A 57671-nucleotide genomic window follows, 5' to 3' on the forward strand; every position below is an offset into this window, starting at 1 on the left:
GCGGAGAAAGAGGGATTCGAACCCCCGGACCTGTTACAGTCAACAGTTTTCAAGACTGCCGCATTCGACCGCTCTGCCATTTCTCCAGAAGTCTCATCAGATATCCTCTGAATGCGGATGCAAATATAGAAAGCTTTTTTAATTTGTGAAACAAAAAAATCATTAATTTTTTCGTTTGTTGAATATCGTTTAAAACAATCTTTATATCATTAAAAATCAAACAGTATAGATAGATTACAAGTTTTAAATATCATTAGAAAAAATAAAGATTAGATTTAACTTGTACCGTAGTTTCTTATATTTGCGATATTATACAGCTAATTTCTTCTATTATGTCTTTTAATTCTTTTGGAAACTTATTAAAACTTACCACTTACGGAGAATCTCATGGTACAGCGATTGGTGGTGTCATAGACGGATTTCCGGCTGGCTTATCTTTAGATTTTGGAGCTATTCAAGAGGAATTAAATAGACGTAAACCAGGACAATCGAAAATTGTTACACAAAGAAAAGAGCCAGATTCTGTAGAGTTTTTATCAGGAATTTTTGAAGGAAAAACAACTGGAACTTCTATCGGTTTTATAATTAAAAACACCAATCAAAAATCAAAAGATTACAATCATAACACCAATATATACAGACCCTCTCATGCTGATTTTACGTATGATAAAAAATTTGGAGGAAGAGATTATAGAGGTGGAGGAAGAAGTTCTGCTCGTGAAACTGCGAATTGGGTAGTTGCTGGGGCTTTGGCTAAACAATTAATTTCTGCTATAAAAATAAATGCTTTTACATCTTCTGTGGGAGAAATTTTTATGGAAAAACCATATCAAGAATTAGATTTTTCTAAAACAGAAAACAATATTGTTCGGTGTCCAGATGAAAAATCAGCTGAAAAAATGATTAATAAAATCAAAGAAATTAGAAAAGCTGGTGATACAATTGGAGGCACAATTACTTGTGTTGCACAAAATATTCCTGTTGGTTTAGGTGAACCAATATTTAACAAATTACATGCAGAATTAGGAAAAGCAATGTTATCTATAAATGCAGTTAAAGGATTTGAATTTGGAAGCGGTTTTTGTGGCGCAAAAATGAAAGGTTCTGAACATAATGATATTTTTAATGCAGACGGTTCTACACAGTCTAATTTATCTGGCGGTATTCAAGGTGGCATTTCTAACGGGATGGATATTTATTTTAGAGTTGCATTTAAACCTGTTGCAACTATTATGAGTTCTCAACAAACTATTAATTCTGAAAATGAAATAACCGAAATTACTGGTAAAGGGAGACATGACCCTTGTGTTGTTCCAAGAGCTGTGCCTATTGTAGAAGCCATGACTGCTTTAGTTTTAGCTGATTTTTATTTACTAAATAAAAGTAGAAAAATTTAGTTCTCAACCTAAATTTTATTTATATTTCACGTGTATTTATTGAAATTTGGAAAATAACAGACTTTTTTTTATCGATATTGTTAGGGCATTCGCAATCTTAATGATGCTTCAAGGGCATTTTATTGATACCCTTCTGGAAGTTTCATATCGTGATTTGAATTCTATGCCATTTGCTATATGGTCTTATTTTAGAGGCATTACAGCTCCAACATTCTTTACAATTTCTGGTCTAATCTTCACATATCTTTTATTAAGAGCAAAAGAGAAAGGAAATGAAAAAAAAAGAATGAGAAAAGGAATTATAAGGGGTCTCTTTTTGATTGGTGTAGGGTATTTACTTAGAATAAATATTGGAGCATGGTTTACTGGCACATTAAATCCGTCTTTTTTAGTAATCGATGTTTTACAAATTATAGGTTTAAGTTTAATTCTAATTATTTCTTTATACTTTTTATCCGCAAAAAAAACCTTGATTTTTTCTTTTATTACTTTAATAATAGGAACAGTTATTTTTTTATTCGAGCCTTTGTATCGAACTCTCAGTGTAGAATCGATTCCAACATTTTTAAATAACTACATTTCTAAGAGCAATGGTTCTGTTTTTAATATTATTCCTTGGTTTGGATATGTTTCATTTGGAGCTTTTATAGCCACAATATTTTTTAAAAACTTACATAAAATTTATTTTAAAAAAACCATTATAATTACTTTTATGATTAGTGGTTTGATTTTAATCTTTTATTCTTCAGATATATTGGCATTTTTAACTAAAATAACTAAAATTCAGTTATTCAAGGAATCTGCAAATTATAATTATTTATTTACTAGATTAGGTAATGTCTTTTTATATTTTGCTATTTTCTATATGATAGAAAAATATTTAAAATTTCCATTAGTTTTAAAAATCGGACAAAAAACACTGTCAATTTATGTAATCCATTTCATTATTATTTATGGCAGTTTTACAGGTCTTGGTTTAAAGAATATTATCGGAAAAACATTAGACCCTGTACAAGCAGTTTTTGGAGCAATTCTTTTTTTAGCATTAGTTTGTTTTATCTCTTTTTATTATGTGAAAACAAATGCTTTTGTTTATTCACAACTAACAAAATTATTCGATAAATTAAAAGGTTCTAAGTAACTTTACGCCTTTATACTTCTATGAAAAATATATTTTTTTTTTCGTTTTTATTCTGTTATGCTGCCAGTTTTTCACAAACACTATATTTAGATAAGGTTGCTACAGTGGGCAAAAAAACTCTTATTTATAAGGAAATAAGAGAAGGCAAAAATTTAAAATTAGATTTTTACAATCCTAAAAAAATAGAAGGTAAAAGACCTTTACTTTTGTACGTTCATGGTGGAGGCTTCTCTGGAGGAAAAAGAAATAGTAGACTTAGTGTCTATTTTTCTAATGAAATGGCTTCTCATGGTTATGCTGTTGCTTCGATTTCTTATCGCTTAACTATGCAAAAACTTGGTTTTGGTTGCAGTACAAAATCAGCATCTAAAATAAAAGCTTTTAATGATGCCTCTGAAGATATTAGTTACGCAATTCAGTACTTAATAGAGAATAGTAAAAGCTTAAATATTGATGTTGATAAAATTATTTTAGTAGGATCTAGTGCTGGTGCAGAAGCAATTTTAAATTTAGCATACGTTTATGATAATAAAATTTTACCTAAAGATTTTAAATTTGCGGGCATCATTGGAATGGCTGGTGCTATTACTACTTTGCGTAAAATAAATAAAAAAACAGCAATTCCAACCCAACTTTTTCACGGAATTAGCGATAGTTTGGTGCCTTACAATATTGCTCCTCATCATTATTGTGATAAAAATTCTGAAGGTTATCTAAAGCTTTATGGAGCGAAAGCTATTGCAAATAAACTAAAATCTTTGAATGCCTCTTTTTATTTATACAGTGTTAAAAATGGCAATCATACTTGGTCTACAAGACCTTTGATTTCTTGTAGAAAAGAAATTTTAGATTTTTTGTATTATGATGTTCTTAAAGATGGAAAAAGACAAAAAGAAACTTTTGTTAAATCTTAATATAGAATTGTAATTGTAAGGTTACTATTAAAGCTATAGTTTTAAAAATTTATTATCACAATTCCTATCAAAAATAAAATTATTCAAAAAACCCCAAACTTTCGTTTAGGGTTTTTATATTTCTAGGCCTGACCTGTAGGTCCAAAGTTCATTGGAATTGGAGATTTCTCATAGTCTTTAATATCTCCATGTTGTTGTTCGAATTTACGAACATTGTCTGCTAAAGCTTTTGTTAACCTCTTTGCATGTTGTGGAGTTAATATAATTCTAGATTTTACTTTTGCTTTTGGTACACCAGGCATTATGTTTATAAAATCTACTATAAATTCTGACATTGAATGATTTATAATTGCCAAATTAGAATAAGTTCCCTCAGCAACTTCCTGATCGAGTTCTATATTTAATTGTCCGTCTTTGTTTTGGTTTTCTTCCATAATTTATATTTTTTGATTTACGATTGCTAAAAGGTACGAAAATAAAAAAGTTGAATTGAATAATGTAATTAAGTTACAGTAAACAATTCAACTTTAAATTATATTAACGTTTATACGTTGTTTAGAAACTTCTTTCTATTTCATCTTTAGGACCCACCATAATTTTATCGTAAGCTCTCATACCTGTACCTGCAGGTATTTTCTTACCAACAATTACATTTTCTTTTAAGCCTTCTAAAGTATCTATTTTACCACTCACAGCAGCTTCATTTAATACTTTTGTAGTCTCTTGGAAAGAAGCTGCAGAAATAAATGATTTTGTCTGTAAAGAGGCTCTTGTAATACCTTGTAATACTTGTTCTGCAGTTGCAGGTCTAGCATCTCTAGCTTCCACAAGATTCTTATCATTTCTTCTCAGTAAAGAATTTTCATCTCTTAATTGACGAGCAGAAATAATTTGTCCTTCTTTTAAGTTTTCAGAATCTCCAGCACTTTCAACAACTTTCATTCCGTAAATTTCATCATTTTCTTCAATAAAGTCGTTTTTATGAATTAATTGATTTTCCAGGAATAATGTATCACCAGAATCAATAATTCTAACTTTACGCATCATTTGACGAACAACAACTTCGAAATGTTTGTCGTTAATTTTTACACCTTGTAAACGATATACTTCTTGAATTTCGTTTACTAAGTATTCTTGAACTGCAGATGGTCCTTTGATTCTTAAAATATCAGAAGGAGTTGTTGCTCCATCAGATAATGGCATACCAGCTTTAATAAAGTCATTTTCTTGCACTAAAATTTGGTTAGAAAGCTTTACTAAATACTTACTAATATCTCCTGTTTTAGATTCTACAATAATTTCTCTATTTCCACGCTTAATTTTACCAAAAGAAACAACACCATCAATTTCAGAAACCACAGATGGATTAGAAGGATTACGAGCTTCAAACAACTCTGTTACACGTGGTAAACCTCCTGTAATATCGCCTGCTTTTCCAGATTTTCTTGGTATTTTAACCAATGTTTTACCAGCTTCAACTTTCTCTCCATTATCTACCATTAAGTGTGCACCAACAGGTAAACTGTAAGAGCGTAAAGCGTTACCGTCTTTATCTTCGATAATTAAAGAAGCAATAATTCTTTTATTCTTAGAATCTGTAATTACTTTTTCTTGGAAACCTGTTTGTTCATCAATTTCCACAGAGTAGTTAATACCTTGTTCTAAATTATCGAATTTCACAGTTCCTCCAAATTCAGAAACTATTACACCATTAAATGGATCCCATTGTACAATTACATCGCCTTTTTTAATTGTAGTTCTATCTTTATCAAAAATAATTGAACCATAAGGTAAAATGTTTGTACTCTGCGTGATTTCAGTTTTCTTATCAACAATTTTGATTTCGGCAGTTCTCGAAATTACGATATCTACTTTATTTCCATCATTGTCTTTACCAACAACAGTTCTTAAATCATCGATAGTAACATTACCATCAAATTTTGCGACTAATTTATTTTCTTCAGAAATATTACCTGCAACCCCACCAACGTGGAATGTACGCAATGTTAACTGAGTACCAGGTTCTCCAATTGATTGTGCTGCAATTACACCTACTGCTTCACCAATTTGAACTTTGTTACGAGTAGATAAACTTAAACCATAACATTTAGCACATATACCTTGTGAAGATTCACAGGTTAATGCAGATCTTACTTCTAAACTATCAATACCAGATTTCTCTACAGCCTCTGCTAATTTATAGGTAATTGATTGATTTGCTTTTACAATAAGTTCGTCTGTTATTGGGTGATAAACGTCTTGTAAAGAAATACGACCTTCAATTCTATCTAATAAAGATTCTACAATCTCATCATTTTTCTTTAAAGCAGTTACTTCTAAACCTCTTAATGTACCACAATCTTCTTCGTTGATAATAACATCTTGAGAAACATCTACCAACCTACGAGTTAAGTAACCAGCATCTGCCGTTTTTAAAGCGGTATCTGCTAATCCTTTACGAGCTCCATGCGTAGAAATAAAGTATTCTAGAATTGATAAACCTTCTTTAAAGTTAGAAAGAATTGGATTCTCGATAATTTCTCCACCACCTGCTGTTGATTTTTTAGGTTTTGCCATTAATCCACGCATACCTGTTAACTGACGAATTTGTTCTTTAGAACCCCTTGCACCAGAATCTAGCATCATGTATACTGAGTTGAAACCTTGTTGGTCTTCACGTAGGTTTTTCATAGATAATTCAGTTAATCTGTTGTTGGTAGAACCCCAAACATCGATTACCTGATTGTAACGCTCTTTTTGCGTTAACATACCCATATTATAATTTCCTACAATTAAATCTACTTCTTGGTTAGCTTCATCAATCATAGATTGTTTTTCAACAGGAATAATAATATCTCCTAATGAGAAAGACAAACCACCTTGAAAAGCGAATTTGAATCCCATATTTTTTATTTCATCTAAAAAAGTACCTGTAGTTGGAATATCTGTTGCTTTTAAAATTGCCCCAATAATTCCACGTAAGTTCTTTTTAGTCAAAACTTCGTTAATATAGCCTGCTGCAGGAGGAACTACTTCATTAAATAAAACTCTACCAACAGTAGTTTTAATTATTTTAGTTACTTGTTCTCCATTCTCATCTAAATCTTTTGTTCTTACTTTAATACCAGCGTTTAAGTCTACCATTTCTTCGTTAAAAGCAATAGTTACTTCTTCTGGTGAATAGAAAGTTAATCCTTCTCCTTTTATTTTTACTTCAGGAGTAGAGATTCTTTCTTTCGTCATATAGTAAAGACCTAAAACCATATCCTGAGAAGGTACAGTTACAGGTGCACCATTTGCAGGATTTAAAATATTATGAGAAGCTAACATTAATATTTGCGCTTCTAAAATAGCTTCTGGTCCTAATGGTAGGTGAACCGCCATTTGATCTCCATCGAAATCGGCATTAAATGCAGTACACACTAGTGGGTGTAACTGAATTGCCTTTCCTTCGATTAATTTTGGTTGAAAAGCTTGAATACCAAGTCTGTGTAAAGTAGGAGCTCTGTTTAATAAAACAGGATGTCCTTTAATTACATTTTCTAAAATATCCCAAACTACTGGTTCTTTTCTATCTATTATTTTCTTCGCAGATTTTACTGTTTTTACAATTCCTCTTTCAATTAATTTTCTAATTACGAAAGGTTTGTAAAGTTCTGCAGCCATCTCTTTTGGAATACCACATTCTGACAGTTTTAGTTCTGGTCCAACAACAATTACTGAACGTGCAGAATAATCAACACGTTTTCCTAATAAATTTTGACGGAAACGACCTTGTTTACCTTTTAATGAATCTGATAAAGATTTTAAAGGTCTGTTTGATTCTGTTTTTACTGCTGATGATTTACGTGTGTTATCAAATAATGAATCTACAGATTCTTGTAACATACGTTTTTCATTACGTAAAATAACTTCAGGAGCTTTTATTTCTACTAATCTTTTTAAACGATTATTTCTGATGATTACTCTTCTGTATAAATCATTTAAATCTGATGTTGCAAAACGACCACCATCTAAAGGAACTAAAGGACGTAATTCTGGCGGAATTACCGGAATTGCCTTCATTATCATCCATTCAGGATTATTCTCTCTATTTTTTTGAGAATCTCTGAACGCTTCAACAACATTAAGTCGCTTTAATGCTTCAGTTTTACGTTGCTTAGAAGTTTCTGTATTTGCTTTGTGTCTTAATTCAAAAGATAACGCGTCTAAATCTATTCTTGCTAATAAATCTATCAAACATTCAGCACCCATTTTAGCAATAAACTTATCTGGATCAGCATCATCTTTATATTGATTGTCTTGTGGTAATTCATCAATAATATCTAAATATTCTTCTTCTGTTAAGAAGTCCATTTTTTGTAAAGATGCACCTTCAACACTTTTTGCAATACCTGGTTGAATTACTACGTATCTTTCGTAGTAAATAATCATATCTAACTTTTTAGATGGCAAACCTAAAAGGTATCCCATTTTGTTAGGTAATGATCTAAAATACCAAATGTGAGCAACAGGCACAACCAAATTGATATGCCCTACTCTATCTCTACGTACTTTCTTCTCAGTTACTTCTACACCACATCTATCGCAAACAATACCTTTGTAGCGAATTCTTTTGTACTTTCCACAAGCACACTCATAATCCTTTACAGGACCGAAAATTCGTTCACAAAACAGACCATCTCTTTCTGGTTTATGTGTACGATAATTTATAGTTTCTGGTTTTAAAACTTCACCTTTAGAAATTTCTAGAATTGCTTCTGGTGATGATAAACCAATTGAGATTTTGTTAAACTTTTTTACAGTGTATTTTTCTTGATTTCTTGCCATGTTCTTTTATATAGTTTTTGGTTTTTAGTTGTTAGTTTTTAGTTTTGACTTTCAAATTCTAATTAAAGGTTTGAAACCAATAACCAAGAACTAACAACTACCAACTATTAAAAATTATTCTTCTAATCTAACGTCTAAGCCTAAACCTTTAAGTTCGTGCATTAATACGTTAAATGATTCTGGTAATCCTGGTTCTGGCATAGCTTCACCTTTCACAATACTTTCGTATGTTTTAGCTCTACCCATAACATCATCAGATTTTACAGTTAAGATTTCTCTTAAGATACTTGATGCACCATATGCTTCAAGTGCCCAAACTTCCATCTCTCCAAAACGTTGTCCTCCAAATTGCGCTTTACCTCCTAATGGCTGTTGCGTAATTAAAGAGTATGGTCCAATTGAACGAGCATGCATCTTATCTTCAATCATGTGTCCTAACTTAATCATATAGATGATACCAACAGTTGCTGGTTGATCGAAACGTTTACCTGTTCCACCATCATATAAATAAGTATGTCCAAATCTTGGCACACCAGCTTCATCTGTATAAGCATTAATTTGGTCTAAAGATGCTCCATCAAAAATTGGTGTTGCATATTTTTTATCTAATTTTTGACCTGCCCAACCAAGAACAGTTTCATAAATCTGACCAATGTTCATACGAGATGGAACACCTAATGGATTTAAAACGATATCTACAGGGGTTCCGTCTTCTAAGAAAGGCATATCTTCTGCTCTAACAATTCTAGCAACAATACCCTTATTTCCATGGCGTCCAGCCATTTTATCACCTACTTTTAACTTACGTTTTTTAGCGATGTAAATTTTAGCTAATTTTAAAATTCCTGCTGGTAATTCATCTCCAACTGAAATTGTAAACTTCTCACGTCTTAAGTTACCTTGTAAATCGTTTACTTTAATTTTATAATTGTGAACTAATTCACCAACTAAAGCATTTAAACTAGTATCAATTGTCCAAGAACCTGTTAAGTGAATATAATCGTCTACAGAGTTTAACATTTTTAAAGTATATTTTTTACCTTTTGGTAAAACTTCTTCTCCTAAATCATTAAATACTCCTTGAGATGTTTTGCCACTAATTAAAGTGAATAGTTTCTCAATTAATTCGTCTTTTAAGCTTTCGAATTTAGAAACAAAAGAATGCTCTAAAGTAGCAACTGCTTCTTTATCTCTTAGTCTTTTGGTTTTATCTTTTACGGCTCTTTGGAATAATTTTTTATCGATTACAACACCTCTTAATGATGGAGAAGCTTTTAATGATGCATCTTTTACATCACCTGCTTTATCACCAAAAATGGCACGTAATAATTTTTCTTCTGGAGTTGGATCAGATTCTCCTTTTGGCGTAATTTTACCAATTAAAATATCACCAGGATTCACCTCTGCTCCAATTCTTATCATTCCATTTTCATCTAAATCTTTGGTAGCTTCTTCAGAAACATTAGGAATATCATTAGTTAACTCTTCAGTTCCTAATTTTGTATCTCTTACGTCTAAAGAATATTCATCGATATGAATAGATGTAAATATATCTTCACGAACTACTTTTTCTGATATTACAATTGCATCCTCAAAGTTATACCCTTTCCAAGGCATAAAGGCTACTTTCATATTTCTTCCTAAAGCTAATTCTCCTTTTTGAGTTGCATACCCTTCACAAAGAACTTCACCTTCAGAAACTCTATCACCTCTTTCTACAATTGGTTTAAGGTTAATAGAAGTTCCTTGATTTGTTTTTCTAAACTTAATTAGGTCATAAGTAACTTCATCAGAATCAAAACTTACAAGTCTTTCTTCGTCTGTTTTATCATACTTAATTGTAATTTTATTAGCATCAACATAAGTTACTACACCTTCTCCTTCTGCATTTATTAAGATTCTAGAATCTTTTGCAACTCTACGTTCTAAACCAGTACCAACAATTGGAGATTCTGGTCTTAACAATGGAACTGCTTGACGCATCATGTTAGATCCCATCAATGCACGGTTTGCATCATCATGCTCCAAAAATGGAATTAAAGATGCAGATATAGATGCAATTTGATTTGGAGCAACATCCATATAATTAATCTCATCTGGATTAACTACTGGAAAATCACCTTCTTCTCTTGCAATAACTCTATCTAAAACAATTGTTCCATCTTCTTTTAATTCTAAATTAGATTGGGCAATTTTCATACCTTCTTCCTCTTCAGCACTTAAATAGATTGGTTCATCTGAAGCAACAATCCCATTATCAACTTTTCTATAAGGAGTTTCAATGAAACCTAAATTATTCACCTTTGCAAAAACAGAAAGTGAAGAAATTAAACCAATATTTGGTCCTTCAGGAGTTTCAATTGGGCATAGTCGACCATAATGTGTATAGTGAACGTCACGCACCTCGAAACCTGCTCTTTCTCTTGATAAACCTCCAGGTCCTAAAGCCGATAAACGACGTTTATGAGTAATCTCTGCCAGTGGATTTGTTTGATCCATAAACTGAGATAACTGGTTTGTACCAAAGAATGAGTTTATTACTGATGATAATGTTTTTGCATTAATTAAATCTATAGGAGTAAATACTTCGTTATCACGTACATTCATACGTTCGCGAATTGTTCTAGCCATTCTTGCCAAACCAACACCAAATTGACCTGCTAATTGCTCACCAACAGTTCTTACACGTCTGTTTGATAAGTGATCTATATCATCTACTTCTGCTTTAGAATTGATTAACTCAATTAAATATTTAATAATAGTTATAATATCTATTTTTGTTAATACTTTTTGATCTATAGGCTCATTTAACTGAAGTTTAGTGTTCATTCTAAAACGACCAACTTCTCCTAAATTATAGCGTTGTTCAGAAAAAAATAGTTTATCTATAATTCCTCTTGCAGTTTCCTCATCTGGCGGCTCTGCATTACGCAATTGTCTATATATATGTTCAACAGCTTCTTTTTCAGAATTTGTTGGATCTTTTTGTAATGTATTATGTATAATTGAATAATCTGCCAAATGATTATCTTCTTTATGAAGTAAAACAGTTTTAGCACCAGCATCAATTATTTCATCAATATGTTCTTTATCTAAAATCGTATCACGATCAAAAATAATTTCATTTCTCTCTATTGATACAACTTCTCCAGTATCTTCATCCACGAAATCTTCATGCCAAGTTTTTAAAACTCTGGCAGCTAATTTGCGCCCTAATACTTTTTTTAATCCAGCTTTAGATACTTTGATCTCTTCTGCAAGATCAAAAATCTCCAAAATATCTTTATCCCTTTCAAAGCCAATAGCTCTGAATAATGTTGTTACTGGTAATTTTTTCTTTCTATCAATATAAGCATACATTACTTGATTGATATCTGTTGCAAACTCTATCCAAGAACCCTTAAAAGGAATTACTCTTGCTGAATAAAGTTTTGTACCATTTGCATGGAAAGATTGCCCAAAAAATACACCTGGAGATCTGTGTAATTGCGAAACTACAACACGTTCAGCACCATTTATAACAAAGGTACCAGAATTAGTCATGTAAGGTATTGTACCAAGATAAACATCTTGCACAATAGTTTCAAAATCTTCGTGTTCTGGGTCTGTACAGTATAATTTTAAACGCGCTTTTAAAGGCACACTGTGTGTAAGACCTCTCTCAATACATTCTTGAATTGAATATCTTGGTGGATCTACAAAGTAATCTAAAAATTCTAATACAAACTGATTTCTTGTATCTGTAATTGGAAAGTTATCCATGAAGGTTTTATACAAACCTTCTTCGCCTCTTTCTTCTGCCTTAGTTTGAAGTTGGAAAAAATCTTGGAAAGATTTTACCTGAATATCCAAAAAGTCTGGATACTCCTTAATCATTTGAGAAGTTGCGAAATTGATTCTTTCAGTAGTGTTTTTCGTTGCCAAAAGAGAATATTTTTTTGATTAAAATCTGAATTAAAATAAAGAACGAATATATACACAAAATGGTTTAGGACTAAAAACGAGTTTTTAGTACCTAAACCTAAATTTGTTTTCCCGATTTGAAATAAACAAAAACGGGAGTAAATGTTTACTTAAGCTCTACTTCAGCTCCAGCTTCTTCTAATGCAGCTTTAAGTGCTTCTGCTTCGTCTTTCGAAACACCTTCTTTAACTGGTGCTGGTGCGCTATCTACTACACCTTTAGCCTCTTTTAATCCTAAACCTGTTAATTCTTTAACTAGTTTTACAACTGCTAATTTAGAACCTCCTGCTGCTTTTAAGATTACATCAAATTCTGTTTGCTCAGCTTCTGCTGCATCATCTCCACCTGCTGCTGGACCTGCTACTGCTACTGCTGCTGCTGCTGGCTCAATACCATACTCGTCTTTTAAAATAGTAGCTAATTCATTAACTTCTTTTACTGTTAAGTTAACTAATTGCTCTGCGAAATCTTTTAAATCTGCCATTCTAATTGTTTTTAAATTTTTGTTTTATTATAGTTTATTTGTGCGCTTAATTATTTTTCAGATAATGTCTTTAAAATACCTGAAAGTTTTTGTCCACCAGATTGTAACGCTGAAATAACATTTTTAGCTGGCGACTGTAATAATCCGATGATTTCTCCAATTAACTCCTCCCTAGATTTAATATCTACAAGAGCATCTAATTGTTCATCACCAATGTAAACAGACTCTTCTGCAAAAGCACCTTTCAATAAAGGCTTTTTAGACTTTTTTCTGAATTCTTTGATAAGTTTTGCTGGAGCGTTAGACGCTTCAGAAATCATCATGGATGTATTTCCTTTTAATACTGATGGTAAGCTACCAAAATCCTTATCTGATGCTTCCATTGCTTTTGCAAGCAAAGTATTCTTTACAACTGATAACTGAATACCTGCTTTAAAACAAGCTCTACGTAAGTTTGAAGTACTTAATGCGTTTAAACCAGATATATCTGCTAAATAAATTGTATTAGTATCTGCTAATGTTGCTGTTAAATCTTGTATTACTTGTGATTTTTCTTCTCTTGTCATAATGATAAGTTTTAACTTATTAAACAGATTTTACATCAACAGAAATAGAAGGACTCATAGTGCTTGACATAAAAACACTTTTTACATAAACTCCTTTTGCTGTTGTTGGTTTCAATTTAATAATAGTTTGTAATAATTCGTTTGCGTTTTCTGCAATTTTACTAGCTTCAAAAGATACTTTTCCAATTGCTGCATGCACTATTCCTGTTTTATCAACTTTAAAATCGATTTTACCAGCCTTAACATCCTGAATAGCCTTTGCAACATCCATTGTTACTGTGCCAGTTTTTGGATTAGGCATTAAACCTCTAGGGCCTAAAATTCTTCCTAAAGGACCTAATTTACCCATAACTGCTGGCATTGTAATAATTACATCTACATCTGTCCAACCACCTTTTATTTTCTGAAGGTACTCATCTAATCCCACATAATCAGCACCAGCTTCTGTAGCTTCTGCTTCTTTATCTGGAGTTACTAATGCTAAAACTTTTACATCTTTACCAGTACCATGAGGTAATGTTACTACACCTCTTACCATTTGATTTGCCTTACGCGGATCCACTCCTAAACGCACTGCTAATTCTACTGATGCATCAAACTTTACATTAGTAATGTCTTTGACTAGAGCAGAAGCAGCAGATAAATCATACGATTGAGAACGATCTATTTTTGCGTGTGCTTCTTTTTGCTTTTTTGTTAATTTTGCCATCTTACTACTTTTTTATAAAGCTTATGCTGGTGCATTACCTTTTACTGTTAAACCCATAGAACGAGCAGTACCTGCAATCATACGCATTGCTGAAGAAATTTCAAAGGCATTTAAATCTACCATCTTATCTTCTGCAATAACCTTAATCTGATCCCAAGTAACCGATGCTACTTTCTTTCTGTTTGGCTCTCCTGAACCCTTTTTAATTTTGGCCGCTTCTAGTAACTGAACTGCTGCAGGTGGAGTTTTTACAACAAAATCAAACGATTTGTCTTTAAAAACAGTAATAACAACTGGTAATACTTTACCTTGTTTTTCTTGCGTTCTCGCATTAAACTGCTTACAAAACTCCATAATGTTAACACCAGCAGCTCCTAAAGCGGGTCCAACTGGCGGCGATGGATTCGCAGCGCCTCCCCTAACTTGTAACTTAACTACTTTACTAACTTCTTTTGCCATTTTAAAAATGTTTAATGATCTATTTTAAGTTGGAAGCCAAAAAATAAATCGATATCTATTTGTGTAACTATTATATCTTTTCTACTTGCATGTAACTCAACTCTAATGGTGTTTTTCTTCCGAAAATTTTAACCATTACCTCAAGCTTGCGCTTTTCTTCATTTACACTCTCGATTGTTCCGTCAAATCCATTAAAAGGACCATCTACAACCTTTACTGTTTCTCCCAAATTAAAAGGAATAGCAATATTTTCATCTTGAATAGAAAGTTCATCAACTTTACCTAACATTCGATTCACCTCAGCCTTCCTCATAGGAACAGGCTCACCTCCTTTAACCTCTCCTAAGAAACCAATAACTCCGGTAATTGACTTAATTACGTGAGGAACTTCTCCTGATAGATTTGCTTCAACCATAATATATCCTGGAAAATAAACTCTCTCTCGATTTACTTTTTTTCCGTTCCTAATTTGAACAACTTTTTCAGTTGGAACAATTACCTGACTAACATAATCAGATAATCCCACTCTAGAAATTTCTGTTTCTATATAAGCTTTAACCTTATTTTCTTGCCCTCCAATGGCTCTAACAACATACCATTTCATTACTGAATCAGCCATAATTTATTCTTCTTAAAATAATTTAAAAAAGTTATCTAATCCATTTTGAAAAACATAATCTATACCGGCCACAGCTAAAGCAAAAATGATGGTGAAAACAGCTACTGTAACAGTAGTTTTTTGAGCATCCTCTTTAGAAATCCAAGTCATATGATTATTTAACTCTTCAAAAGAATCTTTGATATATTGTATAAAATTCATTTTTTCTTTTATCTTTTATTGCACGGGCGGAGAGATTCGAACTCCCGACAGCTGGTTTTGGAGACCAGTGCTCTACCGCTGAACTACGCCCGTCTCTTATTCATTGATAAAGGCATTCCGTAAAAAACGGAATACCTTTAATATTTCTTGACTAAAAACTAATTATTTAATTAGTCTAATATCTCTGTTACCTGTCCAGCACCAACTGTTCTACCTCCTTCACGGATTGCAAAACGTAAACCTATACTTAAAGCAATCGGCTGAATCAAATCGACTGTAATAGTTAAGTTATCTCCTGGCATAACCATTTCAACTCCTGAAGGCAAATTAATAGTACCTGTTACATCCGTGGTTCTTACATAGAACTGTGGACGATAATTATTATGAAATGGAGTATGACGACCACCTTCTTCTTTTTTCAAAACATAAACTTCTGCTTTAAATTTAGCGTGTGGCTTAACAGAACCTGGTTTACAGATTACCATACCTCTTTTAATATCTTCTTTAGCAATACCTCTTAATAAAATACCAGCATTATCTCCAGCCTCACCTCTATCTAAGATTTGACGAAACATTTCAATACCAGTAACTGTAGAAGTTAATTTCTCAGCACCCATTCCAATAATATCAACAACATCTCCTGTTTTTGCAATACCAGTTTCTATACGTCCTGTAGCAACCGTACCACGACCTGTAATAGAAAACACATCCTCAACTGGCATTAAAAAAGGTTTATCTATTTCTCTTAAAGGCTCTTCAATCCATGTATCACATGCTGCCATTAATTCAAGAACTGTATCCACCCATTTTTGCTCACCATTCAAAGCACCTAAAGCAGAACCTTGAATCACAGGACCATTATCTCCATCATATTCATAAAAAGATAATAACTCTCTTACTTCCATATCGACTAACTCTAAAAGCTCCTCATCATCAACCATATCCACTTTATTCAAGAAAACAACCATACGTGGAATACCTACTTGGCGCCCTAATAAGATATGCTCTCTAGTCTGTGGCATTGGCCCATCAGTAGCAGCAACAACTAATATAGCTCCATCCATTTGAGCTGCACCAGTTACCATGTTTTTAACATAATCAGCGTGACCTGGACAATCTACATGCGCGTAGTGACGGTTAGCTGTTTGATATTCTACGTGAGAAGTATTAATTGTAATACCTCTTTCTTTTTCTTCTGGAGCGTTATCAATCTGATCAAAAGATCTAGCCTCAGAGAATCCTGCATCAGCTAATACTTTAGTAATAGCCGCAGTTAAAGTTGTTTTACCGTGATCTACGTGTCCGATAGTACCAATGTTTAAGTGTGGTTTCGAACGGTCAAAAGTTCCTTTTGCCATAATTATTGATTTTTAATTCTTAGTTTAATATATTTAGTGTCTAATAATACTTTTTAAATGAGCCAATGATGGGAGTTGAACCCATGACCTCATCCCTACCAAGGATGCGCTCTACCAACTGAGCTACATCGGCTTATTGGATAAATTTTTGAGCGAAAGACCGGGTTCGAACCGGCGACATTCAGCTTGGAAGGCTGACGCTCTACCAACTGAGCTACTTTCGCAAAATGCAAATTGTGGGGAGAGCAGGATTCGAACCTGCGAAGACGTAGTCAACGGAGTTACAGTCCGTCCTCGTTGGCCGCTTGAGTATCTCCCCTATAATTTACTATTTTAATGAACTTCGAAATCGTTTGAACGATTTTTTTTTAATTGAGCCGATGGAGGGACTCGAACCCACGACCTGCTGATTACAAATCAGCTGCTCTAGCCAGCTGAGCTACATCGGCTTTTAATAAAAAAACAACCCGCTATTTCTAACGGATTGCAAATGTATAAAGTTTTTTTTACTTCTAAAACTTTTTATTATTATTTTTTTAAAAAATTTTAAGATATTGAAGAATCTCTTTGTTTTTCTTTAAATCTTTTTAACTGTCTTTTTAAATTATCAACCGCTAAATTAACCCCTTCTTCAAAAGATTTAGTCTCCCTCTTAACTATTAATTCACTACCTGGTATATTAATTTTCATTTCTGTAATCTTATTTTCTTTATCACTTGTATTTTGAACTTTCAAAAAAACCTCTGCATCTACAATTTTGTCATGAAATTTTACTAGTGTACCAACTTTTTTCTCAACAAACTTGATCAACTCTTTATCCGCGCTGAAATTAACTGACTGTGTGAATACTTTCATAAATTATTTTTTTTTGAGCTCCTAGGGTGAGCTTGGTTATATACTTTTTTTATAGCATCAAGACTATTATGAGTATAGACTTGAGTGGAGGCTAAACTAGAATGTCCTAGTAATTCTTTAACCGAATTTAAATCTGCTCCTTCATTTAGCAAGTGTGTTGCAAAAGAATGCCTTAAAATATGAGGGCTCTTTTTTACTTTAGAAGAGACTTTACTAAAGTATGAATTTATAATTCTGTATACAAGCGTTTCATAGATTTTATTTCCTTTTTCTGTTATGAAAAGAAAATCAGAATTTTTTGAAATTTTTTTCCTTAAACTTATATATTCTTTGAGAGTTGGAACTATTGATTCTAGCAAAGGCACAAACCTTTCTTTGTTTCTTTTTCCTAAAACCTTAATTGTTCCATTATATAAACTAATTTCTGTTTCTTTAATATTTATTAATTCTGTTCTTCTAATTCCTGTTGAATAGAATATTTCTACAATTAATTTATTTCTTAAAGCAATAAAATTAGATTCTTCACTAATACTATTAATTACTAAATTAATTTCTTTCGAAGTAAATGGAACTTGCACTTTTTTTGAAACTTTTAAGGCTTTATGCTTTGAAAGTGGATTGATTATTATTTGCTCCGTTTTTTGGAGAAATTTATAAAATGATTTCAGAGAGCTTACTTTTCTATTAATTGTTCTATTAGAAATTTTAGCATCTACCAAAGAAACTATCCAGCTTCTTATTTGATTATAGTGAACATCAACCAGGCTTTCTTGATTAAATTCCGATGATAAAAAATCTCTAAAAGAAATTAAATCGTTCTTGTATGCTGTAATTGTATGTACAGAATACTTTTTCTCAAGTGATAAATAATCTAAAAATGATTCAATCAATTTTCCGAAATTAAATTCCTAGTAAATTTACAAAATTTAATGCAAAAAAAAATCTCGTATTGAAAATTCAAAACGAGATTTAATATCATAATAAGCTATTTCTAACCTACTTCTTCTTGTGTTCTTAATTTTTGAACGTAAGATGCTTTAATTCTTTGAGCTCTATTAGCAACAGATGGCTTTGTAAAGTTTTTTCTGTTACGCAAGTTTTTCATAGTCTTTGTTCTGTCAAACTTTCGTTTGTAACGTTTTAAAGCTCTATCTATATTCTCTCCTTCTTTTACAGGTATAATTAACATAAGTTGGCACCTCCCTTCATAGTATTCTATATTTTTAAATAGTTTTAAACTATTTTGATTTATTTTTTGGACTGCAAATGTAATTATTAATTATGAAATGACAAGATTAATGTTTAATTTTTTATCCTAAAAACTAGAACTAGCTTTACTTATGGGATGTTTTTATTCCTTTTTTGAATACTCCAAAATTAAATCTACAAAAGGTTTTATCTCTGTAGGTGGAATAGTATGATCAAAACCTTTTGTTTGATAGATTTTATTATTTTTTGTTATAAATAAATTACCAAAAGCTTTTTTATCAAAATCACGTTCTTTTGTTGGCCCTATTAGTTTTTCAAAATTTTCTAAGTCAATTTGGCTAAATAAATCTGATAACAACTTCCATTCGTTTTCTTCTAAATTAATTTTTTGATATTCTCCATCTCTAACATTTGTAACTAAAAATTCTTTATTTTCAATTTTTACAGATTTGTAATAACCTCTTGTTTCTGCCACATATTGAACTTTTATTTTTTCTATATTCTTATTTTCAGAACAGCCTTTCATTAAAAATAGGCTCATTATAATAATAAATACTTTCATAGTTTTATGTTTTTAGAAGATTATAATTATTAAATATCACTAAAATACTATTGACACCAAGAACAAATAATAAATTTTATATAAGAATAAAGAAGATATTTTAACCTAAAATATCTTCTTTAAACAAAATTGATTCCTATATTATTGTTTAATTACTTTTCGTGTAATTATTGTATCTTCTGAACTTATTTTTAAGAAATAAATAGCTGGAGACAAATGACTTATATCTAAAGTAATATTTTCTTTATTATAATTTTGAGTAAATACACTTTGTCCTGCTATATTAAATACTGTAACTTTAGAAATTATTTTATCATAATTTATTTTAACAATATTTGAAGTAGGGTTAGGTGATAAAGATATTTTTGAAACAATATCTTCTACTCCCAATGCATTTGCTCTTAAGGTTACTATATAATCTTCAACCTCACCATAAGTTCTTGAACCACAAGGATCAGAACTACTAGCACCACTATCTCCAATTACTCTCATTCTAATTGGAGTATCTAAAGTTACACCAGTAGTTGGAATGCTAAAATTGAATATTGACTCATTATCACCAGCTATTGCTTGATCTGTTACAAACAATTCATTCGCAGAAAAACTACCATCGTTATTGTAATCTATCCATGCAGAATAAACTCCATTATTAGGACCTCCATTTTTTATTTTAATAGATTGTGGATTATTAGATATTACCAAATCTGTAGTAAATGCTTTAGTTAAACAAGAGTTAGTTGTGTAATCGTAATATGCTTTATTATTATTACTTGATATACTTGGATCACTACTATTTTTAATATTTCCTATCTCTACCAATGTCATTCCAAAAGCAAAATTACCTAAATTTGCACTCGTACTTGGAGGGGTACAAGCAGTCGCTTTCACTGTTTCCGAATTATTTGCACTTACTCCTGTACCTCCTAAAGATTTCGTTAAATTTTCTCTTGAAGCTAAAAACATTGCCAAAGCTCTATCTCTTTGTCCTGGAGTAAATAATTTACTAGTATTTGTATAGTTCATCACATTAAATTGAACGTTATTCCAACCAGCAGCATCGCATTCGTTTGGGTCTGAATTACTAGGCAAATTATTAACTTCTAGTAAACTCTTAGTAGAAGGTGTATCACAAACTTTGTCATTATCTACTGCACAACCACCTGCTGTTACTGTTGGGCATGAGGTAGTTGAACCTGTTACAAAAGGGTGATCTAAGCCCATAGAGTGTGCAAATTCATGAGGTAAAGTTGTTGGATCATTAGTGTCTATTACAACAGAAGCCTTCATAAAAGTACCAAAATTACTATCTGGAGTCGCTGGAAAATATGCATAACCTTGTAAACCAGCAGTTTCAGTAATTGGTGTAGAGTCAAAAGTATTAACCACATAAATATTGTAATATACTTGAGGGTCCCAGCGAGATAAAGCCATTAATTGCCCTTCAGTTACTCCATCTGAATTATCAGCATCTAAGCCTTTTTGAGAATATTGGGGATAAGTACTTGTAACATTTATTTGATTAATTCCAGTAGTCGTGGTACAATTGGGACTTCTTTTCGCTAAAACTAATTTTACTGGAAATGCAGTTCCTCCATTTCCTTCAGCTAGCCATTCTCCTCCAAAAGTAGTATCAAAAAATTTATTACAATTTTCTATCCATGTAATAACTTCCTGATCTGTTCTTAAAGGACTTGTTCCATCATTCATTAAATGAACAACTACAGGTATTTCGTGTACTCCATTTGCATTTGTATTCTTTTGTTGTAAATATTCTTGAACGCCTGTCTTTAATAAATTTAACTCTATTGCATCATGCGCTTTTTTGGCAAGTGGGTTTTCAGCAAAAAATTGCTCCTGTTTTTTTGTAAAGCCACACTTTTCTTGAGAGAAGAATAAGGAAACTTGAAATAGAATTAATGTAAGAAGTAATTTTGTTTTCATGATGATTGATTTTAATTTTCAACCCAAGGTAGAATAAAATATTAAAATTAGCATGATTTTAAAGAAATAATTACAATCCTTTATTCATATTAATATTAAAATAATGTTTATTATGATTTCAATTTCAAAAATAAACTACTTCCAGAAAATTGAAGTTACTGGTTTGTATTCTTTATCATCAATTATCATTTTTGCGAATTGAAAACAATTTTCGCAAAAATGATCATCTAAAAATTAAGTGGCTGGTTTGTATTCTTTGTTGTCGATTACCATTTTTGCGATAATCTTAGATTATTTTCGCAAAAAGCTAATAAAATACTATGTTGCTGGTTTGTATTCTTTGTTGTCGATTACCATTTTTGCGATAATCTCTTTTAAGATTTCAGAAGTTCCACCTCCTATTGGACCTAATCTACTATCTCGCAATAAACGAGCCATTGGGTACTCTTCCATATAGCCATAACCGCCTAACATTTGTAGTGCATCATAAATAACTTCGTCTGCCATTTTAGTTGATAGTAATTTAGACATGCTTGCTTCTTTTACAACATAAGAGCCTTGATCTAATCTTTTGGTAATTGAATAATTATATTCTCTACACATATCAACCTGACTTGCCATTTCTGCAATTTTATGTCTTAATGCTTGAAATTTATCTAAAGATTTACCAAAAGCAACTCTTTCTTTCATATAATTTACGGCATAATCTAGAGCAAATTCTGCTCTGGCATGTGCATTAACACCCATTATTAAACGCTCTAAAGCAAAGTGCTGCATAATATAAGCAAAGCCTTTACCTTCTTCTCCCATTAAATTTTCTGCAGGAATTTCTACATTATCAAAAGCAATTTCTCCTGTATCAGAAGCTCTCCATCCTAATTTATCTAATTTGGTTGCAGAGATTCCTTTTGCACTCCTATCTACTACAAATATACTGATTCCTTTATATTTATCTGATGGATCTGTTTTTGCAGCAACTATTAAATAGTCCGAGTAAACACCATTTGTAATAAATGTTTTTGATCCATTTAAAATATATTTATCTCCTTGTTTTAAAGCTGTAGAACGCATTCCTGCAACATCACTTCCTCCAAAAGGCTCTGTAATGCACAAGCAACCAATCATATCTCCTTCTACACTTGGTACTAAGTATTTTTCTTTTTGATATTGATTTCCTTCTTTATTTAAATGTGTCATTGCTAAATACTCATGAGCCCACATTGCAGCAGCAAAACCACCTGAATTTACTTTTTGTAATTCTTCTAAAAAAATTACAGTGTAAAATAAATCTAAATCCATGCCTCCAAATTCTTCTGGCGTAGATAACCCAAAGTAGCCCATTTCTCCGAACTTCTTCCAAATGAAACGATCTATGGTTCCTGTTTTTTCCCATTTTTCGATATGTGGAACAACTTCTTTCTGTAAAAAATCTTTAAAACTTGCGCGAAAAGCCTCATGCTCCTCTGTAAAATACATACTTTTCATTTATATGAAATTGAGTTATTTATTCAGCTAGCAAATATAAGACTATTCTATCATACTTATCTAAGGGAAAATCTTTGATGTTTTTTAATTCGGATATATTTTGAAGCTCTGCAACCTCATCTCTATAATTAAAAATTTTCTTACAAAGCTCGTAATCTATGTAGGGATTTTTAAGCAATTCCTTGAATTCGACTGTATTTATGTTTATTTTTTTGATAATAGGTTTTTGCTGAATTTTAAACACAGCAAGCACTTTATCTGCAACTTCTTTTTCTAAACCCCAAACTTCATAAAGTTGATTAATAAAAGTAAATCCTTGTAATTTAGAACGATACTTAATAATTCTTTCAGAAAATGCAGGTCCTATTCCATTTATTGCTTTGAAATCTTCTGCTGTTGCTTTGTTAATGTCTGTAGTTGATATTTTAATTTCTTTCTTTTTATAGAAAGTTTTATCTGAATATTGAGATGATGAATTTTTAGCTTGATTTTGTTTCACAACCCAATCTGGAAATTTAAAATAAGGAGAAATTTTATTTAGTAAAGAATCTGAAACTTTTGTTACATTCTGAAATTCTTTTTTGGAATTGACAAACTTATTCATTTTTCTAAATGCTAACAATCGATCTATTTCTTCTAAAGACATTCCTAATTGTTCGCCTTTAAAATCTGAAATATAGTTAGGATTGAAAGGATAGATTTTAGGCTTTCTATTTTCAATTTCAACTAATTTTAAACTGTCTATTTGTTTTTGAAAAGCGAATAATTCTGATTGATTATTATCAATCGGTTTATCCTCAGAAAAGACATCAGCATAAATTAAAATTTGAAGAATTATGATAATTATACCCAACAAAAAAATCCCATTTCTTTGGTTTTTGTTATACCAGAAATGGGATTTAAATATTTTCATACTAATTGATATTTTACATGTGTTTCGTTACATCTATTGCCCCATCTTGAATTGCTTCTTTTTTGATAGAAATTGCGCCTATATAACGTTTCATTTCGTTTCTTACTTTTGGAAACAAGAATAATAAACCAATCATATTTGGAAAAACCAATGCTAAAATCATAGCATCAGAGAATTTAATTACTGCATCTAAAGTTGCAGCTGCACCAATTACAACAAATAATAAAAATAAAATTTTATAAGTCATATCAGCCGCTTTTCCTTTACCAAATAAATATTTCCACGATTGTAATCCGTAATAAGACCAAGAAATCATTGTAGAAAATGCAAATAAAACAATTGCAATTGTTAATACATATGAAAAATGAGGAATTACAGAATCGAATGCCATTGATGTTAAATCTACACCATTAATTGTTTCTCCTGTAGCATTTAAAATTACACTACTTCCATGTTGAGCTGTATAATTAAATACAGATTGAGCATCTGTACCATTTATATTAAAGAAAATAATAACTAAAGCTGTCATTGTACAAATAACTACGGTATCTATAAATGGTTCTAAAAGTGCAACAACACCCTCGGATGCTGGATATTTTGTTCTAACAGCAGAATGCGCAATTGCAGCAGAACCTGCACCTGCTTCATTAGAGAATGCTGCTCTTTGAAATCCAACAATTAACACCCCTACTAAACCACCAAGTCCAGCCATTGGCGAAAATGCTCCGTCCATAATTAATTGAAAAGCAAAACCTATATCAGTAAAATTTGCGAAAATAATTATTAGAGAAGCAAGAATGTATAATCCTGCCATAAAAGGAACAATTTTTTCAGTAATTTTAGCAATTCGTTTAATTCCTCCAATAATTACGATACCCACTAAAATTGCTAGAATAACTCCTATAATTACTCCATTAGAACCTCCTTGCAAGTTGAACAAAGAACTAATTTGCACAGCAGCTTGATTAGATTGAAAAGCGTTACCACCTCCAAAAGAAGCACCAACACAAAGTATTGCAAACAACACTCCTAATACTTTACCTACAGTACCAAAACCAATTTCTTTAAATCCTTTTGATAAATAATACATTGGACCACCATATATGGTTCCATCTTCGCCAACATCTCTATATTTTACTCCTAAGGTACATTCAACAAATTTTGTAGACATTCCAAGTAATCCACAAACAATCATCCAAAAAGTTGCTCCAGGGCCACCAAGACCAATTGCAACTGCAACACCAGCAATATTACCTAAGCCTACTGTTCCAGAAACTGCAGTTGCTAATGCTTGAAAATGTGAAACTTCACCATGAGCACTTTCGTCACGAATTGTATCTGCTATGTCTTCTTCTGCTAAGGCCTCATCATTATTATATAATTTATCTACGCCATGTTTTTCTATATCTACATATTTACCTCTTACAGTATTAATAGCTGTCTTAAATTTGGTAATACCAGGAAATTTGAAATAAATAGTAAAAAAAGTTGCGCCTAAAACTAATAGCAAAACTACGAAAGGAATATTATACCCTGCAATAGGCACAGTAGTTAACACTAAGTTTTCCCACCAAACAGCAAATGGCATAAATGCATCATTTACCTGTTCGTCTAATCCTTTGTCTTGAGCAAATGACAACATTGGAATTACCAATAAAAGCAACGAAAGAATTTTTTTCTTCATAATTTAATAGTATTATTTTGTTTTGTTTGAATATTAGAATTTACAGCCTGCAATATCCTAAAAAATTGCTCTTTTAACAACTTTTATCCGCTAAATGTAAATTTTACATTAAGCATTCCTTAAATCTCTGCATATCTTCCTTAAAAGATTTTGGATAAAACCCTAATTCTTTAACTGTTTTAGATAAATCAAAACCTGTTTTGGCAGGTCTTGGTGCAGTTTGGTTTAATTTTGATGTTGATATTGGTTTAATTAAATTTTTATCTAAATGAAAGGTTTCTGCAATTTGTTGCGCAATTTCAAAAACACTCAGTAATTCGTTAGAGGAGATATTAAAAATTCCTTTTGCTTTTTTATCTAAAGAAATTTTACAGACTAGAGCCAAATCTTCTACATAAGTAGGTGTTCTATATTGATCGTTTACAATGGTAATTTCTTCTCCTTTTTCTAGCATTTCTTTTACCCACAAAACAATATTGCTTCTACTCATGTCAAAAACTTTTCCATAAACCAAAATGGTTCTTAAAATAGTGAAATCTATTTTTGAGTTGATTAAAATTTCTTCTGATTTTAGCTTAGATAACCCATAATAACTTAAAGGATTTGGCTTGTCTGTTTCTTTGTAGAATCCTTTTTCACCATCAAAAATAAAATCGGTTGAAATATGTATTAAATGGCTATTTATTTCTTCGCAAATTTCTTTTAACCATTGTACAACAACTATATTTAACACATCGCAAGCTGCTTTATTATTCTCACAATCATCAACTTGCGTCATTGCTGCTGTATTGATTATAAAGTTTGGACGAATTTCCATTAGCTTTTCTTTAAGTATTTTTTCATCAGTAATATCAATAGAAATATATTCAAAATCTTCTCTTCCACTTCTATTCTCTCCTCTAGAAAAACCAAAAATTCTATAGGTTTCTTTTTCTTGTAATAATAAATTTAATAATGACTGACCTAATAAACCATTACTACCAGTGATTATAACTTTTACCATATTTTTTTGCCCCTTTTAGATTCCTACTTGCTCAGCAATAACAGTAATTAAAACAACTCTCTTAACTTTTTAATCTGCTCTGGCCTTCCTAAAACAATAAGGTGTGTACCTTCTAGTAATATTGAATCTGCCTCCGGATTTATTAAATAATCTTTATTAGGATTTTTGTACCCTATAACTGTACACCCAGTTTTTCTTCTTAAATCTAAATCTAAAATCGTTTTATTTAAATATTTTTTAGGTAAATCGTCTACAGCAATTTCTTCAAGATTTGCAGTATTTTCACCTTCAATAGTTAATCTATCTACAAACTCAATTACATCTGGAGTTACTACTAAAGAAGCCATATGCTCACCACCTAATTTGTCTGGCATAATAACATTATCTGCGCCTGCTATTTTTAATTTACTATAAGAACTTTCTTTAGAAGCTCTGCTAATAATTTTGCAATCTTTATTTAATTGTCTTGCGCTTAAAACTACAAATAAATTATCTGCGTCTGAAGGCAATGCTGTAATTAAGTTTGATGCTTTTTTAATACCTGCTCTTAATAAAATTTCATCTGTTGTACTGTCTCCTTCAATATTTAAAACACCTTCTAAATCAAGCTTTTCAATAATTTCTTTATCTTGCTCGATAATCACAAATTCTTTTTGATAGTTTTTTAGTTTCGCAATTGCTTGTTTCCCATTTCTACCAAAACCACAAACAATGGTATGACCTTTTAAATTATTAATTTTTTTCTCCACTTTTTTATGTTTAAAATGATCAAATAACTTTCCACTCACCAAATATTCTGAAAACGAGGAAAGTGCATATCCAAAAACTGTAATACTTGTTAAAATTAAAAAAATTGTAAATATTTTTTCTTCTGGATTAAATGGTTGCAACTCTCCAAAACCAACTGTAGTTACTGTAATTACTGTCATGTACAACGCGTCTATAAACGTATAATTAGACAGCCACATGTAACCCAAAGTTCCCAATCCTAAAATAGAGAATACTAAGATTAAAATTTTATTTATTTTAGAGTGTAAAACGTTCATAAATTATAAATCGAAAACCGAACTTCTTTTCGTGTAAACTAAATCTTTTAACTTTATTAAAAACGCTAAAGTTAAATAGAAGCCAAAAGACAAACCTACTGTAAAAAAAGTAACATAAATAAAATAAATTCGTACATTTTTTGCACGCATGCCCAACCTGTCTGCAAGTCTTGTAAAAACCCCAAAGCCATGTCTTTCAAAAAAGTGTCGAACAGAATGTATTAAATTCATTTCTAATTTTTATCTGCAAGATAGTATAATCTCTTTATTTGTTCTACACTTTTTAAATCAAAAATGATTTCTATTGATTAACTTTGCGCTTTTGCAAAAAACCACCTTTTTTTTGAAAGATCAACAATACATAGAAGTTTACGGAGCTCGAGTTCATAATTTAAAGAATATCGATGTAAAAATTCCTCGAGATAAATTAGTTGTTATCACAGGTTTAAGTGGAAGTGGAAAATCTTCTCTTGCTTTTGATACTATTTACGCAGAAGGTCAAAGACGTTATATAGAAACGTTTTCTGCTTATGCTCGACAGTTTTTAGGAGGTTTAGAAAGACCAGATGTAGACAAGATTGATGGACTTTCACCAGTGATATCCATAGAGCAAAAAACCACCAATAAAAGTCCACGTTCTACAGTGGGCACCATTACAGAAATTTACGATTTTTTACGATTGTTATTTGCACGAGCTGCAGACGCATACTCCTATAATACAGGAGAAAAAATGGTTAGTTATTCTGATGAGCAAATAAAAGAGTTAATTTTAGAAGATTTTTCTGATAAAAAAATAGCAGTTTTGGCACCTGTAATAAAATCTAGAAAAGGACATTATCGCGAACTTTTTGAACAAATAGCCAAACAAGGTTTTGTAAGAGTTCGAGTAGATGGCGAAATTAAAGAAATTGAAAAAGGAATGCGTTTAGACAGATATAAAACGCACGATATTGAAGTGGTTATTGATAGATTATTAATAAACGAAACCTCAGAAAAAAGACTAGAAGAAACCATTAAAACAGCATTATATTCTGGCAATAACATTATGATGGTTATTGATGTAGATGATGAAAAACCGCGCTATTTTAGCCGAGAATTAATGTGTCCAACAACTGGAATTGCATACCCAAACCCAGAACCAAATACCTTTTCTTTTAACTCGCCAAAAGGTGCTTGTAATAATTGCAATGGTTTAGGAATTACTAATGAAATAAACCTAAATAAGGTAATTCCAGACAATACTATTTCTATTAAAAATGGTGGAATTGCTCCTTTAGGAGAACACAAAAGCAGTTGGATTTTTAAACAAATTCAGAATATTGCTGAGCGTTACAAATTCAAATTAACAGATGCTATAAAAGACATTCCAAAAGAAGCCATCGAAATTATTTTAAATGGTGGTAATGAGTCTTTCGAAATTGAATCGAAAACTGTCGGTGTTACAAGAAACTATAAAATAGATTTCGAAGGTATTGTTGCATTTATAGAAAACCAATATAGCAATGCAGAAAGTACTTCTATAAAACGTTGGGCAAATGGTTTTATGGATGAAGTTTCTTGCTCAGTTTGTGAAGGAAAAAGATTAAAAAAAGAGGCGCTCCATTTTAAAATTACAGACAAAAATATTAGCGATTTAGTACAATTAGATGTTACAGAATTGGCTGCTTGGTTTAAAAATATTGAGAAAGATTTATCAGAAAAACAAAACACCATTGCATCAGAAATATTAAAAGAAATTAGAACTCGAATTCAGTTTTTGTTAGATGTTGGCTTAGATTATCTAACGCTCGACAGAACTTCAAAATCACTTTCTGGAGGAGAAGCACAAAGAATTCGTTTGGCAACTCAAATTGGTTCGCAATTAGTTGGTGTTTTATATATTTTGGATGAACCCAGTATTGGTTTGCATCAAAGAGATAATCAAAAATTAATCGATTCTTTAATCAAATTAAGAGATGTTGGAAATTCTGTTTTAGTGGTAGAACATGATAAAGACATGATGGAAAAAGCCGATTATGTTTTAGATATTGGCCCAGGTGCAGGAAAACATGGAGGAGAAATTGTAAGTGCTGGCACGTATAAAGAAATCATCAAAAACAAAACCTTAACTACAGATTATTTAACAGGCAGAAAAAAAATTGAAGTTCCTAAAACTCGTAGAGAAGGAAATGGAAAAACCATCAAACTAAAAGGTGCTTCTGGCAATAATTTAAAAAATGTTTCTGTAGAGTTTCCTTTAGGAAAAATGATTTGTGTTACTGGTGTTTCTGGAAGTGGAAAATCAACTTTAATAAACGAAACCTTATACCCAATTTTAAACGCTCATATTTATAGAGGCGTAAAAAAACCAATGCCTTATAAAAAAATTGAAGGCTTAGAACATGTAGATAAAGTTATTGATATTGATCAATCTCCAATTGGTAGAACTCCACGTTCTAACCCAGCAACATACACCAAAACTTTTGATGAAATTCGAAGCTTATTTGCAAAAACTCCAGAAGCTGCAATTCGTGGTTACAAGCCTGGACGCTTTTCTTTTAATGTTACTGGTGGACGTTGTGAAACTTGTCAAGGTGGAGGAGTTAGAGTAATCGAAATGAACTTTTTACCAGATGTACAAGTAGAATGTGAAACTTGCCAAGGAAAACGATTTAACAGAGAAACATTAGAAATTCGATATAAAGGAAAATCGATTTCTGATGTTTTAAATATGACCATTGAAGATGCTACTAATTTCTTTGAAAACATTCCTAAAATACATAGAAAATTAAAAACCATTAAAGATGTTGGATTGGGTTATATTACGTTAGGTCAGCAATCTACCACACTTTCAGGAGGAGAAGCACAAAGAATAAAATTAGCCTCAGAATTATCTAAGAGAGATACAGGAAATACTTTTTATATTTTAGACGAACCAACTACAGGCTTGCATTTCGAAGACATTCGAGTGTTAATGGAAGTACTAAACAAGCTTGCCAATAAAGGAAATACAGTTTTAATTATAGAACATAATCTAGACGTTGTTAAATTGGCAGATTATATAATTGATGTAGGTATGGAGGGTGGAAAAAAAGGTGGAAAAATTCTAGTAACAGGAACTCCAGAAGAAGTAGCAAAACATAAAACAAGTTACACCGCAAAATTTTTGAAAAAAGAATTACTTTAGTAAGCTATTCTTTTTTAAAAGACAAATAAATTATGACAAACGACGATAGAAAAATAAGAGAAAAACTTGAACAAAAAACTTGGAACGAAATAAAAACCAACGACTCTTGGGCTATTTTTAAAATAATGGCAGAATTTGTAGATGGTTACGAACGTCTTAGCAAAATAGGCCCATGTGTATCTATTTTTGGTTCTGCACGCACAAAACCAGATCATCCTTATTACAAATTAGCAGAAGAGGTTGCTTATAAACTAACACAAAGTGGTTTTGGAGTAATTACAGGAGGTGGACCTGGAATTATGGAAGCAGGAAATAAAGGTGCAAACAGAGGTAAAGGACTGTCTGTAGGTTTAAATATCGAACTTCCTTTTGAACAACATGACAATCCTTGGATAGACCCAGGAAAAAGTTTAGATTTTAACTTCTTTTTTGTTAGAAAAGTGATGTTTGTAAAATACTCCCAAGGTTTTGTTGTAATGCCTGGAGGTTTTGGAACAATGGATGAATTGTTTGAAGCAATTACATTAATTCAAACTAAAAAAATTGGACGTTTTCCAATAGTTTTAGTAGGTAGAAAATTTTGGGGAGGAATCATAGAATGGATAAAAAACACTTTATTAGAAGAGGGCAATATTAGTCCAGAAGATTTAAATCTTTTTAGATTAGTAGATACTGCAGATGAAGCAGTAGAACATTTTAATAAATTTTATGCTAAATATAAATTAAAACCAAACTTTTAAAATTTAATATTTTAAATTAATATAGAAAACAAAAATTATCAACCGTTAAAATTTATAAAAATTTAATTTGAAAGCCTCTTTTAAAATATTCTTTTTTTGTTGCTTTTTCTCATTTAAATTAATTGGTCAGCAGAACTTTATTAAGATAAAAGCTGTTTTAGATACAGAAAAGAATGTTTTAAAAATTCAGCAAGAAATAATTTATATAAACAAATCTGACTCCATTTTAAAGAAAATGTATTTGCACAATTGGGCAAATAGCTTTAAAGACAGAAAAACCCCATTATCTAATAGATTTTTAGAAGATTTTAAAAAAGATTTTTATTTTGCAGAAGAAGAAGATTTAGGGCATTCAAAAATTAGTAATATCACAGTTAATAACGAAGCAGTAATTATTAACGAATTGCCAAAAAAAGCTGATATTTTAGAAATACAATTTAATAATTCTTTACAGCCAAAAGATTCTATTAAAATAAATGCTACATATCAAATAAAAATACCTGATGCTAGATTTACGGGTTATGGAAAAAAAGAAGAGGGTTATTTTTTAAGATATTGGTATTTAGCACCCGCAGTTTTTACAAACGGTTGGGAAACCATGAGCAATCTTAATATTGATGATTTGTATGAAGATAGAACAAATTTTGAAATAGAAATAGACCTCCCAAAAGACTACATTTTAGAAAGTAATATCTATCAATATGAAACAAAAAATGAAGAATCTTCTAACTATTTTTTAGTTGCCCAAAGTAAAACTGATGTAATTTTAGGAATTAGTAAAGAGAAAAAATTTAAAACTTTTAAAACCGCTGGTATTAATATTAATACCGACTTTATCAATAAAAATATAAATGATGAAGCTGCAACAGAGATTTTAAAACGTGAAGTTGAATTTATTCGAAGTTTTTTAGGTAAATATCCTCATCCAGAATTATTTATAGACGCTGTAAACCAGCGTAAAAACCCGGTAATAGGCTTGTCTCAGTTGCCGAAATTTATTCGCCCTTTTTCAGAAACATTTGATTGGGAAATTGAAATGTTTAAATCACTTTCTAGAAAATATATAGAAAACACCCTATTAGTGAATCAAAGAAAAGATTATTGGCTAATAGATGGTTTGCAGAATTATTTGATGATAGAGTACATTGAAAAGTTTTATCCTGATGTAAAATTATTAGGTAAAGTTTCTGAATATTGGATTATTAGAAAATTTAACCTAGCAAAACTAAAATTTAACGATAAATATCCATTTTTATATCAATTTAGTGCACGTAAATTTTTAGATCAATCCTTAACTACTCCTTCAGATTCTTTATCTAACTTTAATAGAATAGTCATCAATAAATATAAAGCTGGACTTGGTTTTAGATATTTAAAAGGTTTTATTGGTGAAAATATCTTTAATGAAGCTGTGAAAGAGTTTTATCAGAATAATAATTTAAAAATTAAAACTGGTAGCGATTTTAGAAAAGTACTGGAAGAAAAAACATCCAAAGACCTAGATTGGTTTTTTGGCGATTTTATACAAACGAATAAAAAAATAGATTATACATTAGAAAAAGTTGTTCAAAATAAGGATAGTTTAGAAGTTACTATAAAGAATAATAGAAATATTACAACACCTGTTTCACTCTATGGTATAAAAGATAAACAGATTAAATTTAAAAAATGGTTTGTAGATATAGATAGTGTAAAAACGGTAACCATAGCAAAAGGCGATTTCAATAGAGTTTCTTTAAATTACGAAAATGTATATCCTGAATACAATACTTTAGATAATTGGAAAACACTGGAAAAGAAAATTTTTAATAAGCCTATTAAGTTTTCTTTAATAAAAGATATTCAAGACCCCTATTACAATCAACTTTTTTACGAACCCAACCTGTCTTATAATTTTTATAATGGAGTAATTTTAGGTGTAAAAATACATAACAAACCAATTATTGAAAGAAATTTAGAGTTTACGCTGGCTCCTTCTTATGGTACAAAAAGTGGAACACTAGCAGGTAGTTTTTCTGTGTTGTACAATCAGTTTTTCGAAGAAACAAGTATTTATAAAATAACCTATGGTTTTGCAGGCATCACTCTAGATTATGCCCCAAGTTTAACTTATTCATCTTTAGTGCCATATATAGATGTCATTTTTAAAAGAAAAACGTTAAGAGATACAGGAACAGAAGGAATTAGAGCAAAATTAGTATCTATAAATAAAGAAGTTGCGCCTACAGACACTCAATCAGAGCAAGACAAATACAGTGTTTTTAGCTTAAATTATAGAAATAGCAAATTAAACATACTTGAAGAGTTTGGCTATAATATAGGAACAGAGTTCTCAAAAAATTTTTCGAAAGCTTATTTTGATATTCGATACCGATCTTTAACCGCTAAAAACAGGCAGTTAGATTTTAGAGTTTATGGAGGTACATTTTTAAATAATGATACCACTGGAAATTATTTTAGTTTTGGATTAGACAGAAGTAACGATTATTTGTTTCAGTTGAATTATTTTGGACGCTCTGAAGATTCTGGAATTTTTAGCCAACAATTTATAATCGATGAAGGTGGTTTTAAATCTGTTCTACCTGTTCGTTTTGCAAATCAATGGATGCTTTCTTTTAATTCGAGTATTGGTATGTGGAGATGGCTAGAATTTTACAACGATGTTGCTCTTTTAAAGAGTAGAAATCAAAGCGTGTATTTTGCTTACGAAAACGGAATTAGATTCAATTTTGTGCATCGAATATTAGAAGTTTATTTTCCAGTATATTCTAATAATGGGTGGGAAATTGGGCAGACTAGATATCCAGAAAAAATTAGATTTACACTAACAGCAAATGTAAATTCAATTTACAACTTTTTTAGAAGAGGACTTTTTTAAATTTAAACAGATTAGAAACTATTGTATAATTCTTAACAAAATAATACTTAAACCTTGTTTTGTTAACATATTCTTAATTTAAATAGATATTTTTAAATATCAACTAAAAAATCTATCTTTGTAATTGTTCAAATTAAAAAAACATGGCTACAAAAACGCTTACTAACAATACTCAAGAAATTTCTTTTAACGAATTTAAAAAAGAAGTTTTACAAGACTATAAAATTGCAAAAATAAGTAGAGAATGTAGTTTGTTGGGCAGAAGAGAAGTTTTAACAGGAAAAGCAAAGTTCGGTATTTTTGGTGATGGAAAAGAAGTGCCACAATTAGCTTGGGCTAAAGCTTTTAAAAAAGGCGATTTTAGATCTGGTTATTACAGAGATCAAACTTTTATGATGGCAATTGGAGAGCTTACTGCACAACAGTTTTTTGCAGGTTTGTATGCACATCCAGATATTAAAGCAGATCCAATGTCTGCAGGAAGACAAATGGGAGGTCATTTTGCAACCCACAGTTTAAATGATAATGGAACTTGGAAAGATTTAACTAAACAATACAATTCTAGTTCAGATATTTCGCCAACAGCTGGTCAAATGCCACGTTTATTGGGTTTAGCTCAAGCATCAAAAATATATAGAAACGAAAAAAGTGTTCAACATAAAACCACTTTTTCTGATAAAGGAAATGAAGTTGCTTGGGGTACTATTGGAAACGCAAGTACAAGTGAAGGTCTGTTTTTTGAAACCATAAATGCAGCAGGAGTTTTACAAGTACCAATGGTAATGAGTGTTTGGGATGATGAATATGGAATTTCTGTACATGCAAAACATCAAACAACAAAAGAAAGTATTTCAGAAATTTTAAAAGGATTTCAAAGAGACCATGAAAATGATGGTTATGAAATATTTGTAGTAAATGGCTGGGATTATGTTCAATTAGTTGATGTTTACAATAAGGCTAGCAAAATAGCAAGAGAAGAACATGTGCCAGTTTTAATACACGTAAAAGAGTTAACACAACCTCAAGGTCATTCTACTTCTGGTTCTCACGAACGTTACAAAGACAAAGATCGTTTACAGTGGGAAAAAGATCACGATTGCATTGCCAAATTTAGAGAATGGATTTTAGACTTCGAATTAGAAACCGAAACTGGTGAGGTTTTACGTTTTGTTGATGGTGAAGAGGATTTAATCATTTTAGAAAAAGAAGCAAAAAAAGAAGTAACCAATGCAAAAAGAAATGCTTGGAACTCCTTTTTAAACGAGGTAAAATCAGAACTTATAGAAGCGTCTCATTTATTAGAAAAAGTTGCATTAAAAAGCTCGAATGCAAATTTTATCACTAAATATAAAAACGATTTATTAGCTATTACAGAACCTACTAGAAAAGATGTTCTGTCTGCACTCAGAAAATGTTTGTGGTATGTGAGAAATGAACAATTTAGTGAAAAATTAGAGCTTCAAAATTTTATAAAATCATCATTTAAAAACGCACACTATAAATATTCTTCTCATTTAGCAAGTGAAACTAGTTTAAGTACTTTAAACGTTTTAGAGAAAAAACCAACGTACGCTCAAGATAAAAATTTAGTTGATGGAAGAATTGTAATGAGAGATAATTTCGATGCCATTCTTACGAAACATAAAGATGTAATTATTTTTGGAGAAGATGCAGGTTTTATTGGGGATGTAAATCAAGGTTTAGAAGGCTTACAAGAAAAGTATGGAGAAACTAGAATTTCTGATACAGGAATTAGAGAAGCAACCATAATTGGGCAAGGTATTGGTTTAGCAATGAGAGGCTTAAGACCTATTGCAGAAATCCAATATTTAGACTATTTGTTGTACGCACTTCAAATTATGAGTGATGATTTAGCCACTTTACGTTACAGAACGTTTGGCAAACAAAAAGCACCTTTAATTATTAGAACTCGTGGTCACAGATTAGAAGGTATTTGGCATGCAGGTTCGCCTATGGGAAGTATTGTAAATAACTTAAGAGGTATTCATGTTTTAGTACCTAGAAATATGACAAAAGCTGCTGGTTTTTACAACACTTTATTAGATGGTGATGATCCTGGTTTGGTTGTAGAATGTTTAAATGGCTACAGATTAAAAGAAGAAAACCCGACCAATTTAGGCGATTTTAAAACACCAATTGGAGTTGTAGAAACTCTTAAAGAAGGTACAGACATCACTGTTGTTTCTTATGGTTCTACTTTACGTTTGGTAGAAGATGCTGCAAAAGATTTAGCACAAGTGGGTATTGATATCGAAATTATTGACGTACAAAGTTTATTACCTTTTGATTTGAATCACGATTGTGTAAAAAGTGTGATGAAAACAAACAAATTACTAGTAATTGATGAAGATGTTCCTGGAGGCGCTTCTGCATACATATTACAAGAAATTTTAGAGAACCAAAATGCATACGAATTTTTAGATAGTAAACCATCTACTTTAACAGCAAAAGCACACAGAACTGCTTATGGTACAGATGGAGATTATTTTTCAAAACCATCTATTGAAGATATTTTTGAAAAAGTTTATGAAATGATGCACGAGTTTAATCCTACTAAATTTAAGAGTTTGTATTAATTCTCTTGATAAAAAATAGAAATCCCAATCAAATTTGATTGGGATTTTTTATTTTAACACAATCCATAAACAAGTTATTTACACTTTTTATTACTTTAGAACCTTAAACTAACAACACTAACCCAACTATGAAAAAACTACTACTCGTTTCATTTCTTTTAGCTTTTACAATTCCAAAAGAAATAGCAGCTCAAAAAAAGAAATCGAAAAAAAATGAAACAGAAGAAACAACAGCAAAACCTGTAAAAAGCAAAACTCTAAAATATTCCGATTTTGTAACATCAAAAACAAAAACAGATGAGGGTTTGTTTAAAGTTTACAATACAGACAATAAATACATCTATGAAATCCCAAAAACGCATTTTGGAAAAGAAATGTTATTAGTTACAAGAATCAAAGATATTCCAGCAAATTTAGGAGGTGGTTATGTAAATGCAGGTTCCAAAATTAACACACAAGTAGTTGTTTGGGAAGAGTTTCAAAATAAAATTTTACTTAAAGTAAAATCTTATGATGCTGTTGCAAACGATTCTTTGCCTATTTTTAAATCCGTAAAAGCAAATAATTTAGAACCAATTTTATATGCTTTTGATATTGCAGTTCAAAACAAAGATTCATCAGCAGTTTTAATTGATGTAACTAAATTTTTCTCATCAGACATCAAAGCTATTTCTGGTTTAACATCAAGATTTAGAAGTGCTTATAAAGTAAAAAGATTAGATAGTGACAGAAGTTTTATCAACAGTATAAAAAGTTATCCAGAAAATATAGAGGTTGTACAAGATTTTACTTTTGATGCAGATGCACCTCCAAGCAACTCAGATACAAATACGATTACAATTCGTGTAAATCAATCGATGATTGTCTTACCAGAAGATAAAATGATGCCAAGAATTTATGACCAAAGAGTTGGTTATTTTTCCATTGGAAATATCGATTATAGTTCTGAAGCTTTAAAAGCAGATGACAAAAGATATATTAGACGTTGGCGATTAGAACCTAAAGACATCAATGCTTATAATCGTGGAGAATTGGTAGAACCCATAAAACCAATTGTGTATTATTTAGATCCAGGAACTCCAGAAAAATTGAGAAAATACATCAAACAAGGTGTAGATGATTGGGCAAAAGTGTTTGAAACTGCAGGTTTTAAAAATGCAATTATGGCAAAATATCCACCAACTGAAGCAGAAGACCCAGAGTTTAGTATGGAAGATGTGCGCTATTCTTCTATTAGATATGTGGCAAGTACCACAAGAAATGCAACTGGCCCAAGTGTTTCTGACCCAAGAACTGGCGAAATTATTGAAAGCGATATTATTTGGTATCACAATCATTTACGTTCGTATAGAAATAGATATTTATTAGAAACTGGAGCTGCAAATCCTTCAGCAAGAACTTTAAACACTCCAGATGAAGAAATAGGCGAAATGATGCGTATGGTAATTTCGCATGAAGTTGGTCATGCATTGGGTTTGCCTCATAATATGGCTGCAAGTTATGCATATCCTGTAGATTCTTTACGCTCTGGAAAATTCACGCAAAAAATGGGAATTGCAGCAACCATTATGGATTATGCACGTTATAATTATGTGGCTCAACCAGGTGATAAAGACATCAGATTTATTAGACAATTAGGGCCTTATGATCATTATGCAATCAATTGGGGTTACAGAAAAATTCCATTGGTAAAAACTCCTGAACAAGAGGTTAAAACTTTGGATAAATGGATTGAAGAAAAAGCTGATAATCCTATTTATAGATTTGGTGGACAACGTTTTGACCCATCAGCTCAAACAGAAGGAATTGGAAATGATCAAGTAAAAGCATCTACTTACGGAATTAAAAACCTTAAAATTGTTGCAGAAAATTTACCAAATTGGACTTCTAGTCAAACCAATAATTACGAAGATTTATCAGAATTATATGGAGAATTATTAGGTGTTTGGAGCAGATATGTAGGTCATGTTGCTGGAAACATTGGAGGTGTTTTCGAGTACAATAAAAAGCCAGTTCAAAATGGAATGGTTTACAAAACAGTTTCTAAAGAGAAACAGAAAGAAGCCATGGTTTGGTTGCAAGAAAATGCTTTTAAAACACAAGATTGGCTTTTAAACCCAAAAATATTAGCAAATATTGATGAAAGTGGCTACACAGAAAATATGCTACGTTTGCAAAACCGACAATTATATTCCATTTTAAATGAATCCAATTTATTAATGATGATTGACGCAGAAATCATTGAAGCAGATACTTACACTGCTGCAGATATGATTAGAGATTTAAGAATGGGCATTTTTATAGAAGCTGATTACACAAGAAATGTTGACTTAATAGGACGTAATTTACAAAAATCTACCATTGAAAGAATGGGTATGCTATTAAATGCTAAAGACACAAAAAATTCTGATATTACCTCAATCATTAGAGGTGAGTTAAAGGTTCTTGATTTTCAGTTAACGCTGGCAAAAAACAGAAATATCAATAGAATTACAAAGTATCATTATGCAGATTGTTTGGCGAGAATCAAAGAAATTCTAGACCCAAAATAATACTTACTTTCTCAACAAACTATTTCCTATTGCACAATGTAAACATCGTTTCTTTGTGCAATAGTTGTTTTTAAGCTCTAACAAGGCCTGGCTTTCCATCGCATTTTTTGATGTAATTTTTAATTCAGAAAAATTAGAAATAATACTATTTTTTTCTGATGCTATTTGTTGAATTAAAGTGATAAATTCTTGCTCATTCACTTCACCTCTGCTTTTTAAATAGACAAATTTTAAAGGAATAATGGTATTGATGAACACTAAATCAATAAACGATTTTGTTAATTTTTTAAAAGATTTTTTAGAGGAACTTTCAAATGTATAATGCGTTTGCCAAAACGCATTTAAAGTGATAGAAAACAAGTTATAAAAATCTTCTTTTTTATTGATATTCATCAATTTCGAGAATAAATTTTCCTGTTTAAAATACAAACTAGCAAACTGTGCAATTCTTATAGTTGGAAAATTTTGAGGTCGCATTCTAAAAAATTGAAAATTGTTTTTAGAAATGGATTTTAGTTGATATTTGTGCTTTAAATAAGTATACTCTTGTTTTAATTGTTGATGATAAGCACCATCCAAATCTTCTTCTAAAAACCCTGCTTGACCAAAAAACAAGGCTGTTAATTGGTTTTCATCAAATCGAACTTTTCGAATTACAGAAAAATCAATCGAAGTTGAGAATTGTAAAAAAGCTTCTCCATTTACTTTTAAACCAAAGTTTTTCGCTAATAATTGGAACAAAACTGCTTCAAAATCATCTTTAGACTTTTTTAAAAGCTCTTTTATAAAAATTGATTTCTGTTCCAAACGTTCAAAATACAAACGTTCCAGCCAATTTTGAATCAAAAAAGTATCTACATTTTTAATTTGATTTTCGCAAAGAATAAAATTTCGCTTTTCAAAAAAGAGCTTGTTATAGTTTTGCAAAATACTTTTATCAACAAAATTCTTTATTTCAAAAGTGGGCAAAGGTTTGTTATTTTTCATAAAAACATCAGCATCTTGTTCCCAAACAACATGCAGAATTACAGCATCATAATTTATATCATCTTCGTGCTTATGCAAATACCAATCAGACGATTTTACATGTATTTCAACATTTCCAGCCCATAATTGATTATCTATTTCTAATTGGGCGTTTAAAAAATCTGGACCTTCATTTTTATTGTGAATGCCAGCTTTTCTAATTCGAATTTCTGCACCATTTGAAGTAAATAAATCAACTTTAGAGAAAAGTTTGTATTGCCATAAATAATACAAAAAATCTTCTGTCATACTTTTTTTGATTTCAATGTACAAAAAATTTATAAGTGTATAAATTATACCAATAACTTTATATATTTCTTGAACATTAAAAATATATTTTTGCAAAAAAATAATATAAAATGAATACCATAGAAAGTTTAAAATGGAGATATGCTGTTAAGAAATTTAATCAGCATAAATCGCTTTCAAAAACACAAATAGACACTTTAAAAGAAGCTTTTAATTTAACAGCAACTTCTTATGGTTTACAACCTTTAAAGCTTATAGTTATAAACAATAAAACCATACAAAAAGAACTAGTTTCACATTCTTGGAATCAGCCACAAGTTTTGGAGGCCTCACATCTTTTGGTTATTTGCGTACCAAAAGAATATGACAAAAATGAAGTCGAAAAATACTTTAATTTGGTACAGAAAATTAGAAATACAGAAAATACCATCATTGCACCTTTTAAAAAGTTTTTAACCGCAGAAATTGATAAAAAATCACAAGAAGAATTGTTTGCTTGGAACAAAAATCAAGCCTATTTAGCTTTGGGTAATTTAATGACAGTTTGTGCTTTAGAACAAATAGACGCTTGCCCAATGGAAGGTTTTATTCCAGAAAAATATGATGAAGTTTTAAAACTAAATGAACAGAATTTAAGTTCAGTCTTAGTTTTACCTGTTGGTTTTAGAGCAGATGAAGATTATATGAAAGACTTAAAAAAGGTTCGTAAGAATTTAGAAGATGTTGTACTTGAAATAAACTAAATTCGTTTTAAAAATTTAAAAGCCTTCTTAACAAAGAAGGCTTTTTTTTGGTCTTTAAAAGCTGTATTTTTGAGGACCCAATTTTAAATAAATCACATGAGTCAGGATATTAGAAATATAGCACCAAAAGTAGTTTGGAATCATTTTGCAGATTTAAATGCAGTTCCAAGACCATCAAAAAAAGAAGAAAGAATTATCCAATTTATGGTTGATTTTGGTAAAAGTATAAACCTTGAAACTTTTGTTGATAAAGTTGGAAATGTCATCATAAAAAAAGCTGCAACATCTGGTATGGAAAACAGAAAAACCATTGTTATGCAAGGTCATTTAGATATGGTGCATCAAAAAAATGCAGATACTGTTTTCGATTTTGAAACCCAAGGAATTAATATGTATGTTGATGGTGATTGGCTAAAAGCAAAAGGCACAACTTTGGGCGCAGATAATGGCTTAGGAGTGGCTGCAATTATGGCTGTTTTGTCTTCAAAAGATATTCAACATCCAGAAATTGAGGCATTATTTACCATTGATGAAGAAACTGGAATGACCGGTGCAATGGGTTTAGAAGGTGGAATTTTAAAAGGAGAAATCCTCTTAAATTTAGATACAGAAGAAGATGATGAAATTGGCATTGGTTGTGCAGGTGGTGTAGATGTAACTGCAACAAAATCTTATAAAGAAGAAAAAACTTCAAATAACGTAACTGCTTTTTCAATTGCAGTAAAAGGTTTAAATGGTGGGCATTCTGGAATGGATATCATCAAAGGTCTTGGAAATGCAAACAAAATTATGAATCGTTTGTTATTCGAAGGTTTTGAAAAATATGGCTTGCGTATTTCTGAAATAAATGGAGGAAGTTTGCGAAATGCAATTCCGAGAGAAAGCTTTGCAACTATAGTCATTGATACTATTTCTAAAGAAGGGTTTTTATCAGAAATGGTTGTACTTATCAACAAAATAAAAACAGAGTTTTTAACAATTGAAAAAAACTTAGCTATTGATATTCAAAAAGTTAATACTCCAAAGAACGTTGTAGAATTAGGAGTTCAAGAAAGTTTTATCAAAGCAATTTACGCTGCTTTAAATGGTGTTTATAGAATGAGTCCAGATGTTGATGGTTTGGTAGAAACCTCTAATAATATTGCAAGAATCATTGTAAAAGATGGAGCTATTAAAATTGGTTGTTTAACTCGTTCGTCTTCTGAAAGTAATAAATGGGATTTAGCAAACTCTCTAAAAGCTTGTTTTGAATTGGCAGGTTTTGATGTCGATTTTTCAGGAACTTATCCTGGTTGGTTACCTAATCTAAACTCAGAAATCTTGGTTATTTTAGAAAATAAATACAAAGAATTGTTTCACGAAAATCCGAAAGTTGCTGCTTGTCATGCTGGTTTAGAATGTGGAATTTTAGGTAAAAATTATCCAAACATGGATATGATTTCTTTTGGTCCAAATATTAGAGGAGCGCATTCTCCAGTTGAACGTGCACAAATATCATCAACTCAAAAATTTTGGAAATTATTATTAGAGGTTTTAAAAAATATACCAGAAAAGAACTAAAATAAACGACCAAAAAACATTTAAAAAAAGATGTATTTTAAAGTGTAATAATTGTTTAAAAACTTTAAGAAATAACTCATAAAAATCTAAATTATAATACTTTAAAACTTTATCTTTTTGTTAACATCTTTCACTGTCAGAAAGCATAATAAATTGTAATTTTACTCTTTGATAACAGAGAGTTTATATGGGCAAAATAATTGCGATTGCGAATCAAAAAGGAGGTGTAGGAAAAACAACCACAAGTGTAAACTTGGCAGCTTCTTTAGGGGTTTTAGAGAAAAAAATTTTATTGATTGATGCTGATCCTCAAGCAAATGCTTCTTCTGGTTTAGGCATTAATGTAGATGCTGTAGAATTAGGTACATACCAAGTATTAGAACATACGATTTCTGCAAGAGAAGCAGTTGTTAAAACGACCTCTCCAAATGTAGATATTATTCCTGCGCATATAGATTTAGTAGCCATAGAAATTGAGTTAGTAGATAAGCAACAAAGGGAGTATATGCTCAAAAAATCTTTGGAGGAAATAAAAAATGATTACGATTATATTTTAATAGATTGTGCTCCATCTTTGGGTTTAATTACTTTAAACTCTTTGGTAGCAGCAGATTCTGTAATGATACCTATTCAATGCGAATATTTTGCCTTAGAAGGTTTAGGGAAGCTATTAAATACCATAAAAAGTATTCAAAAAATTCATAATGCAGATTTAGAAATAGAAGGGTTACTTTTAACCATGTTCGATTCTCGTTTGCGCCTTTCTAATCAGGTAGTAGACGAAGTTAGAAAACATTTTTCTAGCATGGTTTTTAATACAATAATTAGAAGAAATACACGTTTAGGAGAAGCCCCAAGTTATGGCGAAAGTATAATTGCTTATGATGCTACTAGTAAAGGTGCTGTAAATTACTTAAATTTAGCCCAAGAATTATTAAAAAAGAATTCGTAAAATGGCAAAAGCAACCAAGAAACAAGCTTTAGGAAGAGGATTATCTGCTTTATTACAAGAATCACCCAATATTAATTCTGCATCAGATAAAAATGCAGATAAAGTTGTAGGTAGTATTATTGAAATTGAACTAGATTTAATTGATGTAAATCCTTATCAACCAAGAACTTATTTTGATGAAGAAGCTTTAAGAGAGCTAGCTAGTTCTATAAGAGAATTAGGAGTTATTCAACCTATTACTGTAAGAAAATTAGAAGGAAATAAGTTTCAATTAGTTTCTGGTGAAAGACGTTTTAGAGCCTCAAAATTAATTGGTAGCGAAACAATACCAGCTTATATAAGATTAGCAAACGACCAAGAAATGCTAGAAATGGCTTTGGTTGAAAACATACAGCGTAAAAATTTAGACCCAATAGAAGTAGCACTTTCTTACCAACGTTTAATTGATGAAATTCAATTAACCCAAGAAGAATTAAGCACAAGAGTTGGTAAAAAACGTTCTACTGTTACAAATTATCTTCGTTTATTAAAATTAGATCCAATTTTACAAACAGGAATGCGTGATGGTTTTATTTCTATGGGTCATGGACGTGCTATGATTAATGTTGATAATACTGAAGATCAATTAGCTATTTACGAGAAAATTTTAAGAGATAAATTATCTGTAAGGCAAACTGAAGATTTGGTGAAAAATCTAAAATCTGGAGCAATTGCAAAACCAAAAAAGAAGCAAATTCCAGCCTACTTGAAAAATAGTATCAAAGAAATTAGCGACTATTTTGGTCAAAAAATAGAAATATCTGCAACCTCAAATGGAAAAGGAAAAATATCAATTCCTTTTCATTCAGAGGAGGATTTTAATCGTATTAAAAAATTACTTCAATAAGTGTTTTTAAAGAAGGTCATATTTGTTTTTTATATCGCATTTTTTTCTGCGAATTTATTTGCGCAAAAAGATTCCATCCCAGATGCACCATCAATTAAAGATTTAAAAATTGATGGTAAAATAAAAACTACTCAAGCTATTTATAATCCTTTATCGCCTTCGAAAGCAGCATTTTATTCTGCTATTTTTCCTGGAGGAGGACAGATTTATAATAAAAAATATTGGAAAGCTCCTATAGTTTGGGGGGCTTTGGCATTTCCTGCATATTATTATCAAGTTAACAACAGCGAATACAAACGATTTAGAACGGCTTATAAACTAAGAAAAAATGGTTTGGTTGACGAATTTATCATTAATGGTATAGAAACTGTTTCTTTAGAAACTATGGAAGCTGCTCAAGAACAATTGAGAGAAAATAGAGATTTTTCGCTTCTATCTTTTGTTATTTTATACATTTTACAAATTGTAGAAGCCAGTGTAAATGCGCATTTGTTGCAGTTTAATACAGATGATAATTTGAGTTTTAAGCCCACTTTAATTCAAGATCCTATTAGTTTTGATATGCCAACTGTGGGTCTTACGATAAAATATAGTTTTTAAAATGAAAATCGCACTCTTAGGATATGGAAGAATGGGGCAAGAAATTGAAAAAATTGCCATTTCTAGAGGCCATGAAATTGTAATTAGAAAAGATGCTGGTGATGAAATCGACATTACTTTGGCTGATGTTGCCATCGATTTTAGTGTGCCAGATTCTGCTTACACTAATATTTCTAACTGCTTAAACAACTCTGTTCCAGTAATTTCGGGAACTACAGGCTGGTTAGCTAACTATAAAAATGCTGTTAAACTTTGTGAAGAAAAAAAAGGGGCTTTTATTTACGCTTCTAATTTTAGTGTGGGGGTAAATATTTTTTTTGAGCTCAACAAACAATTGGCAAAAATGATGAGTACTCTAAAAGATTACAACATTTCTATGGAGGAAATTCATCATACCAAAAAATTAGATGCCCCAAGTGGAACTGCAATTACGTTGGCTGAAGGTGTTATAGAAAATACATCCAAAGAAACTTGGATTTTAGGTGATAAAAATACAGCTAGTGAAATACCCATTGTTGCTAAAAGAATCCCAGAAGTTCCTGGCACGCATACTGTTTGGTATACATCAGAAGTTGATACGATAGAAATTAAACATACAGCACATAACAGAAAAGGTTTTGCTTTAGGTGCTGTTATTGCTGCAGAATGGATTTTAAACAAAACAGGCGTTTTTACGATGAAAGATGTGTTAAACATCTCATAAAAACTGTAACTTTTTTTCTATTTTGCGCCTTATTAAATATTAGAAAACTTTCCTTTTTAAGGAAAATAAAAAATACATTATGACATTTACACAATGGTTTATCTTCTTTATAGTTGTTCAAGTAATTCACTTTTTAGGTACTTGGAAACTGTATGTAAAAGCAGGTAGAAAAGCTTGGGAGGCAGCAATTCCTATTTACAATGGAGTTGTTTTAATGCAGATAATAAATCGTCCAAAATGGTGGATTATTTTGCTTTTTATACCCATTGTAAACTTGTTAATGTTTCCAGTTATTTGGATAGAAACCATTCGAACTTTTGGTTTTTACAAAAAATTAGATTCATTTTTAGTTATCGCAACTTTGGGCTTGTATATTTTTTATATCAATTATACAACAGATGCTAAATACAATGCAGAAAGAAGCATAAAACCACGTTCTGAATTGGGTGAATGGGTTAGTTCTATAACCTTTGCCATAATTGCAGCAACTTTAGTGCATACTTATTTTATGCAGCCTTTTACCATACCAACATCGTCTTTAGAAAAATCTTTATTGGTGGGTGATTATTTATTTGTGAGCAAATTTCATTATGGAGCAAGAGTTCCATCCACAGTAATTGCTGCACCAATGGTTCATGATACTATTCCATCTATACCTGTACCTTTTACTGGTATTAATTTAAATCCATCGTTTGTATCTTACTTAAAAAAACCACAATTGCCTTACACACGTTTACCAGGTTTGCAAAAAATTAAAAACAACGATATTGTTTGTTTTAATTGGCCTGCAGACACTTTGGCTACAATGTGGGGTGACACTTCTGGGAAATTTACTTACAAACCTGTTGATAAAAAAACAAATTACGTAAAAAGATGTATTGCTATTGCTGGAGATTCTTTAGAATTTAGAAATGGTTATGCTTACATCAATGGTAAGAGAAACGAATTACCTTATAGAGCTAAACTGCAGTTTTATTATACTTACGAATCTAAAAAACCAATTGACAGAAACACCTATCCAAAGTTTTTATTAGCTAAAGAAAGAACAGGCGTTTACAAAATTTTATCAGAATATTGGAACAATAGTAAGGTTCAAGATGCCATTAAAGAAAATGGAAGTTTATCTAAAATTGGAGAAGATTCTCTATACACAGAAGTAGCTGGAGGCATTAATCCAAGTTTTGCTGAAAGGTTAAAAATGATTTCTGTCGATAATAAAATCAATATTAATTTAACTGCAGAGGAAGTTGCAAGATTAAAAGAATATCCACTTACGGTTTCTGTTAAAAAGATTAATCATGGTGCAGATAAAGCTATTTTTCCACATTTAGAAAAACTACAATGGAGTCAAGATAATTTTGGACCAATTTATATTCCTAAAAAAGGAGTTACTGTAAAATTAGATGCTGAATCACTGCCCTTTTACGAGCAAATTATAAAAAATTACGAAAACAACGATTTACAAGTTGTTGGAGAAAACATTTTTATTAACGGAGAAAAAGCTGATTCTTACACTTTTAAACAAGATTATTTCTATTTAATTGGAGACAACAGACACAATTCTTTAGACGCTCGTTATTGGGGTTATGTTCCTTTTGACCATGTTTTAGGAAAACCCGTTTTAATTTGGTTTAGTTGGGATGCAAATGCGCCTAGTTTTGGTACGAAAATAAAATCTATTAGATGGGATAGAATGTTTACAACTGTTGGTGGAGATGGAGAACCAGTTTCATACAGATATTTAGTTTTTGCATTAATAGCTATTTATATAGGCTGGAGTTTTTATAAAGGGAAAAAGAAAGGTAAGAAATAAATGCTCAGTTTGTAGTTTTTCAGTTGGCAATCTAAAGTAGCAGTTTTCATTAAGTAATAAAATAAACGCAAAGATGCAAAGGTTTAACGCAAAGTTAGCAGAGAGTTTTAATCAAAATGAATTTATTTGTTTAGATGAAAATTTATTACAAACTTTTCATAGACTTGCTAAAATTTCCCCTTTGGGGAATTAAAAGGGGCTAATGTCAATATTTATTCCTACATACTTCTCTCCTATTTCACAATATTCAGAAATTATAAAATCTGAAACTATTGTATTTGAAATGGAAGATAATTTCCAAAAACAAAGCTATAGAAATCGTTGTTATATATATAATGCCAATGGTAAATTGCTATTGAACATTCCTGTAAAACATCAGCTTAAAGAAGGCAGAAAAAAAACAAAAGATACTTTAGTAGAAAATGCTTTTCCTTGGCAAGACCAGCATTTTAAATCTTTACAATCTTCTTATAGAGTTTCTCCTTATTTTGAGTTTTTTGAAGATGATATTGCTTACATCTTCGAAAAAAAATACAAATATTTACAAGATGTAAATATTGATACTTTTCTGTTTATTACAGATGCTTTGCAATTAAGTTCTTACTTTACTAAGACAGAAATTTATCAAACTAAAACATCAGAAAAAGACTTCAGATTGCTTGCAGACATTAAACATCATCCAGAAAAAATAGTAGATAACTACATTCAGGTTTTTGATGACAAACATGGTTTTATTCCTAATTTATCAATATTAGATTTATTATTTATGGAAGGTCCGAATGCAATTAGTTATTTATAATTTTTTATGTTGAAGTTTACGATACATTACTCTCTTCATTTTATAGTTCCTCTTATTATAGCATTTCTTTTTTTTAGAGATCGATGGAAAACAGTATATTTAATTTTCTTGTTTTCCATCATTGTAGATTTGGATCATTTGTTAGCAAATCCTATATTTAAAGAGAATAGATGCAGTATTAATTTTCATCCTCTGCATTCATATATTGCAATTGGATTCTACTTTTTAGGATTATTTTTTAAGAAAACAAGAATTTTATGCGTGGCATTATTGTTTCATATGCTCACAGACTCTATAGATTGCTACTTATAAAATCTTTTAGATATATTAGATATTTCTGTAGAAATATTTAATTTAACTACCAAAACTAAATAGGTTACAGTAATTAAAACACTTTTTAAGAACATATTTAAAATTGGATGAATAGGAAATTTAAGGAAATAAATATCACTAAAAGTAAAATCCCAAAAATTAAAAAGTAGGTATAATAGTGCAATTAAACCAATCATCAAAAATGATTTATCTGTAAAAGGTGTCATGGAAAATTTTCTTTTTACGAACAAAATTTTACCTGTATTTGCGCAAAAAATTACAATTAACGTTGCTAAGGCTAAACCATCTGTACCCATATCAAGTTCGTAATAAAACAATTTATTTAAAAAATAAACAGAAAAAGCCATTATTAAACTATAAGGTAATGTAATTTTATAATATTTAGAATTATTTATAATAGCGCCATTATTTCCTAAAAATCCATTGTACATTTTTAATAAAGAAATCATAAAAACAACCAGTGCTCCTCCAGCATATTGAACTGGTAATAAGCGAAATAACTCATTTATATTTGCATTAATCAATACAAAGAAGAAGCCACTAATTATTAATAAATTAATAGAACTTTTTTTATATAAAGATGCTACTTCTGTATGATTTTCTTCGTTTAAAGTCTTCGACGTTAAAGGCTGCAAAATATTTAACATTGCTCTACTTGGAGCCTCTATAAAAGAACCAATAAAAACAGCCACAGAATAATAAGCTGCAGTTTCTAAAGATTCTTTTCCAGGAATCATAAATTTATCTATATCCAAAATTATGGCACCAGCACTTCCTGCCATAATAATATAGATCGAAAAACGCAAAACCTCTTTAAAGTTATCTGGTCTTGCAAATGTAAATTTTGGCATGTACAATTTAAAGGCATACAACATCATTAATAGCATTCTTACAAAATAAGCTGCAGTTAAATAGTAAATAAACTCTTCTTTTGTTATCCAATTAAAATAGACTGCAAACAGTAAAATCATTACTGCAACTCTATTGTATAATTCTTTTAAAATGTTACCAAAAACAGTTTCGAAATGTACTTTTGCCCACGCATGAAAAACTTCAAAATAAGCGCAAGTAAAAGCTACTAAATAAATTACAAAAGTGTATTCTTTAATGATAGGATTTTCTGCTGATAAGTAATTTCCAATTTGTTCGTAAAATAAATTTCCCACAAAACCCATAGGAATCGCAATCAATAAAGGCAAAAATAATACAGATGATAAAAATTTATCTTTGTCTACTTTTGTAAAATAACTAGAGAAAAACTTTACGATGGTATGATGAATACCCAGCGCAATTAAAGGCATTAAAATATTGGAAGTTGCCAACAAATAAGTAACCAACCCATAATATTCATCTTCTAGAAAACGAGTGTATAAAACCAGTGTATTTAAACCACCAACAGCAAAACCTAAATAAATAAATAAGGTGTTTTTAAATGATTGTTTTAATACGATTCCCATTTTTATGAAGCTATACTTTTAATAATAGTAGCCAGTTCTTTTGTTAACTGTTTTCTGTGAAACTTTTCAATATTTCTAGATTCAACTATTAAATTTCCTTGTTTGTATCGATTATATAATTGCTTAATTTCTAATTTGAGTTGTACCTCATCATTAAAATCTACAACCACACCAGCATTTGTGTTTTCTAAAATTTCTGCTAAATCTCCTTTGTTTGGACCAATAGCTAAAATAGGTCTTTTTGCTGTTAAATACTCAAAAAGTTTACCCGTTAAAATTCCATTTGCTTTTTTAATATTTGGAATTAATAACAATAAAACTTGTGCTCTTTGCTGATATTCAATAGCTTCTGTATGAGAAACATATCCTTTAAAAATAGTGTTTTCTAATAAATTATGTAGTTTAGTTTCTATTTTTATTTCATCAGAAATATCACCAATAAAATTAATTTTTAAATCGTTTTTAAACCCACTGTTTTCAGAACACAGGGTATTTAAAACTTTAAAAAGTATTTTCGGATTGCTTTGTTTTGGCAATAAACCAATATAAGAAATACAAAATTTTTCATCCAAAACAGGGGCATCAACTTTTGAAACTTCAGAATCAAAACCATTCGTAATTACCTCTACTCTTTTGGCAATTTTTAAAAATTCACTTTTTAAAGAATTACTCACAGTTACTATACAATCTGCTTGTTTTAAAACCTGGGTTTCTAAATTTTTGTTGCGCTGTTTAACCCTTGTTAGTTGCTTAAAATCTTTATTGTAATACAAATCTGTCCAAGGATCTCTAAAATCTGCTATCCATTTAATGTTGTTTTTTTTCTGCAATCTTTGGGCAATTAAATGCATGCTATGAGGAGGACCTGTAGATATTATGACATCAATTTTGTGCGATTCAATATACTTTTGCAAAAAATTTACAGAAGGTTTTACCCAAAATATTTTCGGATCTGGCACAAAAAAATTACCTCTTAAAAATGATAAAAAACTACTATTTGTAGAGTTTGATATATCTTTTTTCTGATTATTTTTCTTCTTCCAAAATAAAAAATTAGTAGGTTCCCAAATTGGATACTTTAAAATTTTAACTTCTTTAGGAATCTCACCAATTAAAGTAACATCTTCTTTTGGATAATTTGCATTCTCCACAGTATAAACAATAGGTTCTATGCCAAACTCTTGTAAATATTTTACAAACTTTAACCAACGCTGAACACCAGAACCTCCTGCAGGTGGCCAATAATATGTAATAATTAGTGCTTTCAAATTGTTGAATTATTGTATAAACTTAATAATTTTATACTTTCTTGTTCCCAATTTTCTCCTTTATTCATCACAGCATCAAAAGCATTAGCTGTTTTATATTGATATGATGCGTAATTTTCATGAATCAAAATTACTTTTTCTGCAAAATCATTCTCATCATTAGCTTTAAAAATAATTCCAGCATCGTACTTAGAAACGATTCTTTTTAAAGGTTTGCAAGAGCTTACTAAAAGCAAACTTTTACTCATCATTATTTGAAACAATTTATGAGGTATCGTATTGTCTGTATGGTCGTTAGCTAAATGCGGAATGATATTTACATTCGTTTTCTGCATAATTGCAGACACCTCTTTAAAAGGTCTGTAACCCACAAAAATTACGCACTTTTCTACTTTATTTTCTTTTGCAATTGTTTTCAGTTTACTCTCAACATCTAGACTTCCTTTACCAATTAAAAAAAGTTTTGCATTGGGTATTTTTTCAACAATTTTCGACATTGCGTGTATAGCAGTTTGCAAACCTCTGTGAGGGCCTAACCCCCCCACATAAGTTATCGAGAAATCATTTTTATTGATAATATTTTGAGTTACTTCTTCATTAAAATTGTTTACAAAATCTTTTTTTTCGTGGTTGGAAATTACAACCAATTTTTTATCATCAATATTAAAATTAATAATTAATTTCTCTCTCATTTCTTCTACAACACAAATTACTTTGTCATACTTATTGCAATATTTTTCCTCTTTTTTTGACCAACTTTTTGAGTTGAAAAACAACTTATTTTTAATTTTGATGATAGTACTTTGTTTCCATAAAAACCATGTTTTTAGAGCTTCTGGATAGTTTTCATGCAAGTCTAAATAGATTTTTTTTACTTGCTTTTTAAATCTAAAACCTGTGCTTGCTAAAGGTAAATCGTGTACATGTAAAAAATCAATATTGTATTTTTTGAACGCTTTTTTTAATCCGAAATAAAAAAGAAGATTGATATTAAAAACGCTTTCTATGATATCGTAAATCCCTTTTTTACTGTTTGTGTAATTTTTTCCGATTCTAAAAATGGTAACGCCATTTATGATTTCAGACTCTAAATCGTTCTTTTTTCTTGGACAAATAACTACTACTTTTTTACCATATTCAGCCAAAGATTCAGCTTCTTTTCTCACTCTAATATCATTAGGATAAGCTCCATCAACAATCATACAAATGTAACTCATGCTAAAAATTCGATGGTTTTTTGTAAAATTCTGTCTGTTGCATTTCCGTCCCAAAATTCTGGAATCGTTCCTTTTTTAAAAGTTCCCTCAGAAATACTTTGTATTGTCGCAGAAATTTTATCAGTATCAAAAGACATTAACTCGTTTGTGCCTTGTTCTATAGTTGATGGTCTCTCTGTATTTTCCCTTAAAGTGATGCAAGGAATTTGTAAAAAAGTAGTTTCCTCTTGTATGCCTCCACTATCTGTAATTACACAGAACGAATATTTTATTAATTTTTGAAAGGCAAAATAATTTTGAGGATCAATGATGGTTAAATTATTAATTTCATTTAAAGATTGATTCAAATTAAAATTGATAAAACTGTTTTTGGTTCTTGGATGAATAGAAAAAACCACATGATGTTTTTGTGTTGTATTTTTAAACAAATCAATAATTTTTAAAAGCGCTTTTTTAGTATCTACATTTCTTGGTCTATGCATAGTAACTAAAATATATTGATGTTTTTCCTGAGCAATTTCCTCTAAAATTGTTGAAGCTTCAATTTCTTTATTAAAAGCTACCAAAGTATCAATCATGGTATTCCCAACAAATGCTATTTGATGGCCTTTTTTACCTATTTTTTCTAAATTTTTAAGACCACTTTTTTCTGTTACAAAACAAATATCAGAAATTTCATCTGTTAAAATTCGATTGATTTCTTCTGGCATTTGTCTGTCTAAACTACGCAAACCACTTTCTATATGTCCGAGTTTTACCCCTAACTTATTTGCACATATTGCAGCAGCTAATGTGGAATTTACATCACCCACACAAAGCAAAATATCTGGAGAGAACTCAGTAATTACTTTTTCTAATTGCAGTATAATTTCCCCAATTAAACTATTGGCAGATGTACTTGTAATTCCTAAAAAATAATCAACTTCTATATTGAATTGTTTCAAAAAAATAGCAGACATTTTCTCATCATAATGCTGACCTGTATGTACAATTCTAACATCTAAATCAGAATATTTTTGAGCTACTTTTTTAAATTGTGTAATTTTTACAAAGTTGGGTCTTGTGCCCACAACTATTAAAATATTTTTTTTCATGCTTCTTTTTTAGTTGCATAAACTGCATAATATCTTGGCGTGAATTTTCTTAAAATAGGTCTAAAACCTATTCTATCAATGGGGCTTGTCCACTTTTCTTTTTCTTGAATTTCCCATCCAGACTTCTCCAAAAGCCAATCAAATTGCCAATCTTCAAATTCGTGGTAATGTCTGTCCCACATATCACTTTTACTTCTGTAGGCTTTTGCAAACCATAAATTTAAAGGAATTGTAACTACTAATTTTAAGGTCTCAATTTGCCTTAAAACATTAAAAGGCGCTAACAAGTGCTCAAAAATTTCAAATGCAGTAACAGCATCTACTTTGTATTCTTTTACAATTTCTGGCAATAAATCTAAATCTTCACCATTCGTATTAAGCACTGTATAGCCATTTTGCTCCATGATTTCAGAAAAAGGATTTCTAATACCCAAGTCTAAAATCGTTGCAGGAGCTGGAACTACTTTTTGAAGAAATGCTAAAGTATGTGCATATCTTTTATGCGGAATTTTGCTATACATTTAAAGCTGATTTTTTCTTCTTTTTCTCATCATAAAAAAACCAACCTATTGAAACTAGTATTAAAATAAAGTAAGAAGCTAAAGAATACAAACCTCCTTTTTCAATTACTTTTGGCTCGAATTTAAATTCAATTTTATGCTCTCCTGCAGGAACTTTCATCCCTCTTAAAACATAATTTACTCTAAAATGTGGTGTTAATTTACCATTTACATAAGCATTCCAACCATCTTTATAGTAGATTTCAGAAAAAACCGCAAACTGCTCTTTTGCCGCTTTTGATTGATACTTTAATTCATTAACTCTATAATCTAGTAATTGTATGGAAGCAGTTGAGTCTTTTTCGAATTTAAATGCAATGTTCTCTGATACTTTACTTTTATCCAGAACAGCAACAGTTTTAGTGTCTAAAGAATCTAAAGCTTTCATTTCTTCATTTGCAGAATTTACTAATTGCACTTTATCTACGAACCAAACATTGCCATTTGCATCTTCGTTTTTTTGAGCGCTCAATTGATTTTTATCATCAGGAATAATAAAGTATTTGGTGTTTAACATGTTTAAAGCTTCCATGTTATTTTTTGCTATTTGAAAATCGAACAACTCTTGATAACGTCCCATTTTTGCAGCATGATAACCGCCAATTGACTGATGAAAATAAGAAGTTGCTCCATCTTCCATTGGATTTCCAGCAAAGTTTGCAACTCTATAATGTGTTTTATCTTGTAAAATAATTTGATCTGCACTAGATGCTGTAAAAGGTTTTTCTACTTTTCTAGAGGTTACAAAATCGTTTTCATTTAAGTAATTTTTATCAATAGAAATTAAATCGAACAAAACAAAAACTACCAAACCTATAATTGCAAATTGTTTCTTTAACTTATTATTTAAGAAAAACCAAAGAACAGCAGCAGAAACAATTACCAAAGCTAAAGAGCGCAAAGTATCTATTAATAACATCGATTTTCTGTCTGCAATTACTGCATCAATTAAACCTTGTAAATCTTTGTAATTTGCATCTCTTATCCCCTCAAATGAAGATGAAATATGCGCTAATAAAAAACCTACAATAATTAAACCTCCAAAAGTATATACTGCTTTTTTAAGAGATTCCTTTTTTTCTTCGGATGAAATTGTGGAAGAGAAAAACTCTTTTAAAGCCAAAACTCCCAGAATTGGTACACACAATTCAGCAATAATTTGGATTGATGAAACTGCTCTAAATTTATTGTATAGAGGAACATAATCAATAAAAAAGTTAGTTAAAAATTCCAAATTTCTACCCCAACTTAATACAATTGAAAAGATGGTTGCTGCTACTAACCATTGTTTTAATCTTCCTTTTACTAGAAAAATTCCTAAGAAAAAAAGAAAGAAAATTACTGCTCCAATATAAGCTGGTGCTTCTATAATTGGTTGATCTCCCCAATAAGTAAGTACTTGTTTGGAGTAATCGTCTGCAACTTTTTTACCTGCTTGTTTTTCTATTAATTGATAAAAATTTGAGTTTTTGCCCAATTCTTCCACAGTTCCACCACCCATAAAACGTGGTATGAACAAATTAAAAGTTTCTAATTTTGCATAACTATATTGCGTTATATATTCTTTATCTAAACCTTTTGTGGCTTCTTTATTGGTTCCATCAGGATTAATTGTTAATTCAGATTTTCCACGAGTACTAAATTCTGCATACTCTTTCATTGCCATTAATCTTGGGGCATTTGCTCCTATCCCCAAAACAACTGCAGCAATAATAACTGCTGTTTGTTTTATAAAAATTGGCAACATTTTTTCTTTAATCGCATTTATAAGCTGAACAATTCCAAGAATTAATAGACAAAAACCAAGATAATAGGTCATTTGTATATGGTTTGTATAGATTTCTAAAGCCATAGCCAAACCTGTAACAATAAAACCTAACACATATCTTTTTTGAAAAACCCACAAAACACCAGCTAAAACCATAGGCATGTAAGCAATTGCATGTGCTTTAGAATTATGGCCAGGAATAAAAATAATGATTAAATACGTAGAAAAACCAAATGAAAGTGCCCCAAAAATAGCCAATCTCCATTCTACTTTTAAAGCCATCATTAATACAAAAAAACTTAAAAAATAAAGAAAAGTATAATCTGCAGGTCTTGGTAAAAAACGAATAGTTCTATCTAAAACTCTTACAAAATCGTAAGGATAATAAGCACTTATTTGATACGCAGGCATTCCACTAAAAGAAGCACCAGTCCAATAAGGTTCTTTTTTGTTTTCGGTTCTAAAATCTTCAATTTCCTGAACCATTCCTCTAAATTGAGTAATGTCTGATTGTGCAATTTGTTTACCACTTAAAACAGGATGAAAATATGCTACAGAAGCAACTATAAATATTAATACTGCAATTAAATATCGAAAATATTTTCCTTTTTTCATAACTAATCTATTTCTTCAAAATCGACATATTCACCAACAGAATTTTTACTTTGTGTATTATTTTTTGGTGCTTTGTCTATAACAGTCTCTCCTTCTCTAACAGTACTTTTAGATTGCTGATTTCCAAATTGTTCTTCTGCTTTCTTTTGCATAGTATCTGCTACTTTTTTTACCAAAAAAGGAGCTAATAACCTTAGTAAAAATTTAAAACCGTAATAAAATAGCAGAATAAAAAATATAGTTCTTAATAAACCCATTTCAAATAATCTTATAAAATCATTCAAAAGTAACAATTTGGTAACAATTGTAACGTTAACAAACTATAAAACTTTCAATAACAGTAAACATTTAAGATTAAAGTTGATGAAAATTATAACGTATATTTTATAAAATATTAAATTGATATAATTTAATCATTTCAGCAACTAAAATATTTATTTATCAGAATCTTAATTTTGCTACAATGCAGGTTTTAAGGAAAATCTTTCAGCTTTGTTTTAAGGCAAGACATTTAAAGTAAAAAAAGATAGGAAGCTTTCAAAAACAGCATTTTTGTGCTATGTTTGTTTAAATAAAAATACATAAACTCTAATTTTTTCTTTTAAGATGCAAAAGCAAAAAGTAAAATTCTTTTTTTTAATATTTCTTTTCGGCTTTTCGTCTGCATTTTGTCAATATACAGAAGTTATCAATTCGAACAAACCTGGTTTTTCAGAGAGTCCTTATAGTGTTGGAACAGGCGTTTATCAATTTGAA

Annotated in this window: 47 protein-coding genes and 6 tRNA genes (1 of these 53 running past the window's edge); 18 read left to right on the top strand and 35 right to left on the bottom strand. The window is 30.5% G+C overall.

What is annotated here, in order from left to right; translation table 11 throughout:
- Position 1: 1 nt before the first annotated feature.
- A tRNA-Ser gene (locus WAO74_RS10915) sits at positions 2 to 86 on the bottom strand.
- 246 nt (positions 87 to 332) lie between these two features.
- Between WAO74_RS10915 and aroC the strand changes: the two genes are divergently transcribed.
- The 3 genes from aroC to WAO74_RS10930 are packed head-to-tail and all read left to right on the top strand — an operon-like array spanning position 333 to position 3452.
- The gene (gene aroC / locus WAO74_RS10920) at positions 333 to 1397 is read left to right on the top strand and encodes a chorismate synthase (RefSeq protein WP_422162062.1); all 1065 of its coding nucleotides are present in this window, start codon (positions 333 to 335) and stop codon (positions 1395 to 1397) included.
- A gap of 46 nt (positions 1398 to 1443) precedes the next feature.
- Positions 1444 to 2538, top strand: coding sequence for a heparan-alpha-glucosaminide N-acetyltransferase domain-containing protein (locus tag WAO74_RS10925; RefSeq protein ID WP_422162063.1), 1095 nt, complete (start codon positions 1444 to 1446; stop codon positions 2536 to 2538).
- A gap of 20 nt (positions 2539 to 2558) precedes the next feature.
- A complete protein-coding gene (locus WAO74_RS10930) occupies positions 2559 to 3452 on the top strand; it encodes a carboxylesterase family protein (RefSeq protein WP_422162064.1) in 894 nt (297 codons plus the stop codon).
- Between the two features lie 122 nt (positions 3453 to 3574).
- Here the strand turns inward: WAO74_RS10930 and WAO74_RS10935 are convergent, their stop codons facing one another.
- The 26 genes from WAO74_RS10935 to WAO74_RS11060 all read right to left on the bottom strand — a co-directional run bounded on the left by WAO74_RS10935 (position 3575) and on the right by WAO74_RS11060 (position 27570).
- A complete protein-coding gene (locus tag WAO74_RS10935; RefSeq protein ID WP_422162066.1) occupies positions 3575 to 3886 on the bottom strand; it encodes a DUF3467 domain-containing protein in 312 nt (103 codons plus the stop codon).
- A 121-nt stretch (positions 3887 to 4007) separates the two neighbouring features.
- Entirely contained in the window at positions 4008 to 8282 is a 4275-nt protein-coding gene (rpoC, locus tag WAO74_RS10940) for a DNA-directed RNA polymerase subunit beta' (RefSeq protein WP_422162068.1), read from the bottom strand.
- Between the two features lie 114 nt (positions 8283 to 8396).
- On the bottom strand, positions 8397 to 12206 hold the full coding sequence (gene rpoB, locus WAO74_RS10945) for a DNA-directed RNA polymerase subunit beta (protein ID WP_422162070.1): 3810 nt from the start codon (positions 12204 to 12206) through the stop codon (positions 8397 to 8399).
- Positions 12207 to 12351: 145 nt separating this feature from the next.
- A complete protein-coding gene (rplL, locus tag WAO74_RS10950; RefSeq protein WP_422162072.1) occupies positions 12352 to 12729 on the bottom strand; it encodes a 50S ribosomal protein L7/L12 in 378 nt (125 codons plus the stop codon).
- 50 nt (positions 12730 to 12779) lie between these two features.
- Positions 12780 to 13295: a 50S ribosomal protein L10 gene (rplJ, locus tag WAO74_RS10955; RefSeq protein ID WP_422162074.1), complete on the bottom strand. Its 516-nt coding sequence runs from the start codon at positions 13293 to 13295 to the stop codon at positions 12780 to 12782.
- A gap of 19 nt (positions 13296 to 13314) precedes the next feature.
- Complete coding sequence (rplA, locus tag WAO74_RS10960) at positions 13315 to 14004, bottom strand: 50S ribosomal protein L1 (RefSeq protein ID WP_422162076.1); 690 nt, start codon at positions 14002 to 14004, stop codon at positions 13315 to 13317.
- Positions 14005 to 14025: 21 nt separating this feature from the next.
- Positions 14026 to 14463 carry a 50S ribosomal protein L11 gene (gene rplK / locus WAO74_RS10965; protein ID WP_422162078.1) on the bottom strand — a complete coding sequence of 146 codons (438 nt, stop codon included), beginning with the start codon at positions 14461 to 14463 and terminating at the stop codon, positions 14026 to 14028.
- Between the two features lie 70 nt (positions 14464 to 14533).
- Positions 14534 to 15082 (bottom strand): transcription termination/antitermination protein NusG, encoded by a 549-nt coding sequence (gene nusG, locus WAO74_RS10970; protein WP_422162080.1) that lies wholly within the window; start codon positions 15080 to 15082, stop codon positions 14534 to 14536.
- 12 nt (positions 15083 to 15094) lie between these two features.
- Positions 15095 to 15283 (bottom strand): preprotein translocase subunit SecE, encoded by a 189-nt coding sequence (gene secE / locus WAO74_RS10975; RefSeq protein WP_422162082.1) that lies wholly within the window; start codon positions 15281 to 15283, stop codon positions 15095 to 15097.
- A gap of 21 nt (positions 15284 to 15304) precedes the next feature.
- Positions 15305 to 15376: transfer RNA gene (locus WAO74_RS10980), tRNA-Trp, on the bottom strand.
- A 77-nt stretch (positions 15377 to 15453) separates the two neighbouring features.
- On the bottom strand, positions 15454 to 16641 hold the full coding sequence (tuf, locus tag WAO74_RS10985) for an elongation factor Tu (RefSeq protein ID WP_422162084.1): 1188 nt from the start codon (positions 16639 to 16641) through the stop codon (positions 15454 to 15456).
- Between the two features lie 60 nt (positions 16642 to 16701).
- Positions 16702 to 16774, bottom strand: a tRNA-Thr gene (locus tag WAO74_RS10990).
- An 18-nt stretch (positions 16775 to 16792) separates the two neighbouring features.
- Positions 16793 to 16865, bottom strand: a tRNA-Gly gene (locus WAO74_RS10995).
- Positions 16866 to 16878: 13 nt separating this feature from the next.
- Positions 16879 to 16960, bottom strand: a tRNA-Tyr gene (locus tag WAO74_RS11000).
- 56 nt (positions 16961 to 17016) lie between these two features.
- Positions 17017 to 17090 (bottom strand) — tRNA-Thr (locus tag WAO74_RS11005).
- 97 nt (positions 17091 to 17187) lie between these two features.
- Positions 17188 to 17496, bottom strand: coding sequence for a ribosome hibernation-promoting factor, HPF/YfiA family (gene hpf / locus WAO74_RS11010; protein WP_422162086.1), 309 nt, complete (start codon positions 17494 to 17496; stop codon positions 17188 to 17190).
- Complete coding sequence (locus WAO74_RS11015; protein WP_422162089.1) at positions 17493 to 18386, bottom strand: tyrosine-type recombinase/integrase; 894 nt, start codon at positions 18384 to 18386, stop codon at positions 17493 to 17495. Before WAO74_RS11015 ends, hpf begins: the two co-directional genes overlap by 4 nt.
- Positions 18387 to 18487: 101 nt before the next feature.
- The gene (rpsU, locus tag WAO74_RS11020; RefSeq protein WP_422162091.1) at positions 18488 to 18685 is read right to left on the bottom strand and encodes a 30S ribosomal protein S21; all 198 of its coding nucleotides are present in this window, start codon (positions 18683 to 18685) and stop codon (positions 18488 to 18490) included.
- A 162-nt stretch (positions 18686 to 18847) separates the two neighbouring features.
- A complete protein-coding gene (locus WAO74_RS11025; RefSeq protein WP_422162093.1) occupies positions 18848 to 19267 on the bottom strand; it encodes a hypothetical protein in 420 nt (139 codons plus the stop codon).
- 141 nt (positions 19268 to 19408) lie between these two features.
- Positions 19409 to 21208, bottom strand: coding sequence for a GEVED domain-containing protein (locus WAO74_RS11030; protein ID WP_422162095.1), 1800 nt, complete (start codon positions 21206 to 21208; stop codon positions 19409 to 19411).
- A gap of 318 nt (positions 21209 to 21526) precedes the next feature.
- A complete protein-coding gene (locus WAO74_RS11035) occupies positions 21527 to 22693 on the bottom strand; it encodes an acyl-CoA dehydrogenase family protein (protein ID WP_422162097.1) in 1167 nt (388 codons plus the stop codon).
- A gap of 19 nt (positions 22694 to 22712) precedes the next feature.
- On the bottom strand, positions 22713 to 23606 hold the full coding sequence (locus WAO74_RS11040; protein WP_422162099.1) for a ComEA family DNA-binding protein: 894 nt from the start codon (positions 23604 to 23606) through the stop codon (positions 22713 to 22715).
- A 13-nt stretch (positions 23607 to 23619) separates the two neighbouring features.
- Positions 23620 to 25290 carry an alanine/glycine:cation symporter family protein gene (locus WAO74_RS11045; protein ID WP_422162101.1) on the bottom strand — a complete coding sequence of 557 codons (1671 nt, stop codon included), beginning with the start codon at positions 25288 to 25290 and terminating at the stop codon, positions 23620 to 23622.
- 103 nt (positions 25291 to 25393) lie between these two features.
- A complete protein-coding gene (locus WAO74_RS11050) occupies positions 25394 to 26293 on the bottom strand; it encodes an SDR family oxidoreductase (RefSeq protein ID WP_422162103.1) in 900 nt (299 codons plus the stop codon).
- A 47-nt stretch (positions 26294 to 26340) separates the two neighbouring features.
- The gene (locus tag WAO74_RS11055; RefSeq protein ID WP_422162105.1) at positions 26341 to 27339 is read right to left on the bottom strand and encodes a potassium channel family protein; all 999 of its coding nucleotides are present in this window, start codon (positions 27337 to 27339) and stop codon (positions 26341 to 26343) included.
- Positions 27340 to 27342: 3 nt separating this feature from the next.
- The gene (locus WAO74_RS11060; RefSeq protein ID WP_422162107.1) at positions 27343 to 27570 is read right to left on the bottom strand and encodes a PspC domain-containing protein; all 228 of its coding nucleotides are present in this window, start codon (positions 27568 to 27570) and stop codon (positions 27343 to 27345) included.
- A gap of 112 nt (positions 27571 to 27682) precedes the next feature.
- Between WAO74_RS11060 and uvrA the strand changes: the two genes are divergently transcribed.
- The 5 genes from uvrA (at position 27683) to WAO74_RS11085 (ending at position 39272) form a co-directional block, all read left to right on the top strand.
- Positions 27683 to 30505, top strand: coding sequence for an excinuclease ABC subunit UvrA (gene uvrA / locus WAO74_RS11065; RefSeq protein WP_422162110.1), 2823 nt, complete (start codon positions 27683 to 27685; stop codon positions 30503 to 30505).
- Between the two features lie 32 nt (positions 30506 to 30537).
- A complete protein-coding gene (locus WAO74_RS11070) occupies positions 30538 to 31245 on the top strand; it encodes a TIGR00730 family Rossman fold protein (RefSeq protein ID WP_422162112.1) in 708 nt (235 codons plus the stop codon).
- A gap of 67 nt (positions 31246 to 31312) precedes the next feature.
- Positions 31313 to 34123, top strand: coding sequence for an aminopeptidase (locus tag WAO74_RS11075; RefSeq protein ID WP_422162114.1), 2811 nt, complete (start codon positions 31313 to 31315; stop codon positions 34121 to 34123).
- 143 nt (positions 34124 to 34266) lie between these two features.
- Complete coding sequence (locus WAO74_RS11080; RefSeq protein ID WP_422162116.1) at positions 34267 to 36720, top strand: alpha-ketoacid dehydrogenase subunit alpha/beta; 2454 nt, start codon at positions 34267 to 34269, stop codon at positions 36718 to 36720.
- Positions 36721 to 36848: 128 nt separating this feature from the next.
- Positions 36849 to 39272 (top strand): zinc-dependent metalloprotease, encoded by a 2424-nt coding sequence (locus WAO74_RS11085; protein WP_422162117.1) that lies wholly within the window; start codon positions 36849 to 36851, stop codon positions 39270 to 39272.
- A 3-nt stretch (positions 39273 to 39275) separates the two neighbouring features.
- On the opposite strand, the gene WAO74_RS11090 is transcribed toward WAO74_RS11085, so the two are convergent.
- A complete protein-coding gene (locus tag WAO74_RS11090; protein ID WP_422162119.1) occupies positions 39276 to 40547 on the bottom strand; it encodes a DUF2851 family protein in 1272 nt (423 codons plus the stop codon).
- Between the two features lie 110 nt (positions 40548 to 40657).
- Between WAO74_RS11090 and WAO74_RS11095 the strand changes: the two genes are divergently transcribed.
- From WAO74_RS11095 to WAO74_RS11135, 9 genes are all read left to right on the top strand, one after another.
- Complete coding sequence (locus tag WAO74_RS11095) at positions 40658 to 41290, top strand: NAD(P)H-dependent oxidoreductase (protein WP_422162122.1); 633 nt, start codon at positions 40658 to 40660, stop codon at positions 41288 to 41290.
- Between the two features lie 96 nt (positions 41291 to 41386).
- On the top strand, positions 41387 to 42850 hold the full coding sequence (locus WAO74_RS11100; protein WP_422162124.1) for an aminoacyl-histidine dipeptidase: 1464 nt from the start codon (positions 41387 to 41389) through the stop codon (positions 42848 to 42850).
- A 187-nt stretch (positions 42851 to 43037) separates the two neighbouring features.
- On the top strand, positions 43038 to 43802 hold the full coding sequence (locus WAO74_RS11105; protein ID WP_422162126.1) for a ParA family protein: 765 nt from the start codon (positions 43038 to 43040) through the stop codon (positions 43800 to 43802).
- A gap of 1 nt (position 43803) precedes the next feature.
- Entirely contained in the window at positions 43804 to 44688 is an 885-nt protein-coding gene (locus WAO74_RS11110; protein ID WP_422162128.1) for a ParB/RepB/Spo0J family partition protein, read from the top strand.
- Positions 44689 to 45288, top strand: a complete 600-nt coding sequence (locus WAO74_RS11115) for a DUF5683 domain-containing protein (protein WP_422162130.1) — start codon at positions 44689 to 44691, stop codon at positions 45286 to 45288.
- Position 45289: 1 nt separating this feature from the next.
- Positions 45290 to 45991 (top strand): 4-hydroxy-tetrahydrodipicolinate reductase, encoded by a 702-nt coding sequence (gene dapB / locus WAO74_RS11120; protein WP_422162132.1) that lies wholly within the window; start codon positions 45290 to 45292, stop codon positions 45989 to 45991.
- A 79-nt stretch (positions 45992 to 46070) separates the two neighbouring features.
- A complete protein-coding gene (gene lepB / locus WAO74_RS11125) occupies positions 46071 to 47804 on the top strand; it encodes a signal peptidase I (RefSeq protein WP_422162134.1) in 1734 nt (577 codons plus the stop codon).
- Between the two features lie 202 nt (positions 47805 to 48006).
- A complete protein-coding gene (locus WAO74_RS11130) occupies positions 48007 to 48603 on the top strand; it encodes a WbqC family protein (RefSeq protein WP_422162136.1) in 597 nt (198 codons plus the stop codon).
- A 6-nt stretch (positions 48604 to 48609) separates the two neighbouring features.
- Positions 48610 to 48915: a DUF6122 family protein gene (locus WAO74_RS11135; RefSeq protein WP_422162138.1), complete on the top strand. Its 306-nt coding sequence runs from the start codon at positions 48610 to 48612 to the stop codon at positions 48913 to 48915.
- Here WAO74_RS11135 and WAO74_RS11140 read toward each other — a convergent pair.
- From WAO74_RS11140 to WAO74_RS11170, 7 genes are read right to left on the bottom strand one after another with little or no spacing between them, the layout of a single operon-like run.
- Entirely contained in the window at positions 48906 to 50393 is a 1488-nt protein-coding gene (locus WAO74_RS11140) for a lipopolysaccharide biosynthesis protein (protein ID WP_422162139.1), read from the bottom strand. The two genes, WAO74_RS11135 and WAO74_RS11140, sit on opposite strands and share 10 nt — an antisense overlap.
- A 2-nt stretch (positions 50394 to 50395) precedes the next feature.
- Complete coding sequence (locus WAO74_RS11145; protein WP_422162141.1) at positions 50396 to 51661, bottom strand: glycosyltransferase family 4 protein; 1266 nt, start codon at positions 51659 to 51661, stop codon at positions 50396 to 50398.
- Positions 51658 to 52878, bottom strand: coding sequence for a glycosyltransferase (locus tag WAO74_RS11150; protein ID WP_422162143.1), 1221 nt, complete (start codon positions 52876 to 52878; stop codon positions 51658 to 51660). Before WAO74_RS11150 ends, WAO74_RS11145 begins: the two co-directional genes overlap by 4 nt.
- Positions 52875 to 53972, bottom strand: a complete 1098-nt coding sequence (gene wecB / locus WAO74_RS11155) for a non-hydrolyzing UDP-N-acetylglucosamine 2-epimerase (RefSeq protein WP_422162144.1) — start codon at positions 53970 to 53972, stop codon at positions 52875 to 52877. The genes WAO74_RS11150 and wecB overlap by 4 nt, the downstream gene beginning before the upstream one ends.
- On the bottom strand, positions 53969 to 54493 hold the full coding sequence (locus WAO74_RS11160; RefSeq protein WP_422162146.1) for a methyltransferase: 525 nt from the start codon (positions 54491 to 54493) through the stop codon (positions 53969 to 53971). Before WAO74_RS11160 ends, wecB begins: the two co-directional genes overlap by 4 nt.
- On the bottom strand, positions 54486 to 56915 hold the full coding sequence (locus WAO74_RS11165; protein ID WP_422162147.1) for a YfhO family protein: 2430 nt from the start codon (positions 56913 to 56915) through the stop codon (positions 54486 to 54488). Before WAO74_RS11165 ends, WAO74_RS11160 begins: the two co-directional genes overlap by 8 nt.
- A 2-nt stretch (positions 56916 to 56917) precedes the next feature.
- The gene (locus WAO74_RS11170; protein WP_422162523.1) at positions 56918 to 57172 is read right to left on the bottom strand and encodes a DUF4834 family protein; all 255 of its coding nucleotides are present in this window, start codon (positions 57170 to 57172) and stop codon (positions 56918 to 56920) included.
- Between the two features lie 349 nt (positions 57173 to 57521).
- Between WAO74_RS11170 and WAO74_RS11175 the strand changes: the two genes are divergently transcribed.
- Positions 57522 to 57671, top strand: the 5' portion of a protein-coding gene (locus tag WAO74_RS11175; protein ID WP_422162148.1) for a transporter. It continues 867 nt past the right edge of the window; only the first 150 of its 1017 coding nucleotides appear in the window; the start codon lies at positions 57522 to 57524; its stop codon lies off the right edge, out of view.

The sequence above is a fragment of the Polaribacter sp. genome (assembly GCF_049276715.1).
GTDB lineage: Bacteria > Bacteroidota > Bacteroidia > Flavobacteriales > Flavobacteriaceae > Polaribacter.

What these genes read in the sequence shown, in the direction of transcription:
- aroC (WP_422162062.1), top strand. Translation starts at nt 333, where the DNA reads ATGTCTTTTAATTCTTTTGGAAACTTATTAAAACTTACCACTTACGGA.
- WAO74_RS10930 (WP_422162064.1), top strand. Translation starts at nt 2,559, where the DNA reads ATGAAAAATATATTTTTTTTTTCGTTTTTATTCTGTTATGCTGCCAGT.
- WAO74_RS10935 (WP_422162066.1), bottom strand. Translation starts at nt 3,886, where the DNA reads ATGGAAGAAAACCAAAACAAAGACGGACAATTAAATATAGAACTCGAT.
- rpoC (WP_422162068.1), bottom strand. Translation starts at nt 8,282, where the DNA reads ATGGCAAGAAATCAAGAAAAATACACTGTAAAAAAGTTTAACAAAATC.
- rplL (WP_422162072.1), bottom strand. Translation starts at nt 12,729, where the DNA reads ATGGCAGATTTAAAAGATTTCGCAGAGCAATTAGTTAACTTAACAGTA.
- rplJ (WP_422162074.1), bottom strand. Translation starts at nt 13,295, where the DNA reads ATGACAAGAGAAGAAAAATCACAAGTAATACAAGATTTAACAGCAACA.
- rplA (WP_422162076.1), bottom strand. Translation starts at nt 14,004, where the DNA reads ATGGCAAAATTAACAAAAAAGCAAAAAGAAGCACACGCAAAAATAGAT.
- rplK (WP_422162078.1), bottom strand. Translation starts at nt 14,463, where the DNA reads ATGGCAAAAGAAGTTAGTAAAGTAGTTAAGTTACAAGTTAGGGGAGGC.
- nusG (WP_422162080.1), bottom strand. Translation starts at nt 15,082, where the DNA reads ATGGCTGATTCAGTAATGAAATGGTATGTTGTTAGAGCCATTGGAGGG.
- secE (WP_422162082.1), bottom strand. Translation starts at nt 15,283, where the DNA reads ATGAATTTTATACAATATATCAAAGATTCTTTTGAAGAGTTAAATAAT.
- tuf (WP_422162084.1), bottom strand. Translation starts at nt 16,641, where the DNA reads ATGGCAAAAGGAACTTTTGACCGTTCGAAACCACACTTAAACATTGGT.
- hpf (WP_422162086.1), bottom strand. Translation starts at nt 17,496, where the DNA reads ATGAAAGTATTCACACAGTCAGTTAATTTCAGCGCGGATAAAGAGTTG.
- rpsU (WP_422162091.1), bottom strand. Translation starts at nt 18,685, where the DNA reads ATGTTAATTATACCTGTAAAAGAAGGAGAGAATATAGATAGAGCTTTA.
- WAO74_RS11025 (WP_422162093.1), bottom strand. Translation starts at nt 19,267, where the DNA reads ATGAAAGTATTTATTATTATAATGAGCCTATTTTTAATGAAAGGCTGT.
- WAO74_RS11030 (WP_422162095.1), bottom strand. Translation starts at nt 21,208, where the DNA reads ATGAAAACAAAATTACTTCTTACATTAATTCTATTTCAAGTTTCCTTA.
- WAO74_RS11035 (WP_422162097.1), bottom strand. Translation starts at nt 22,693, where the DNA reads ATGAAAAGTATGTATTTTACAGAGGAGCATGAGGCTTTTCGCGCAAGT.
- WAO74_RS11040 (WP_422162099.1), bottom strand. Translation starts at nt 23,606, where the DNA reads ATGAAAATATTTAAATCCCATTTCTGGTATAACAAAAACCAAAGAAAT.
- WAO74_RS11045 (WP_422162101.1), bottom strand. Translation starts at nt 25,290, where the DNA reads ATGAAGAAAAAAATTCTTTCGTTGCTTTTATTGGTAATTCCAATGTTG.
- WAO74_RS11050 (WP_422162103.1), bottom strand. Translation starts at nt 26,293, where the DNA reads ATGGTAAAAGTTATAATCACTGGTAGTAATGGTTTATTAGGTCAGTCA.
- WAO74_RS11055 (WP_422162105.1), bottom strand. Translation starts at nt 27,339, where the DNA reads ATGAACGTTTTACACTCTAAAATAAATAAAATTTTAATCTTAGTATTC.
- WAO74_RS11060 (WP_422162107.1), bottom strand. Translation starts at nt 27,570, where the DNA reads ATGAATTTAATACATTCTGTTCGACACTTTTTTGAAAGACATGGCTTT.
- WAO74_RS11070 (WP_422162112.1), top strand. Translation starts at nt 30,538, where the DNA reads ATGACAAACGACGATAGAAAAATAAGAGAAAAACTTGAACAAAAAACT.
- WAO74_RS11080 (WP_422162116.1), top strand. Translation starts at nt 34,267, where the DNA reads ATGGCTACAAAAACGCTTACTAACAATACTCAAGAAATTTCTTTTAAC.
- WAO74_RS11085 (WP_422162117.1), top strand. Translation starts at nt 36,849, where the DNA reads ATGAAAAAACTACTACTCGTTTCATTTCTTTTAGCTTTTACAATTCCA.
- WAO74_RS11090 (WP_422162119.1), bottom strand. Translation starts at nt 40,547, where the DNA reads ATGACAGAAGATTTTTTGTATTATTTATGGCAATACAAACTTTTCTCT.
- WAO74_RS11095 (WP_422162122.1), top strand. Translation starts at nt 40,658, where the DNA reads ATGAATACCATAGAAAGTTTAAAATGGAGATATGCTGTTAAGAAATTT.
- WAO74_RS11100 (WP_422162124.1), top strand. Translation starts at nt 41,387, where the DNA reads ATGAGTCAGGATATTAGAAATATAGCACCAAAAGTAGTTTGGAATCAT.
- WAO74_RS11105 (WP_422162126.1), top strand. Translation starts at nt 43,038, where the DNA reads ATGGGCAAAATAATTGCGATTGCGAATCAAAAAGGAGGTGTAGGAAAA.
- WAO74_RS11110 (WP_422162128.1), top strand. Translation starts at nt 43,804, where the DNA reads ATGGCAAAAGCAACCAAGAAACAAGCTTTAGGAAGAGGATTATCTGCT.
- dapB (WP_422162132.1), top strand. Translation starts at nt 45,290, where the DNA reads ATGAAAATCGCACTCTTAGGATATGGAAGAATGGGGCAAGAAATTGAA.
- lepB (WP_422162134.1), top strand. Translation starts at nt 46,071, where the DNA reads ATGACATTTACACAATGGTTTATCTTCTTTATAGTTGTTCAAGTAATT.
- WAO74_RS11130 (WP_422162136.1), top strand. Translation starts at nt 48,007, where the DNA reads ATGTCAATATTTATTCCTACATACTTCTCTCCTATTTCACAATATTCA.
- WAO74_RS11135 (WP_422162138.1), top strand. Translation starts at nt 48,610, where the DNA reads ATGTTGAAGTTTACGATACATTACTCTCTTCATTTTATAGTTCCTCTT.
- WAO74_RS11140 (WP_422162139.1), bottom strand. Translation starts at nt 50,393, where the DNA reads ATGGGAATCGTATTAAAACAATCATTTAAAAACACCTTATTTATTTAT.
- WAO74_RS11150 (WP_422162143.1), bottom strand. Translation starts at nt 52,878, where the DNA reads ATGAGTTACATTTGTATGATTGTTGATGGAGCTTATCCTAATGATATT.
- wecB (WP_422162144.1), bottom strand. Translation starts at nt 53,972, where the DNA reads ATGAAAAAAAATATTTTAATAGTTGTGGGCACAAGACCCAACTTTGTA.
- WAO74_RS11160 (WP_422162146.1), bottom strand. Translation starts at nt 54,493, where the DNA reads ATGTATAGCAAAATTCCGCATAAAAGATATGCACATACTTTAGCATTT.
- WAO74_RS11165 (WP_422162147.1), bottom strand. Translation starts at nt 56,915, where the DNA reads ATGAAAAAAGGAAAATATTTTCGATATTTAATTGCAGTATTAATATTT.
- WAO74_RS11170 (WP_422162523.1), bottom strand. Translation starts at nt 57,172, where the DNA reads ATGGGTTTATTAAGAACTATATTTTTTATTCTGCTATTTTATTACGGT.